52 protein-coding genes (1 of these 52 running past the window's edge) are annotated in these 57,671 nt (G+C 46.0%); 15 read left to right on the top strand and 37 right to left on the bottom strand.

All coding sequences use genetic code 11. From position 1 onward, the window contains the following. Positions 1-553: the 5' portion of a guanylate kinase gene (gene gmk / locus Q0882_RS12100; RefSeq protein WP_299182011.1), read on the bottom strand. Its footprint begins 62 nt before the window's first position; only the first 553 of its 615 coding nucleotides appear in the window; the start codon lies at positions 551-553; the stop codon falls past the left edge of the window. A gap of 197 nt (positions 554-750) precedes the next feature. Between gmk and Q0882_RS12095 the strand changes: the two genes are divergently transcribed. Continuing rightward, the gene (locus Q0882_RS12095) at positions 751-2,142 is read left to right on the top strand and encodes a peptidoglycan DD-metalloendopeptidase family protein (protein ID WP_299182009.1); all 1,392 of its coding nucleotides are present in this window, start codon (positions 751-753) and stop codon (positions 2,140-2,142) included. 4 nt (positions 2,143-2,146) lie between these two features. On the opposite strand, the gene Q0882_RS12090 is transcribed toward Q0882_RS12095, so the two are convergent. From Q0882_RS12090 to peaA, 6 genes are all read right to left on the bottom strand, one after another. After that, positions 2,147-4,102, bottom strand: coding sequence for a sigma-54-dependent Fis family transcriptional regulator (locus Q0882_RS12090; RefSeq protein WP_299182007.1), 1,956 nt, complete (start codon positions 4,100-4,102; stop codon positions 2,147-2,149). Positions 4,103-4,380: 278 nt separating this feature from the next. Further along, positions 4,381-5,706, bottom strand: coding sequence for an alginate export family protein (locus tag Q0882_RS12085; protein ID WP_299182005.1), 1,326 nt, complete (start codon positions 5,704-5,706; stop codon positions 4,381-4,383). A gap of 121 nt (positions 5,707-5,827) precedes the next feature. Then, positions 5,828-6,970 carry a quinohemoprotein amine dehydrogenase subunit beta gene (gene peaD, locus Q0882_RS12080; protein WP_299182003.1) on the bottom strand — a complete coding sequence of 381 codons (1,143 nt, stop codon included), beginning with the start codon at positions 6,968-6,970 and terminating at the stop codon, positions 5,828-5,830. A 16-nt stretch (positions 6,971-6,986) separates the two neighbouring features. Then, positions 6,987-7,313 (bottom strand): quinohemoprotein amine dehydrogenase subunit gamma, encoded by a 327-nt coding sequence (gene qhpC, locus Q0882_RS12075; RefSeq protein WP_299182001.1) that lies wholly within the window; start codon positions 7,311-7,313, stop codon positions 6,987-6,989. 1 nt (position 7,314) lies between these two features. Further along, positions 7,315-8,745, bottom strand: a complete 1,431-nt coding sequence (gene peaB, locus Q0882_RS12070; RefSeq protein ID WP_299181999.1) for a quinohemoprotein amine dehydrogenase maturation protein — start codon at positions 8,743-8,745, stop codon at positions 7,315-7,317. A gap of 73 nt (positions 8,746-8,818) precedes the next feature. Further along, a complete protein-coding gene (peaA, locus tag Q0882_RS12065) occupies positions 8,819-10,420 on the bottom strand; it encodes a quinohemoprotein amine dehydrogenase subunit alpha (protein ID WP_299181996.1) in 1,602 nt (533 codons plus the stop codon). Between the two features lie 461 nt (positions 10,421-10,881). Between peaA and Q0882_RS12060 the strand changes: the two genes are divergently transcribed. Next, positions 10,882-12,381 carry an aldehyde dehydrogenase family protein gene (locus tag Q0882_RS12060; RefSeq protein ID WP_299181994.1) on the top strand — a complete coding sequence of 500 codons (1,500 nt, stop codon included), beginning with the start codon at positions 10,882-10,884 and terminating at the stop codon, positions 12,379-12,381. Positions 12,382-12,591: 210 nt separating this feature from the next. Here Q0882_RS12060 and Q0882_RS12055 read toward each other — a convergent pair whose 3' ends face one another. Next, positions 12,592-13,032, bottom strand: a complete 441-nt coding sequence (locus Q0882_RS12055) for a hypothetical protein (protein WP_299181992.1) — start codon at positions 13,030-13,032, stop codon at positions 12,592-12,594. A 244-nt stretch (positions 13,033-13,276) separates the two neighbouring features. On the opposite strand from Q0882_RS12055, the gene Q0882_RS16760 reads away from it, so the two are divergent. The 3 genes from Q0882_RS16760 (at position 13,277) to Q0882_RS12045 (ending at position 15,002) form a co-directional block, all read left to right on the top strand. After that, entirely contained in the window at positions 13,277-13,507 is a 231-nt protein-coding gene (locus tag Q0882_RS16760) for an AlpA family phage regulatory protein (RefSeq protein ID WP_366915932.1), read from the top strand. Positions 13,508-13,543: 36 nt separating this feature from the next. Beyond that, entirely contained in the window at positions 13,544-14,161 is a 618-nt protein-coding gene (locus Q0882_RS12050) for a hypothetical protein (RefSeq protein WP_299181989.1), read from the top strand. Positions 14,162-14,396: 235 nt separating this feature from the next. Next, the gene (locus Q0882_RS12045; protein WP_299181986.1) at positions 14,397-15,002 is read left to right on the top strand and encodes a hypothetical protein; all 606 of its coding nucleotides are present in this window, start codon (positions 14,397-14,399) and stop codon (positions 15,000-15,002) included. Here the strand turns inward: Q0882_RS12045 and Q0882_RS12040 are convergent. From Q0882_RS12040 to Q0882_RS12025, 4 genes are all read right to left on the bottom strand, one after another. Continuing rightward, positions 14,997-15,632 carry a hypothetical protein gene (locus Q0882_RS12040; protein ID WP_299181983.1) on the bottom strand — a complete coding sequence of 212 codons (636 nt, stop codon included), beginning with the start codon at positions 15,630-15,632 and terminating at the stop codon, positions 14,997-14,999. The genes Q0882_RS12045 and Q0882_RS12040 overlap by 6 nt on opposite strands. Then, positions 15,629-16,549: a site-specific integrase gene (locus tag Q0882_RS12035; protein ID WP_299181980.1), complete on the bottom strand. Its 921-nt coding sequence runs from the start codon at positions 16,547-16,549 to the stop codon at positions 15,629-15,631. The genes Q0882_RS12040 and Q0882_RS12035 overlap by 4 nt, the downstream gene beginning before the upstream one ends. A 75-nt stretch (positions 16,550-16,624) precedes the next feature. Continuing rightward, positions 16,625-17,170, bottom strand: a complete 546-nt coding sequence (locus Q0882_RS12030) for a hypothetical protein (RefSeq protein WP_299181977.1) — start codon at positions 17,168-17,170, stop codon at positions 16,625-16,627. Further along, entirely contained in the window at positions 17,163-17,585 is a 423-nt protein-coding gene (locus Q0882_RS12025; protein WP_299181974.1) for a DUF2787 family protein, read from the bottom strand. The genes Q0882_RS12030 and Q0882_RS12025 overlap by 8 nt, the downstream gene beginning before the upstream one ends. A 258-nt stretch (positions 17,586-17,843) precedes the next feature. On the opposite strand from Q0882_RS12025, the gene Q0882_RS12020 reads away from it, so the two are divergent. Next, positions 17,844-18,344 carry an opioid growth factor receptor-related protein gene (locus Q0882_RS12020; RefSeq protein WP_299181971.1) on the top strand — a complete coding sequence of 167 codons (501 nt, stop codon included), beginning with the start codon at positions 17,844-17,846 and terminating at the stop codon, positions 18,342-18,344. Positions 18,345-18,409: 65 nt separating this feature from the next. On the opposite strand, the gene Q0882_RS12015 is transcribed toward Q0882_RS12020, so the two are convergent. After that, the gene (locus Q0882_RS12015) at positions 18,410-20,131 is read right to left on the bottom strand and encodes a DUF2326 domain-containing protein (protein ID WP_299181968.1); all 1,722 of its coding nucleotides are present in this window, start codon (positions 20,129-20,131) and stop codon (positions 18,410-18,412) included. 222 nt (positions 20,132-20,353) lie between these two features. Next, positions 20,354-21,313: an SMEK domain-containing protein gene (locus Q0882_RS12010; protein WP_299181966.1), complete on the bottom strand. Its 960-nt coding sequence runs from the start codon at positions 21,311-21,313 to the stop codon at positions 20,354-20,356. 210 nt (positions 21,314-21,523) lie between these two features. On the opposite strand from Q0882_RS12010, the gene Q0882_RS12005 reads away from it, so the two are divergent. From Q0882_RS12005 to Q0882_RS11990, 4 genes are read left to right on the top strand one after another with little or no spacing between them, the layout of a single operon-like run. Further along, a complete protein-coding gene (locus tag Q0882_RS12005; RefSeq protein ID WP_299181964.1) occupies positions 21,524-23,065 on the top strand; it encodes an ATP-binding protein in 1,542 nt (513 codons plus the stop codon). A 6-nt stretch (positions 23,066-23,071) separates the two neighbouring features. Then, positions 23,072-25,927, top strand: a complete 2,856-nt coding sequence (locus Q0882_RS12000; protein WP_299181962.1) for a Z1 domain-containing protein — start codon at positions 23,072-23,074, stop codon at positions 25,925-25,927. Continuing rightward, entirely contained in the window at positions 25,917-26,927 is a 1,011-nt protein-coding gene (locus Q0882_RS11995) for a PD-(D/E)XK motif protein (RefSeq protein ID WP_299181960.1), read from the top strand. The genes Q0882_RS12000 and Q0882_RS11995 overlap by 11 nt, the downstream gene beginning before the upstream one ends. After that, positions 26,920-29,007, top strand: coding sequence for an AIPR family protein (locus Q0882_RS11990; RefSeq protein ID WP_299181957.1), 2,088 nt, complete (start codon positions 26,920-26,922; stop codon positions 29,005-29,007). The genes Q0882_RS11995 and Q0882_RS11990 overlap by 8 nt, the downstream gene beginning before the upstream one ends. On the opposite strand, the gene vsr is transcribed toward Q0882_RS11990, so the two are convergent. Further along, positions 29,004-29,456 carry a very short patch repair endonuclease gene (gene vsr, locus Q0882_RS11985; protein WP_299181955.1) on the bottom strand — a complete coding sequence of 151 codons (453 nt, stop codon included), beginning with the start codon at positions 29,454-29,456 and terminating at the stop codon, positions 29,004-29,006. The two genes, Q0882_RS11990 and vsr, sit on opposite strands and share 4 nt — an antisense overlap. Before the next feature lies 1 nt (position 29,457). After that, positions 29,458-31,098 (bottom strand): DNA cytosine methyltransferase, encoded by a 1,641-nt coding sequence (locus Q0882_RS11980; RefSeq protein WP_299181953.1) that lies wholly within the window; start codon positions 31,096-31,098, stop codon positions 29,458-29,460. A gap of 243 nt (positions 31,099-31,341) precedes the next feature. Here Q0882_RS11980 and Q0882_RS11975 point away from each other — a divergent pair. The 3 genes from Q0882_RS11975 (at position 31,342) to Q0882_RS11965 (ending at position 35,458) form a co-directional block, all read left to right on the top strand. Further along, positions 31,342-32,483 (top strand): IS3 family transposase gene (locus Q0882_RS11975; protein WP_299181951.1). Its coding sequence is split into 2 segments (ribosomal slippage): positions 31,342-31,579 and positions 31,579-32,483, totalling 1,143 coding nucleotides; the frame shifts between segments, so codons are not numbered across the junction. A 402-nt stretch (positions 32,484-32,885) separates the two neighbouring features. Next, entirely contained in the window at positions 32,886-34,103 is a 1,218-nt protein-coding gene (locus Q0882_RS11970; RefSeq protein WP_299181949.1) for a hypothetical protein, read from the top strand. Beyond that, a complete protein-coding gene (locus tag Q0882_RS11965) occupies positions 34,100-35,458 on the top strand; it encodes a hypothetical protein (protein WP_299181946.1) in 1,359 nt (452 codons plus the stop codon). The genes Q0882_RS11970 and Q0882_RS11965 overlap by 4 nt, the downstream gene beginning before the upstream one ends. A gap of 83 nt (positions 35,459-35,541) precedes the next feature. On the opposite strand, the gene Q0882_RS11960 is transcribed toward Q0882_RS11965, so the two are convergent. From Q0882_RS11960 to Q0882_RS11945, 4 genes are all read right to left on the bottom strand, one after another. Next, entirely contained in the window at positions 35,542-37,224 is a 1,683-nt protein-coding gene (locus Q0882_RS11960) for an MBL fold metallo-hydrolase (RefSeq protein WP_299181944.1), read from the bottom strand. Positions 37,225-37,248: 24 nt separating this feature from the next. Beyond that, the gene (locus tag Q0882_RS11955; protein ID WP_299181941.1) at positions 37,249-38,568 is read right to left on the bottom strand and encodes a hypothetical protein; all 1,320 of its coding nucleotides are present in this window, start codon (positions 38,566-38,568) and stop codon (positions 37,249-37,251) included. A 131-nt stretch (positions 38,569-38,699) separates the two neighbouring features. Beyond that, positions 38,700-39,899, bottom strand: a complete 1,200-nt coding sequence (locus Q0882_RS11950; RefSeq protein WP_299181938.1) for a site-specific integrase — start codon at positions 39,897-39,899, stop codon at positions 38,700-38,702. A 186-nt stretch (positions 39,900-40,085) separates the two neighbouring features. Continuing rightward, on the bottom strand, positions 40,086-40,949 hold the full coding sequence (locus Q0882_RS11945) for a YicC/YloC family endoribonuclease (protein WP_299182215.1): 864 nt from the start codon (positions 40,947-40,949) through the stop codon (positions 40,086-40,088). A gap of 101 nt (positions 40,950-41,050) precedes the next feature. Between Q0882_RS11945 and rph the strand changes: the two genes are divergently transcribed. Further along, positions 41,051-41,821, top strand: a complete 771-nt coding sequence (rph, locus tag Q0882_RS11940) for a ribonuclease PH (RefSeq protein ID WP_299181934.1) — start codon at positions 41,051-41,053, stop codon at positions 41,819-41,821. A 71-nt stretch (positions 41,822-41,892) separates the two neighbouring features. Here the strand turns inward: rph and Q0882_RS11935 are convergent, their stop codons facing one another. Further along, complete coding sequence (locus Q0882_RS11935) at positions 41,893-42,660, bottom strand: exodeoxyribonuclease III (RefSeq protein ID WP_299181932.1); 768 nt, start codon at positions 42,658-42,660, stop codon at positions 41,893-41,895. Positions 42,661-42,841: 181 nt separating this feature from the next. Between Q0882_RS11935 and pyrE the strand changes: the two genes are divergently transcribed. After that, complete coding sequence (pyrE, locus tag Q0882_RS11930; protein WP_299181930.1) at positions 42,842-43,489, top strand: orotate phosphoribosyltransferase; 648 nt, start codon at positions 42,842-42,844, stop codon at positions 43,487-43,489. A 20-nt stretch (positions 43,490-43,509) separates the two neighbouring features. On the opposite strand, the gene Q0882_RS11925 is transcribed toward pyrE, so the two are convergent. The 16 genes from Q0882_RS11925 to fabI all read right to left on the bottom strand — a co-directional run bounded on the left by Q0882_RS11925 (position 43,510) and on the right by fabI (position 57,460). Then, a complete protein-coding gene (locus Q0882_RS11925) occupies positions 43,510-43,977 on the bottom strand; it encodes a hypothetical protein (protein WP_299181926.1) in 468 nt (155 codons plus the stop codon). Continuing rightward, a complete protein-coding gene (locus Q0882_RS11920) occupies positions 43,967-44,851 on the bottom strand; it encodes a type II secretion system protein (RefSeq protein WP_299181923.1) in 885 nt (294 codons plus the stop codon). Before Q0882_RS11920 ends, Q0882_RS11925 begins: the two co-directional genes overlap by 11 nt. Beyond that, positions 44,851-45,387 carry a prepilin-type N-terminal cleavage/methylation domain-containing protein gene (locus Q0882_RS11915; RefSeq protein ID WP_299181920.1) on the bottom strand — a complete coding sequence of 179 codons (537 nt, stop codon included), beginning with the start codon at positions 45,385-45,387 and terminating at the stop codon, positions 44,851-44,853. The genes Q0882_RS11920 and Q0882_RS11915 overlap by 1 nt, the downstream gene beginning before the upstream one ends. Beyond that, the gene (locus tag Q0882_RS11910; RefSeq protein ID WP_299181917.1) at positions 45,368-45,985 is read right to left on the bottom strand and encodes a prepilin-type N-terminal cleavage/methylation domain-containing protein; all 618 of its coding nucleotides are present in this window, start codon (positions 45,983-45,985) and stop codon (positions 45,368-45,370) included. Before Q0882_RS11910 ends, Q0882_RS11915 begins: the two co-directional genes overlap by 20 nt. Before the next feature lie 7 nt (positions 45,986-45,992). Beyond that, a complete protein-coding gene (locus Q0882_RS11905) occupies positions 45,993-46,514 on the bottom strand; it encodes a type II secretion system protein (protein ID WP_299181914.1) in 522 nt (173 codons plus the stop codon). 78 nt (positions 46,515-46,592) lie between these two features. Further along, positions 46,593-47,102 (bottom strand): type II secretion system protein, encoded by a 510-nt coding sequence (locus Q0882_RS11900; protein WP_299181912.1) that lies wholly within the window; start codon positions 47,100-47,102, stop codon positions 46,593-46,595. Positions 47,103-47,111: 9 nt separating this feature from the next. After that, positions 47,112-48,338 (bottom strand): type II secretion system F family protein, encoded by a 1,227-nt coding sequence (locus Q0882_RS11895; RefSeq protein WP_299181909.1) that lies wholly within the window; start codon positions 48,336-48,338, stop codon positions 47,112-47,114. 18 nt (positions 48,339-48,356) lie between these two features. Next, positions 48,357-50,132 carry a GspE/PulE family protein gene (locus Q0882_RS11890; protein ID WP_299181907.1) on the bottom strand — a complete coding sequence of 592 codons (1,776 nt, stop codon included), beginning with the start codon at positions 50,130-50,132 and terminating at the stop codon, positions 48,357-48,359. A gap of 14 nt (positions 50,133-50,146) precedes the next feature. After that, entirely contained in the window at positions 50,147-51,490 is a 1,344-nt protein-coding gene (locus tag Q0882_RS11885) for a lipopolysaccharide assembly protein LapB (RefSeq protein ID WP_299181904.1), read from the bottom strand. After that, positions 51,487-52,389: an AAA family ATPase gene (locus Q0882_RS11880; RefSeq protein WP_299181901.1), complete on the bottom strand. Its 903-nt coding sequence runs from the start codon at positions 52,387-52,389 to the stop codon at positions 51,487-51,489. The genes Q0882_RS11885 and Q0882_RS11880 overlap by 4 nt, the downstream gene beginning before the upstream one ends. 3 nt (positions 52,390-52,392) lie before the next feature. Next, positions 52,393-53,970, bottom strand: a complete 1,578-nt coding sequence (gene mshL / locus Q0882_RS11875) for a pilus (MSHA type) biogenesis protein MshL (protein WP_299181898.1) — start codon at positions 53,968-53,970, stop codon at positions 52,393-52,395. Positions 53,971-53,982: 12 nt separating this feature from the next. After that, positions 53,983-54,318 (bottom strand): hypothetical protein, encoded by a 336-nt coding sequence (locus Q0882_RS11870; RefSeq protein WP_299181895.1) that lies wholly within the window; start codon positions 54,316-54,318, stop codon positions 53,983-53,985. Beyond that, on the bottom strand, positions 54,311-54,973 hold the full coding sequence (locus Q0882_RS11865; protein ID WP_299181892.1) for a type II secretion system protein GspM: 663 nt from the start codon (positions 54,971-54,973) through the stop codon (positions 54,311-54,313). Before Q0882_RS11865 ends, Q0882_RS11870 begins: the two co-directional genes overlap by 8 nt. Beyond that, positions 54,966-55,565: a hypothetical protein gene (locus tag Q0882_RS11860; protein ID WP_299181889.1), complete on the bottom strand. Its 600-nt coding sequence runs from the start codon at positions 55,563-55,565 to the stop codon at positions 54,966-54,968. The genes Q0882_RS11865 and Q0882_RS11860 overlap by 8 nt, the downstream gene beginning before the upstream one ends. Further along, a complete protein-coding gene (locus Q0882_RS11855) occupies positions 55,562-56,494 on the bottom strand; it encodes a hypothetical protein (protein ID WP_299181887.1) in 933 nt (310 codons plus the stop codon). Before Q0882_RS11855 ends, Q0882_RS11860 begins: the two co-directional genes overlap by 4 nt. 195 nt (positions 56,495-56,689) lie before the next feature. After that, positions 56,690-57,460: an enoyl-ACP reductase FabI gene (gene fabI, locus Q0882_RS11850; protein ID WP_299181885.1), complete on the bottom strand. Its 771-nt coding sequence runs from the start codon at positions 57,458-57,460 to the stop codon at positions 56,690-56,692. Positions 57,461-57,671: the final 211 nt, after the last annotated feature.

The following is a 57,671-nucleotide window of genomic DNA, read 5'->3' as shown; positions in this document are numbered from 1 at the left end:
GCTGAGACAGAAAAATACCGTGCAGTTCCAGCAGCGCCTGATCAAAATCATCATTGATAACGAGAAAATCATACTCACCATAGTGACTCATCTCGCTGACCGCTTCCGACATCCGCAACGCAATCACGTCCTCACTGTCCTGACCACGATTTGTCAGGCGCTGTTCCAACGCTTCCCGTGACGGTGGCAGGATAAAGACGGACAAGCATTCAGGCATCAGACGACGTATCTGCTGAGCCCCCTGCCAATCGATCTCGAGGATAACATCCTTACCCTGCTCCAGCTGTGTCTCAACCCACTGCTGAGAGGTACCGTATTTATTGGTGAAAACCTCAGCAAACTCCAGAAAGGCAGATGCTTCAATCATCTCATTAAATTCATCCATTGAGACAAAATTGTAATCCACACCATCCTGCTCACCTGGACGCATATCGCGTGTGGTATGCGATACAGAAACAACAATGTTCTGATCCTGTTCCAACATCGCCTTAACCAAGCTGGTTTTACCTGCGCCGGAAGGGGCAGAAACTACATAGAGAGTGCCTTTAGCCATTGTATTTCTCATCATGTCAGGTGAAGCAGCAGATACGCTGAGTGAACCACATTATAAAAGCTTTGTCTGATTTCACCATAATTGCCTTATATTCCGGACAAAATAGTCGATAACCCTAGGTAAGAACGGGCCTTTCCGGAACAAATCATTTATTATCGGACGGAAATCATGTTCATTCTCAGAGACGGTTTCGCTTGATGCGCTGGATTTCAGCCTCAAAATTGTTTGTTACTGCCCTGCCAGCGCTCCATCAGAAGACCTTGGCTGCGCTTGCAGCACTGCTTCTCATCGCGGCATTGCTCCCCTCTGGTAAAGAGGATACTGCGGCGCATACCCTCTCGTTAGATCACCTGATCGATACTGAAGCCCCTGTCATAGATAGCCCTGAGTTAAGCATCAGACAACTGAAGGCTCCGTGGGCGTTTGATGAGGTGCCCGAATCTGAAACCCTGCTCGTACCTGCCGTTGCACAGGGCGGTAATAGCTACCAGTACATCGTACGCAAAGGTGACACGCTAAGCTCCATCTTTGAACGCCTGCAGCTACCTCAAAAAACCATGTATCAACTCTTGGAAGCAGACCTCAATGTTCTCGCTCTGGATAACCTGATGCCTGGGCACACTCTCGTCTTCGAGAAAGAGGAGCATCAACTTAAACGTTTTGAACTGCAGTTCAATCTGGCCCATAAAGTCGTGTATCAACGTAAAGAGGCGGAAGGCTTTGAGTTTGAAGAGGTTCGTCTGGAAGGAGATTGGAAAGAGTCCCTGGTACAGGGGGAGATCCTCTATACCTTTACCGGTTCAGGACAGAAGGCGGGCTTGAGCAAAGCTGAAGCACAATCCATCACACAGGTTCTGAAACAGCGTGTTGATTTCCGCCGTGATATTCAGCGTGGTGATAAGTTTGAAGTACTAGTGACCCGCCAGTATGTAGATGGTGAAGCAACAGGCAACACCCAGGTTCAGGCGATCCGAATAAAGAACCGCCACAACATCAGCGCATTCCTGTTTGAAGATAACTACTACGATGAGAAGGGCCGGAATTTAGAAAAAGCGTTCCAGCGCTATCCTTTTAATGGTAAATACCGTCTCTCTTCACACTATAATCCCCGCCGCCGCCATCCGGTGACAGGTCTGATTCGTCCTCATAACGGTACCGACTTTGCGATGCGTAAAGGCTCACCCGTCGTCTCGACCGGAGATGGCGTTGTCTCCCGAGTTGTTCGTCATAAGTACGCGGGGCTCTATATTGAGATTAAACATGGGCAAAGTTATAAAACCCGTTATCTGCATCTCAACAAATCGTATGTAATCAAAGGACAACGGGTGAAGCGTGGCCAAAAGATCGCCCAGTCTGGAAACTCGGGTCGATCAACGGGGCCACACCTGCATTTTGAGCTGCATAAGAATGGTCGCCCGGTCAACGCGATGACAGCGAAAATCCCTATTGCAGTTTCGCTTACAGGTAAGAAGAAAAACGCGTTTAAACGTCAGTTAAAATCGTACCTCGCAAAGATCGAAGCCTCCTCCCTCGAACAATTGGCATTGAACGAAAAGAACAGATCCAGCGATCAGCCAACCACGCTGTAAGTGGTTAGCTGGTTAGCTGCTTGAGTTTGCGATATAACGTCGCACGGCTAATACCTAACTGGCTGGCAGCCGCTGAAATATTGCCTTCACACTGCTCGACCACTAACTGTACGATCTGTAGTTCAGAGTCTTTGAGCGCTCCATTGGCGGGTGCTGGTTTTACACCGCCTAAAGAGGTTTTCAGTATCCCGGAACCATTCAGCTCCTCCAAAAAGTCATCACTGATATGGCGACTATCAATACTCACCTCATCAGGCTCCATAAAGGCGATCGCAACCCGTAGAGTCGTTTCCAACTGGCGTATATTGCCCGGCCATTGATAAGCTAGCAGCGATTGCATCAATGTCTCTGAAAGCTCAATCTGACGACCATCAGGGGTAAGCTGCTGTAAAAACTGGTGGATAAAGTCTCTCTTATCGGTACGATCCCTAAACGCAGGTATCCTCAGGCATACCCCATTCAGACGGTAGTAGAGATCTTCCCTGAACTGCCCATCTGCCACCAGCGCCTTCAGGTCTCTGTGCGATGCACAGATAACCGCAATGTCCAAAGCGATCTCTTCACCACCACCCAACGGCGCAATAGAACGCTCCTGCAGCACTCGCAGCAACCGAGCCTGCATCGCTAGCGGCATATCACCGATCTCATCCAGAAACAGCGTACCCCCATGTGCCTGTTCCAGTCGGCCTGTCATACCTCCCTTACGGGAACCGGTGAAGGCCCCCTCACGATAACCAAAGAGTTCTGACTCGATCAGGCCTTCCGGTATGGCCGCGCAGTTGACCGCGACAAAGGGGCCAGAGCTTCGACGGCTATCCAGATGAAGTGATTTAGCCATCACCTCTTTACCCGTTCCTGTCTCTCCCTGGATTAGCACAGGCAGCTCATGTGCCAGCGCCCGACTGCCCATGCGAACCCCTTTCTGCAGACGTGGATCCTGCCCAGCCAGTTCGTTCAGGTCGGGTGCATGGAGTGGAGCAGGATCAGCTTTGGCGCGGACTTGTTTGTGCTGTGACCTCGAGATACCCATCGGAAAACTATTGGGAAAGTGAAGCAGTTCACATACAAAATCGCCGCCGCGGGTATGTAACTGACCCCGCCCTTTACGATGGAGATCCGTTAGCAGGACTTCAGGACGAACGCCGAACAGTTCCTCCAGATTTTTGCCTAAGAGCTGTTCCCGTTTCCGTCCCAGCAGTTGACATAGCTGCTCGTTAGCGGCCTGTATATGTCCATCTAACTCCATCGCCAACATCCCCTGCCAAGAGGAGCGAAGATATTCAGGACGCGCATGCACACTCAGAACGATCTGTTGCTGAAACTGACCAGAGAACATTCGATTTTCTATCGAGCGGACCGCCTGCTGAACCAGGCTGAGATTGGGAGGTAGTTCACGATTATCCGTTGGCGAGGTCAGATCAAGAACGCCGATCACCTCACCCTGGGCGCTTGTAATAGGGGCCGAACTGCACGATAAATTTCCGACCCGATCAAGAAAATGTTCATGCCCCTTAATCATCACCGGTGCTCGCTCTACCACTGCAGTTCCTACCGCATTAGTACCACGAACCTGTTCATTCCAGTTGGCACCCGCTTCAAGTGCGTGTCGGGTTGCACTGTCCAAAAACCTCTTCTCACCCTTCACACCCAGAATCATGGCATCAGCATCGGCAAGAATGGCTAAGCCACCTTCTCGTGAGAAATGCTCTACCAACTGCTTCACTTCCGGATGTGCCGCTTCAATCAGGCTACGGTTCTTATCTTTAAGATCCGCCACACCATCACTCGACAAGTTCTCCAGTTCGAGTGAAGCTTTGCAGCTCAGACCGGCTTCGATACTTCTCTGCCAGGAATCTTCAATCTCGCTGCGTAATACACCCGAGGGAACTTCGCCCTGAAGCAGGTAGTTTTTTCTGACATCCTCCACACTCAAAGGTGTGGTTGAACGATCATTACTCATTGCGCCGGCCTCTTGTTATTTTTCTGGTGTCACACCGAACACCTGCCTGTGCATAAAAAATAAGTGAATCTACTTATCTACCCCATGGACGGACAATATTCAACTGCTCATTTTTCATACAGAAACAAAAAAACACGGCACTGTGAAACAGATACCGTGCAAAGATACTGGAATAAGCATTGCACTTACCCCGGCATCACAGCGAAGGAGGTAGGTTGCCCTACCAAGAGAACGTTGAAGAGATAGAGGAAATTCTTACATCGATCAAACCCCTGATATCAATAGAAGTACATCAGTACCCCTTGCAGATATAAGTTTGAATCATCATTCCCCTGATTGGCGATCACATCAGCACCGTCGGGGTTATACACACCGATCATTGGGCTGAAAATCCAGTTTTCATTGATCGACCAGAGTGCATAGAGGTCAATCTCTGTCCCTGAAAGATCAGCAGCATCATCTTTCTGTCCAAAATCCCAATACTGAAGTCCCACGGTAAGATCTTCACGTGGCTGCAGCATCAACTCGATGCGATCAACGGAGTTTCCGGAGTTAGCAGGTCCGGCATAATTAGAGGCAACTTCACCCTGGAACCAGGTACCAAAGCCGCGGGTGAAACCGAAAAACAGAGGATCAAATGCTTCATTATCAGCCGTAGATGCGTCGTCCCCGGAGAACTCAGCGTGACGGTAGTTGATCGTCGGTGACCAGAGCGTATCACTGAAGGTCCAACCCGCTTCAACATACCAGGCATTACCCTCATTTTTAACCGCGGTGTCCCCACCACTCTCATCCACATATTCAAATGAGAGGAAGAGGTTATCCACACCCAAGCTGCCCTGACCTCTCAGGCTGACGATATCCATACCATCACGCTGATCCCAAATGCCAAAACCGGTTCCGGCTTCCACATCAAGCACTTTCATATAACTCAGGCCCAACGTGCCCTTCGTTTCATCAACAAGCTCCAGGTTTATCCCAGCCAGCTCTGTGTCCTGATGGTAGGGGTTATCCGACTGTAACCAGAACAGATCACTACGCAACGCACCTTCTGGATCAATCTTCAAAATAGCCGTCTGATCGAAACTTTTCTGCCCGGCCAGATAATAGGCACCGCCACGATCCACATCGACACCATCTATTTCACCCAGACTGATCGCGTCACCCGCAATCACAAAGCCATCCCCCAGCATGAACTGCTGTCTCCCGACAGAGAGATCAAACACACCGTCTTCACTCTGCCACCCGACAAAAGCGTTCTCAATTTTGAGTTCCCGCTCGTCCCCACTGGTTAAGCCAGCCGCATCGCCATCGCCCCAGGTACCCAAGCCGATCACACCCAGCCCGCCATACATTGTGCTGCCATTAGACACAGAGGAACGCACGACCAGATCCCCTTTCAGGTACGCTTCCTGCCAATCATTACCATTGCCTGTGCCGGTATAGTTTTCATCCGTTGAGAGGAGGGCTGCCATACCCTCAACATTAAACTCAACCGTTTTCCCATCTTGGTTATAGATCTCAGCAGCCTGTGCCTGCACACCACCCAGCAATAGCGCAGCGGCCAGTGCATTTAACTTCAATTTGTTTCCAGTTATTTTCATTTTTATTATCCACTCGTATGCTTTAGGACTCTCAATTCATCTTCTCCGGGCAAAAAGCTCCCCGTAACGACATCAAAGATGCCGCTTGAGGGGGAATTTACGCGGAGTGAAACGGTTCGATTTAGCGAATAAAAACTTGTGCTGTGGTTGTCGACATATCACCACCAGGCAGCGTGATTGTATTCAAGCGCTCCAGCGATTCAGCATCAAAAACCGCCACATGGTTGTGGGTTCCGGCCAGATAGAGCTTACTGCCGTCATTACTCACCGTAATACAGTAATAAGAGTGATCCAGCTCCGCCGCTTTCAGTAGGGTCTGCTTCTCAATGTCATACTTAGCCAACCGGTTCAGCACGCCATACATGATGTTGGCGTCTTTTGGTGAACGGGTACCGGTAAAGTAGATCTCGGTGATCGGCCCAAAATCTTTGGTTTCCGTCTCACCGGTATCCAGATTGATATTGAAGTAACCGTACAACCAGTCAGCGGTATTCAGGTCTTCAGAGCCTTCCTGAAAGCGTGCCGTTGTATACAGAATGGTGAAATCCTTAGTCGGCGTTTGCACCGCCCAGACGTTCAGTACATCCGGTTGCACATAGCGCTCACGCTGCCAGTTCCGGCTGGGTACCGCTACTTCATATTTACCGGTGTTTACATCCATCTTGTAGATATCAGCACCCGCCATATACAGACCACCATCTTTACCCACCTGCATCGCAGTCACTAGTCGAGGAGATGGGAGGATACGAATCGGTTTCGCATCCAAACCACTATCCGTGCTGTATACCGCAAGACGAGTTGGTTGAACCCGGTAGTGATCGCGCTCAAGCATGGTCGGGTTCTGAACGGTGTACAGCTCTTTACCGTCATAACTTAAAGCAAAGGCGTAAATACTCTTGGTGCGCTCATTACGCTTCTGCGACATACGCGCATGGAAAGTTACCTCGCAGGTATCCATATCCACGCCGTAAATATCTTCGTAACCGTTGTTCAGAATGAACGCGGTTTTCTTGTCTGGCGCTACCTGCAGTGCACCCGGGCCAAACCGATCCGGCATATCACAGCTCTTGTAGAGCGAGTCTGTTTTCAGATCCAGTACGTGCAGCTGATTTGGGTAGTTAGCCACTATCATATACTCGTCACCAGATTTCAGTGCTGGCCCCTGAGCCGCCATCAGACTAGTCGGTATCAGTGCCGCTAACCCTAGTGTTGCTGTCGCCAGCAGAGTCGATAGGGAGCGACGCATGTTTTTGTTGTTTTTCATCGTATGCATCCTGTTCTTAGTCTTTATCCGCCGGAAAAACCGTACCCAAATTGCGCCAGTCCTGACCGGACTGATGTGCATCTTTGTTCCAGTCCGGGTAGGTGTTCATCATGTCTGGCACCTGGGCAGGCCACCAGCAAGGGTCCGCACAGCCATAAAGATCAGATTCCATGGGCTGACAGAGCGAGGTCACCGAGCCGAAGGCATCGATCTCCCAACCTGGGTCTGTGGTCGCGGTACAGCCAGCCAAAGATGACATAGCCACCACTTCTTCTACCTGGTCATCGCCTACAGCTTGATCCAGAATGCGTGCTTTATTGTTTAGAGGCTTGAGATGTTTCATATCAGTGAGCCCTCCGAGGAGTAATGTAACTGTCGATAAAGGCCGGGTTTTCGGCCAGAATGCGGCTGTAAACTTCGATTCCGAAGTCCACCCAGTCGCGCATCAGATCGCAGTAGTGATAAACGGGATGAGTCGGGTCTTCATAACGGGCATAGCTTTCGTGGTAGCAACCACCGGAACAGAGATTGCGGATACGGCAGCTGGCACAACCGGTGTTGGTACGATCCAGGCGTTTTTCCAGGAATTCACCCAGACGCTCTTTATCCATTCCCTGCTGAACCGAACCAAAAGTATCCAGGTCCGAACCGGTAAAGCGGTGACAAAGGTTTAAGCCACCTTCATGGTCCACTGCGAGCATCGCTACACCGGCACCACAAGGCAGGGCTTTCTTATTCCCCTCGTGCAGATCAGTGATCAGTTGATGCATATTGGAAAATCCAATATTGCGATGTTCCAGCGCGGCTTCCAGATACTCCTGGCCCAGTGCTTTCATATTGCTAAACACCTCTGCCAATTCCTTATCGCTAAGGTTGAAGTAGCTGATATCACCGGAGGTTACCGGGGCAAAACCCACTTCAGCAAAACCAAGTTCATTGAACAGATGATCCCAGATGCGGCGAATATCAGTGATCCCCTTAGTCAGAGTCACACGTGCGCCCACCGGGCGGGATTTGTAACGTTCCAGCAGCATCCGCGCTTTGCGGCTCACCACATCATAAGTGCCCTGACCACCCACAGTGATACGGTTCTTATCATGGATCGCTTTTGGCCCGTCCATACTGATAGAGATACCGAAGCGATGCTCATTGAGCCAATCAACGATCTTTTCCGTCAGCAGGGTTGCGTTAGTGGTCATGGTGAAGTCCACCGGTTTACCCAGTTCAGCAAAACGCCGTTCTGAGTAATCCACTACCTCACGGATCAGTGCCAGGTTTGATAGTGGTTCACCCCCAAAGAACACCACGTTGTAGCGCTCCTCTTGTGGCGATTCCGCAATCAACATCTCGATCGACTGGATCGCTGTTTCCAGTCCCATCTTTTTCCCTGCAGAGGGTTTATCCAGATCCTCTTTGTAGCAGTAGCTACAACTCAGATTACAGCCAGTATTTACGTTCAAAACCACGGTATTCAGCGGAAACTCGGTCACCTTCTTCAGCCCGATCTCAGGCGTCAGCGGGGAACCATCGCTGACCAGCTCCAACGCGATCAGCTCTTGCATCGTTTCGCGGATCTGATCAGCCGGATACTGCTGCTGTAGCTCTGCCACCAGCTGTTCAGCCGTTTGCTCCTGAGTACGTAGCGTCTCGATCATCTGCAACGTCAGGTTATCCAACTGGAACAAACTGCTGGATGGGATATGGAACAACAGTTGGTTGCTGTCCACTTCAACCAGATGCAGGTTCTGTTCAACTAAATTTAATTGGGCGCCCATAACGACCCTCCTCACTATTCTTATTCTCTGGCTAACGCCTAAAGCGTTGCCGTTATATTTCAGTCAGGAAGAGTTATGGCAGCGGGGGATTATTCCAGCGCTGTACGGTAACGATCATCTGGCCATCAGCGGTCAGCTTTTTGCCCTGATCATCCACAGTCGCAACCACTTTCAGGTTACCCGCGTTGTTGGTCGACATGCGGCGTTTCGGGTTAGGACCCGCAGCAGCCGTGGTAAATACACCGGTTTTGGCATCCATAGAGCCAGTAAATTCGACATCTTTGTCCGCTTCAGCCTGAGCATCAAACGGTTCCACGTGCCAATTGGCCGGAACAAACCCGATACGCATATCATCATCGGTACCCGCTTTGCCATCAGCTCCGTTCATCCATGCTTCTGCCTGGAAATAGCCATTGTATTTCGGCGTAGAGCCGCCATTACCACCGACACGTGCCACGGAGAAGTCCGGTACCACTTTGACACTACCGATCTGGTCATAAACATTGATCGAGGCACCATTGGCTTTACCCGCTTTGACCGTACGGTTGCCTGGCTGAGCGGCACTATCCGCTTTCACCTGAGCAACCACTTTGTTCTGATCGCGGTAGAGCACCTCCACCACTTCCAGACCGTTACCCAGGGAGATATTTTCACCTAGCCCAGCGCCAATCAGAGTCATAACCTGCGTACTACCCGCACGGATATACTCAGGCTGAACCGCCAGCAACTTCGCTTTAGAGCCAGTCTTCACTGCCGTGAAATCCATACCCTTTTCATCATGGATGGTTTCAAACATCCGGCCGCTCAGTTCACTGCCATCTTTAGAAGCAGCAAACACCTGACGCATCGAAACGCCATCGATGTTCAGATTTGCACGCCACTCATAGCCTGTGTAGATGATCGCACTGCCCTCACCTTTAAAGGCCGAACCATCAGCGTACTCACCATCCACTTTGACGGTATAAAGATCTTTCTTACCCCCCTTAACGGTCATAACACCGTGAAGCTCACCTTTGCCAGGCATATTCGCGGTGAAGCTCCAGCGACCATTAAGCGGGATTTTTTTGGCTTTTTGCCACTGATTCCAGCTGTCGGACTTCAGTGGATAATCTTTGGCCAAAGCTGGGACCATCTTGTCCAGCGCCAGATTCAACCAGTCACGGTCACGAGCCAATGCCTGGTACTCGAGCGTCGGCCATTGACCTAGGTGGAAATGGACCAGATGCTCCCACTCTGCCTGCGGGCGGCGCTGCAGCTCAACACGAGCCCCCGAGTGACAACGTGCACACATCTCGGTGAATTCAGCGGACTCGAAAGACTCCATTGTGTTCAGACGACGCTCCATCGCATAGCGGGCACCTTCGGTTTCCTCAGGAGCCAGGCCCTGTTTATCCGAGAAGTATTTCACCAGCGTGCGACGCTCTTCATCCGTGATCTTCAGGCCGTGCATCACCTGCATTCTGGCGATGGTCATCAGCCAGCCCTCAGGTGTTTTACGTTGGTGGCTCATTCGGCTGAATTGAGCCGGCTGGGCCTGCTCCTCACTGTGGCAAGCAAGACAGTTCTTTTTAATGATGGACTCAGCATCCGCAGCCTGAAGCGCTGCTGTTGGCAATATGGCACCTGCCAACATGACACCTCCCATCCAACGGGAAAGTTTAAGGTTCTTGTTCAAGGCCAGACTCCTTTTATGTTTATTCTGGGGGGCGATACCCGCCGCTTTAGTTCTAACCTGCCAGAGATAGAGCACAGCCTGTGCCAAAAAGATCAAACCTTTGTTTTTCAATAAGATAGATAGAATAAGGGGGTTTACCTATCGCTATAACACTGTTTTATTCCAGAACAGCTCTGTTCAAAAATGCGACACTCAATGGTCAGGCTCCCCCCGTTTCAGGCTTTTGGCTGTCTCAGCCACTGACTTATTTTTTGACACTCTGTCTCAGACTGAAACAACCCCCTGAAGCCTTCTGCCCCTACCTTCATATGAAAAGCCTTTTCTTATCAGCAAGTTACTTTCAAAAAAGAACTATGGCATAGCCTTTGCGATATCTGATGCAGCATGAACGCAAGAACAACTCACGTGACTATGGGTATTCCTGTAGTCCTGGAACAAAAAATATAAGAAAAGGTCTTTTTATGAGTACAGCTACGTTTTCACCCTCCGAGGAAGCATTAGCCTTTATACAGCGCCAGCACAGATTCCTGATCGGTGATCAATGGCTCAGCGCTAACGACAGTCGCACACTCGATGTGGTAAACCCCGCTGACGGTTTAAAGATCGCTACTGTCCCCAGTGGAGGCGCATCAGACATTGATCAGGCGGTAAAAATGGCACGCCAGACATTTGATGATTCTGAGTGGAGCCGCATTAAGCCGGTTGACCGCCAAAAACTGCTCTGGGGGTTTGCCGACCTGATAGAGAAGAACGCATCTCTGTTGGCTGAAATAGAAGCGATGGACAATGGTAAGAGCGTCGTGGTGGCAGAACATGTTGATATTCGCCTGGCCGTTGATTTTCTGCGCTATATGGCTGGATTTGCAACCAAAATTGAGGGCCGTAGTGTTGATGTGTCTGTCCCTTTTATGCCGGATGCACAGTTCCATGGCTATACCCGTCGTGAAGCGGTAGGCGTAGTCGGCGCAATCGTCGCCTGGAATTTCCCGCTACTGCTGGCGTGCTGGAAACTCGGTCCCGCTCTGGCAACAGGCTGTACCGTAGTGCTTAAACCTGCCGAAGATACCCCGCTCACCGCTCTGAAACTGGCGGAGCTGGCGCTGGAGGCTGGTTATCCACCGGGCGTACTGAATGTGGTCACCGGACTAGGCCATGAGGCAGGTGCGGCGCTGTCCAATCATCCCGATGTGGATAAACTGACCTTTACCGGCTCCACCGATGTTGGCAAGCTGATCGGGAAAGCAGCCATTGATAATATGACTCGGGTCACGCTGGAACTCGGGGGCAAGTCTCCAACCATTGTCCTGCAGGATGCAGACCTGCAGAGTGCCGCTGCCGGTGCCGCCAACGCAATCTTCTTCAATCAGGGGCAGGTCTGCTGTGCAGGCTCTCGTCTCTACGTTCAGAAAAAGCACTTTGATAATGTGGTTGCTGATATCTCGGATATCGCCAACGGGATGACACTAGGCGCAGGCCTGGATCCAAATGCACAGATGGGGCCGCTGGTTTCAGCCAAACAACAGCAACGTGTGTGCAGCTATATCGATCAGGGGATCAACGGCGGCGCGACCATCACAGCAGGCGGCAGTGCGGCAGATGGGCCTGGATTCTTCGTCAAACCAACGGTAATGGTCGATGTAGACCACAACGCCACGGTAGTGAGAGAGGAGATCTTCGGCCCAGTATTGGTCGCTATGCCTTTTGACGACATCGATGAAGCGGTTCGCATCGCTAATGACAGCCAGTACGGCCTGGGGGCAAGTATCTGGTCAAACAACCTTTCTGAAGTCCACCGCATGATCCCCAGAATCAAAGCGGGCTCGGTCTGGGTCAACTGCCACACAGCACTCGACCCCGCCCTACCTTTTGGCGGCTATAAACAGTCCGGCCTGGGCCGTGAAATGGGTAGCGACGTTATCGAGCACTACACCGAAGTGAAATCAGTATTAATGAGTGTCTGAACTCTACAGAGGCAATAAAAAAGGAGGCCTTGGCCTCCTTTTTAAATTTAAACTGTAGTTATTCAATATTCTGGATCTAAACACACAATAAAAACAAAAACGAATTGATTTATAAGTAATTTTTGACTCAAAAATCATGCACAATCACGAACAAGTCACCCTTCCTGTCACACTTCATACAATTTCATCTTCGATCGAACAAAACCAACTTCATTTTTTGCCCTTGCTCTTCTTTTTACTGTGTGACTTTAACAGCTTTGAGATGACGTCATCATAGGTTGAGTAAAGCAAAACCCCGTTACGCTTTTTCCGCTTCATTTTATCCAATTTTTTCTTTGTGTCAGCACTAACCTGAATTCTTCCAGGCTTAGGCTCTTTTGACATCAGCGCACGTCTCTCGCGGCGTTTTCTGAGCTTAGCCGAGCACTTAATCCAAAGATCACTCGGCACCAGGTGAGCATAATCTTCCACAACTTTCATAACTTTTTTTCGCTCTCCCTTTTTAAGAGAACGATCAACAACATTAATCTCATTTATTAGGGATTCAACATCAGAAAGTTCAATCCCCTCATCTCCGGCAGAATTATAAATCAAAGCTAGCAGCTCATATGCATCATCAATTGTTGCATCATCTAGTGTAATTGCTCTCAACAGCTCCCCTCCACAGCCCTGTGACGGCGTCACAATACATGTTGCACATTTTAATTCTTAAGTTTTCAAATATAAAAATCAAACCCTTCTTCAACAAACAAAAAAACAAAGCCTGTGACACCAACCATAACTAATTGATAGTTAAAGCCCATTTAGATATACCCCGTCACAGGAATACAAATTCTTTCTATCGTAAAACAAAACTGTAAACGACTTCGGTATGAATAACCGAGGTTAAACAGTAATGACTTTTCAGCATGACTCTGAATCAAGTTCTCAACAATACCCGTTGATAACAGCTCAAATTGTCACCCTTCAAGATGTGATCACTGCAACAAGCTTATCCAGGTCAACAATCTACCGAATGATCAAAAGCCAGACCTTTCCTCAGCCGCTGGCATTAACCAGCAAGCGTTGTGGTTTTTACGCGCACGAAGTTAACGAGTGGCTCATGAACCGCCCAAGAACTCTTTAGCAATAAACTCCAATACCATATTGACGAGACATAGAAATGAAAAAAACAGATAAAAACAGCCTTCCTCACAAACTTAAAAACAGTAAGAAAGTTAAAAGGAAGTCAAAAAAACCTAAAGCCAAGAACTCTCAAAGGAAATGTACTCAAGCCCAGAGCATCAGTGAGCTAGATGATGCAGTCAAGCAACTGCGCGAGAGTTTGAAGAATATCCGTACCATCATTTATATCATCTATAAACTGAAACTTTGGCGGGATCGTCATGAATCATTTGAAGATTTCATCAAAGAAGAATTGAGTGATCTATGCTCACGTACTACCGCTTACAGACATGTAAAAGCAGCAGAAATTGATGAAGTATTACGCCTTCCCATTGGCACTGTACCCATTACAGTTACCGACGTAATCTCAACGGATAAATTAACCCCAAAAAGGATCCGGCGAATCTGGAAAAAGGCCCAAACAACTTCGCGCAAAGAAGTACCAACAATCCCATCAATACAACAATGTCTTAAAGAGCATTCACAAGCAAAAGCTGCATACAAGTGGATAACAAAGCCATCTAATTGGGATTACCTGCTAAATGAACTGAGCAGTCGCCACAAAGACAAAATGAAATCGCACCTAACCAAGCTTAGCTCTGCATTAGATGAATAAGCCACAGTCCAAAAACATGGGATTCTCATCATGAGAATCCCGCAGCAACCAGGTTCTCCAAAACTGTAAATACTAATTTAACCGAAGCTAGTTTAGCAGCGATGCCGTATTGCACGGCGGGACCTGCCGATGATCAGCATTGCTATCGGAGGCCTGCAACAAGAGTTGAATTTTTCAGTTCTTGATGCCCCCCGTGTATCTACCAGCTACTCCTAGCCATACCAGAGCTATACCGATGACCACTTATACAGCACCTATATCTAAAGAAGAAGCAACCCTTGCCATCAAAGCTGCAGGCCCGTTTACTTATTTTATTACCCTACCATTTCTAAAGCCTAAAGGCCGTTCATGCCTCTCTCTCAATGAAGGCATAGACCAATTTAATGCCCTATGCCACTTAATGAATCAGAAACTGTATGGACGGAAGTACATGAAGCAGGGGCACTTCATGCAAGGTTATGCATGTATTGAGGATCATGCTGTGGCAGGTGAGCATTTTCACGCACTAATTAAGCGTGATGAAGCTCAGTTTATGAAGGATTACCCCAACTTTAGAGAAATATTTTACCAATCAGCATCCAAATTACGCCGATATAATCCGATTAAACAAACGCATTGCTATAACCTTACTCAGCCTGACCATTTAGATGTTCAGTACCTGCCTAAACACCTTCTAGTTAACCAGCCAGGTTACTACCCTAACCGGTATGATGATCTTGCCACATACCTTATTAAACAACGAAAAAAGCCTCTATATCTGCGTAGAAATCGTATCTGCCGCATCTACCCTTTGTCGGTTAATGGCATCGATATCTGTGATTATGGTACTGGCGGGCTATGACAGCCCGCTTTCCATACGCCAAATTGAGACCCTGATGCCGCTACCAAGCCCCTCCTCAATCGCATACCCACATACTATTCGTTGCTCCGTTTCTCGAGCACCAACTACAGCCTTCATAGCAGACGCCAGGCTGGTACCTGATCCAAGAACACTGTCCACTTCTTCAACTAGACTTAACGTGTAATTGCTCTGTCCCACTGTGACCACAACAAAAGACTGGCCATCATTAAACGGCATACCCAGCTTATTCAAATAAGGCTCCACTGCGGTCAACCAGAACCCGGTAAAGGTCGCCTGAGGTTCGCTGGTCATTGATGCATAACTGAAGCTAAAACTTCGCTGTTCGACTCTGTCAGCCAGATAGGCCATAACGTTGCTATTAAGAAAGAAAGTTCCGATCGGCCAAGGCTCAAATTGTACTCTCAGCACGTCCAACAGAGCCTGCAGGAACTCATCAGGCCGATCAAATTGCTGCGCCTCTTGGAACGGCAGCTTTCCATCATCGACGTAATAGTGTCGGACACCGTTGCTCACTTCAGGGAAATCATGTTCCTTCAGCAGGCCCATTAGTTCACGAAAGCCAGTATCAATCTTGTCCATGGCGTTAAGAAAATCGTCGGTATCAATCATAGTCTTAACCCCCTACCCAGATTGTCGGTAAGCGTTCTCATAGCTTCTGTCTGCGCGTTAACATGTCGCTTGTCATAACGCGTGGTCGTCATCACATTAGCGTGCCCAGCCGCTTTAGATACGAGGCTGAGATCACTCCCCTGTTCCAATAACAGAGAGATATAGGTACGCCGCAGATCGTGTGGCCGCAGACCTTTAATACCGATTGATTCCCCCTGCTTCTTCACCAGACGGTAGACAGAGTTAACGGTAATCCGCTTATCCGACACACCTTTTTTCAGCACCTTAGTAAAGAACGGCGATAAGGGCTCAATATCACCGCGCTCTGCTGCCCACTGTTTCAGCCTTTTTAACGTTACCCCACTAATATCGTGATACCTCAACTTACCTCCCTCACCCCTGACCGACACACGGAGCCGTTCAAAATCAAAGCTGTCGTGATTTAGCGCCACGACCTCTGAACGACGAAGGCCCGTAGTTATCATCAGCATCAATAGCGCTGTATCTCTGATTCCTTTTGGCCCTTCAGTTTCAGCAGCTTTTCTAACTAGCTTCCGGCTTTCTTCAAGGCTTAGCGCAATACCACCTTTCTTAGCGGTACCACGTACACTTTCCAACTGGCAGATCCGTGCCAAGTGTTCGGCTGTCACCAACTCCATCTTAAAGGCAGTTCTGACCACTCCTCGGATAGCAGCCATCGTAGTATTAATTGTGTTAACCGACTTATCCGTTTCCTGAAGCTTGGACCGGATAAAGATCAGTTGTTGATACTCCAGCTTGTACCACTCAATTTCATCAATACTTTCTTTTCCTAATAGCTGAGCCACCTGCGTTAACTGGCTTCTCATAGAACGTCGCCCTGACGGTGCGAGCCCCATCAAATAGCAGTTTACTGCCGATATCTCTTTTGCATTCATAATATTCCCCTTATTACAGGCAATAGCGGGCCATGACACACTATGTGCCTGTAAAAATTGTGTTCGATTTAAGTGTTAGTCGCGGAGGTAAACGAGGTAGGTTTCGTAGACGCTGAGCTGATAGTAATGCTCACCATCTTCTTCAGAAATACAGCAGTCGGATCGGTCCAGTTCTTCTAGATAGGTGGAATCGAAAAGCGTTATCTCTTCATTATTAATACTGCAGATCACTGTCCAGTGGTTGCTCGTACCTTTCAAACGTGTTATGGCCACGCCCCGGCCATCTGCTCGCTCAAAGAAATTTGAGATTGCCCGCCAGTAAGTGAATATGGTCCAACAAGGTACATTAGTATCGTCAACGAGCGCCCGAAAGCCGATGTTGTATTCAGGCAACACCATGTTCATCAGAGTTTCTAGCTCTTCACCTGCCAGACCATAGGTGACACGAGCACTGCGCTTTCCCTTACGGAACTCAGTGACTCTCGCCAAGCACTCAGCGAATAGTGAGCGCTGTTCTTCTTCACTCAACTTAGGCTTTAAATATCTGAGGGCATTAATCAGTGCATACTGACCACAGTACTCATCCAGCTCACCTTGAGTTAGAGGGTTAACTTCACACATAGCAGTTCTCCTCTACTGAGACTTTCACGTCAAACACCCCCATCTCAATGTAACTACAAAAGTTCTGCTCCCACAGTCGGTAGTAGCTCTCTACACCATGCTCCGTAATTGGATAAACACGATATTCGTTCTGAAATCTGCGTTCGGAGAAGTCAAAATCTGAAGACTTACCAAGTTCAGCAAACGGCTGAATACCGAAATAGGTAAATTCGGTGATGTATTCAACTTCACCACTCTGATTAATACTGATTTCTACTGGTCGATAACCCCCAGTTTCCGCTGAGTAAGATGGATCTCGGAAGTTTAAGATCACCGGGCCAATACACGGTTTCTCAGGCTTCAACAACTCATTTTGCAATAGTCCTATCAGCTTGCCGCCAAGCTCAAAAGCCGTCGTTTCTCTTTTGATAATCATATCGATACCTTTTTGTAGGCGTGCGAATGCCTCCGGCTATACCGGATAGAGTTCACACAGATGAATTTATGAAAGAAAGGAGCAGTGCATTAATTTGGACACTGCTTTAAGTTGGGCGCCACAATCATCAGCCATAAGCTAATGATTCTTATAGATATTATATCAAATTCCAGCTTTTCCTACGAGAATTACCCCTAAACAAGGTGAGGAAAGGGCAGGCCTCAGATACCATGATGCCGTAACTGAGGAATAAGATTCATGTCGCGAATTGTGGAGTTTATGCTTGAAGAAGCACCGGATCATAAAGACCGGTATATCAGCGATCTTTGGCAGCTAGACCATTTCTGGCTGGAACATACGCATGACTACATTCAATGGTTGTTTCCCACAGTCACGTCCCATAAGAGAAACAGTTTCGCCCCCTGTCTTTCACGGGATGATAAGGAGACATTCGCATCTAACCCACAACTAAGACAACAGCAATTGCAGTCTTACCGTGTGATGTTAGATTTCTTTGGATTAGAAGAGCATGAAGGTCAAGTGATTGCACAATCCAACTTAAATATGCGGCAGCACATTTGGCTGAAACGAGGTGGGCACAACCACCTGAGGATCTCTCGTATCATTCAAAGCTTGGCTCTGTGTTCAAACCGAGATCAAGCTACAGCCCTTCAGAAAGCAGTGATTGGTATCGGTCAAGCCGTGGGACAGGTTTCAGAAGAGAGTCTTCATTATTGGTCAACAGCTATAAAAATTTAAAAATCCCGTGAATAGGTGCCTACATGATACCCCAGCTTTTCCTGCGTAATACTTAACACTTAACCCTATGCAGATAGCTCTTGGTAAGATCGCTTCAGAAACCTATTTTCCTTGGTAAATGAAGCTCTAGCAAAATCATCTAGCCTAATATTGAGCTGTTCTATATCTTCGCGACTAAACTTATCACTATTAATAGTCAGTATGTATTGTCGACTGGCCAAAGCCTGCAAACTGTCCCCAATATAATTCATGCTTTTAATCAGTGTATCTTGGTCAACATCAAAAATGTTGTCATGGATCAGAAGTCCTGGATGCAATACAGATGTATCGGGGTTAAGCAGAAGTGAAAGGTCATAAAGAAAAACCTTTTCACGGTTTATGCTATGGCTTCCATCAGAATCTGTTCTTAACTCAAACTTTACTATTTCTGCTTTCTTTGAAATATCAATCTCAAATGAGCTCTTCCTATTACCAAAAACGTAATCATGAATGCTCAGAACCGTATTTTCAAAGGACTCGATTACGTTCTTTGCATCCCCTACATAGCTTTCTAAAAGGTATATCCTATCTTCCCGTTCTCGTTTCTTGGACTTGTGCTCTGAATCGTATTCACTGAATTTGCTTATGAAAGATGAAAGAGCAGAAAACTCTTCTATCTTGCTTTGATGAACAGCAATGGTTTGCTTTAGACTGACTAACAACCCTTCTTGATCTAAAAGCGAAACTTTCTCTTTATAAGCTCTAGTCAAATTGGTAATACGCTCATCACGCTGTTTGATTTCATCGTTCAATGAAGCCCTTCGGTTCTCGATGATGCTTCTTTGAAATTCATCAATCTTTCTTTTGAAGGCACTTACTTCATCGAGCTCTCTCTTGATTAAATCACCTAAGCCCGCTTTGAACTGATTGTACAATTCGGCAACTTCATCACCATCGATATAATTGTCCCCTCGAAACATCCTTACCTTCGAAAGTTCCGATTTAAGAACCGTTTGGGCCGAGCGTTCTTGCTCAAGCAGGGTTTCTATTTCAATAATCTCATTCTTTACGGTGTCAAAGCCTTCAGTATTCTCAAGCTGGTCAATGTCTGCTTGTATCCGCTGAACTTGATTTTCTAACTCATTGAGGTCTGCTCTAGACTCAGAAACATTTTTACCTGTAATAGTTTCAATGTTCTCTTCCATCTTTTTTCTGGCTTTAGATACATCCTGCATATCTTTATACAGCTGCTTTGCTTCTGTATAAGGCGCAGGATCAACATGAAGCAACCAGAGATGTGGTGCATAGTTGGGAGGGACGCGCTTGTTTGTATCGTAACAATTTATAATAGATTTAAATTCTGACCCCTCATCACGAATTAATGGCCCCATCATGGTTCTGAATGAAGGTGGATTTTCTCTATCTGTTGTTCCAAAGAGTAATGTGGTCAGATGATTGTTTGCATCTGAAAGCGTTGAGTATTTTCTAGCTTCCCCATTAATGACTAGTGTAGGGCATTCAGGGTTTTTAATTGTCCTTCTAGAAGTAATTCGGTAATCACCTATTTCGAAATCCAAACACACTATGGTTTCAGGTGATAGATCTTGCGGTGGAATCAGAGAAACTCGACTATCACTATTTTTCTTTAATAACCCATAGTTTAAAAACTCAATAGCTAAAGATTTACCAACGCCATTAGTTTTAACATTACCTTCCGTAGTCTCACCAAGAATCAAATTGAACCCATCAAAAAAAGTGATTGGTTCAAAGGCGGCTGGTTCACAATACAGTTTTCTAATTTTCAACATTTTTTAATCAAATACGGCTCGTCAAAATCAACAACGTCTAACGCATACAAGAACAACATCCCATAATAGATACTTCTTGCACTCAACCTTTCTGACTTACGTAGATTCCTTGCCAAGTCAAAGATACTAATACGTCCATCATCGCTTGCTTGTAGCTGCTTAAGGATTTCACTCCCGATAACAGGCGCTGATTTTTTTAAGTCTTCATCTTTAGAAAATAAGCTACCCACTTATAGCTGCCTTATTTGGAAATACATTGCACATAATCAATTGTTTGATGATGTAAAACTGTGCCGCGCCAGTGTCTGCATCAATTCCGTTTTGTTGAAGTAAATTAAGAAAATGATCGATGATCCTTTCTAAGGCAGCCTTAGGGTTCCCACTACACTCATTCAGAACAGTATCACTATATCTACGTAGATGCTGGGCAACCCGTTTTAACTTTACAGCTCCAATATCAGCCCCTTTTTCTACTGCATCCAATACAGCTCCATAATCTTGGTACAAAACCAGATACTCACTCTCTAAAAACTCGGAATGGTCGGAAAATCGCTGATATATTTTTTCCATTGGAAACGGCTCTTCAAGGTAGCCTTCTCCAATAGATGGATGTTCTTCATCACTAATAAGTTCAATTAGCTTCAATATAGTGATTACATTTTTAGGGAGGGCTTCCGTGGGCTTCGAATATAGCTCATTATTGAGGAATTGGTTGATTTCTTGTAACTTTTCAAGCGGGAAATCATTAAACTTGACTGCCAGATCACCAACATCCCAAATATCTTTTTTCGTATCTAAAGTGTAGCTTTCGTCTCCAACGCTGAGGGCTTTATGGGCAGTTTTTTCGACAATGTTCAGAATCACGAGTCGGTCGTACTGTTCATACATTTTCTTTTCAACGAACTTTTCGACTGTGTGTTTTGTTTTATCTAGCTTTGATGTTGACGTTACTTGAATAGCAAAGCTATTAATTTCATCCCCTAGATCAATCGCAGTGGCATTCTGATCAATGATGTTGATATTGATCAACTCAAAGTCAAAGGCCAGATTGAGCAAGTCACGGTAGAAATTTTCTGAATGCACGTTTATATCAGTAAGATTCAGTTTGTTATTTATCGAAACTTCATTGCTCAGCCACGAAAGTGACTTAATGATAGATTTCTGTAGTTCTTGCCTGTTCATATGATATTGCTTCTGTGTACCTGCCGGTTACGTCCACATTCATAGTAACCAAATTGACACCTCAAAAGTAGAATCAATTGACATCAAGGTAGCTAAAGGCCCTGTTTTTACCTTACTAGCATAGAAAACCACGTTAATATCTTTTAATACAAAATCGAGTGTATACTCAGTTCATCACTAAGTTATTGAAATACATACCCGTGGAGCTTTATGTCTATCAATATGGAAGTTGAGGAAAATAATTCCTATACCATTGCTCCCCCTAGCGCCTCAGCTATGCTCGAATCTCTTCGAGCCTATGGTTACTCCTTAAATTCAGCCATTTCCGATTTAATAGACAATTCCATAACCGCGAAAGCTCAAAACATCTGGATCCATTTACATTGGGATGGCCCTAATTCTTGGATTACCATTCGTGATGATGGTCTCGGTATGACAGATTCTATTTTGTCCGAAGCGATGGTTGCTGGAAGCCAAAACCCTCTACTAGAAAGAGCTAAAGACGATTTAGGTCGCTTTGGGCTGGGCTTAAAAACAGCATCCCTGTCTCTCGCCAGATCTCTAACTGTTGCGTCTAAGCAGGCTTCCAGTAGCCTTTCCATACGCCGTTGGGATCTTGATTACATTGCCTCGTTAGAAAAAGATAACTGGATACTTCTAAAATACCCAAGAGGTGGAGCTGAAGAAAAGCTGGCAACCCTTGATGCACAAGATTCGGGAACTTTAATTTTATTAGAAAATTTAGATAAACTTTGCGGCGGGACAAATGTTGCCAGCCAAGCCCACCAAGATGATTTCTATCATCGGATAGACTCTCTCCGTAATCATCTTGGCATGATCTTTCATCGGTACCTATCATCTTCTAAAAAACTAAACATCTACATAAACGGCACTAAGCCCGTTCACGCTGTTCCAGCTTGGGATCCTTTTTGTAAAAGTCACAATGCTACAGATATCAAACCCAGCCTTGATATCCCCTACGATGGTAAATACGTCAATATTCAGGGATTCATCTTACCGCATAAAGACATGATGACCTCCGATGAACTAGAGCAGGCTGCTGGTCCTAATGGCTGGAACGCACAACAAGGCTTTTATGTCTATCGTAATGACAGATTATTAGTAGCAGGCTCTTGGTTAGGCTTACGTGATTCTTCCTCACGCTGGAAGTCAGAGGAGCATTACAAACTTGCCCGAATCAAAGTAGATATCAGCAATGATATGGACGCAGATTGGCAAATTGATGTTAAGAAATCTGTGGCCATTCCGCCCCATACAGTATCCCGCGTACTCACGTCCTATGCCAGCACTATAAGAAAAGAGGCGCGCCAAATATTTGCTCACCGAGGCAGATACGGTAAGAGGACAAAATCTGAAAGAGTTTCCAAAATTTGGGTCACAAAAGAAAGAAAAGGCTTTAACGCATACCAAGTAGATAGGAAACACCCAATTGTTTCCAATTTCTTAAACAAGCTTAGCCTAGAAGCCAAAACTGAAGCCAAACTACTGCTTAAACTAATAGAAGAAACAGTACCAGTAGAACAAATATGGCTTGACGCTTCAGAAACCCCAGAAAAAAGAAATACACCATTCAACACAGCATCTGAGTTAGAAGTTATTCAAGCAGCAGAAAGAACTGTAAAAATGATCAGTGGCTCAGATACTCCAGCATCGGATATAGTTGAGCAAGTTTGCCAACTTGAGTGTTTTATTGATTACCAAGACATAATTTTTGCTCACTTCGGAGTTTAAAAAAGCATGGATGAATATAAAGACATTGGAGCCCTTCGCCTGATGGTTAAGGGACATGTCCAACTATTAAAGAATAGTTCTGGCGGTAAAATTTCACGAGATCAACTTATTCAAGCAATTGATATTGTGCTTGGAATGTCTGAATACAAAGACAACACAAAAGTTCGGACACAATTAATCGAAGAAGCCGAATTATCCAATAAAACATGGATGGAAAGCGCTCAAACATTACATACAGAGGATGGAAATTGGCATGCTTGGCTGGAAAAAGCTCGCCCAGATATAAAATGGCGCTATTGGGAAAGATACGAAACCTCTCTCCTACAAAGCGGCTGGCCCGATGATGTAGTTACTAAGCTAGGCGAAACAACCGATGAAACCCTCTCTTGGCTAAACAGCCCCAATCAACCTGGACGATGGGATCGAAGGGGGATGGTCGTAGGATCGGTGCAATCCGGTAAAACGGCTAACTATACCGGTCTGATATGTAAGGCTGCCGATGCCGGATATAAGATCATTATCATTCTTGCAGGCTTCCACAATAACTTGAGGTCACAAACCCAAATCCGTCTAGAAGAAGGATTTTTGGGTTACTACAAGAAGGATAAAAACAAGTATGTTCGTACTGGGGTAGGGTTTATAGAACATGATGCAAAAAACCTACAACCTGATTCAGCCACATCTCGTTCCGATGACGGGGATTTTAATAAAGCCATTGCAGATCGCTTTCCTCAAAGCGTTGACCGCCCCATTATTTTTGTTATCAAAAAAAATGCGTCTGTACTGAATAATCTAATTGAATATCTGGAAAACCAAGCTAAATCATTAAATGGTTCAGATGAAGATCTCACTATCAAAGACTTACCATTGTTATTGATAGACGATGAAGCAGATCAAGGCTCTATCAATACTAATAAGATCACTATCCCTGAAACTACAGATTTAAACGATACTGCAGAATATCTTTCTGACGAAGAAAAAAAAGAGCAAGACCCGACCACCATCAATGGCCAAGTTCGTAAGATTCTGAACATTTTTGAACAGTCCGCTTATGTAGCCTACACAGCAACCCCATTTGCCAACATTATGATTCATAAGGATGCTGAACATTCTGAGGTAGGAGACGATTTATTCCCAAGAAGCTTCATTACTTCTCTAAAACCGGCCTCTAATTATATAGGCCCTCAACAAATCTTTGGCTATACCGACTTTGAGAAACAGGAACAGCTAGAGGGCCTTCCCCTACTTCGCCCTATTTCTGATTATGCAGCTTCTCTAGAACTCAGGGAAAGAGAAGGCTGGATGCCTCCTCTACACGATAAATCACATATCCCTATTTACAGTGAAGATTCCAACTATCCAAATAGCCTGTATATTGCTGTATTGACATACATCCTTTCATGTTCAGCCCGAGCTTTGAGAGGACAAGGGCACAAACACTCATCAATGTTAGTTCACGTTACAAGACTTACTGATGTCCAACATCGTGTTTTTGAACAGGTTAAAGAGATTTTCATAAGAGTAAAACAAAGCGTTATCTACGGAGCAGAAGATAAATACTTTTCCACCCTCGAAGATCTGAAAAACCTATGGGAAAAAGACTTTATTCCAACCACTCAAAGTATAAATAAAGAAAACTGCCCTCTACATACTTGGGATGAAATAAGTGAAGTACTACCAGAACTGGTCCAGACAATAAAAATTAGAGAGATAAACGGGAGCGCTGGTGACGTTCTTGATTACGAACGCCATAGTAAACAGGGACTAAATGTTATTGCTATTGGGGGTGATAAGCTTTCACGTGGATTGACGCTGGAAGGCCTACTAGTTAGTTATTTCACACGCCAGAGCAAAATGTACGATACCCTAATGCAAATGGGTCGCTGGTTTGGGTATAGAGATGGATATGTAGATCTGACCCGCCTATTTGGCCCTCAAATTCTATTTGACTGGTTTCGACATATCTCAGATGCTGATATTGAACTAAGATCAGATTTTGAAACTATGTGCGCAATAGGCTCTACTCCAGAGAATTTTGGGCATAGAGTTCGCACTCATCCGCAGTTACAAATTACATCACCAGTAAAAATGCGATACGGCTCAAAAGAACGTTGTAGCTTTAGTGGGGATCTCGTACAAACCATCCTATTTAAAACTGGTGACGACGACCGCAAGCATAATTTGAGCTGTCTCAACTCCCTTATTGAAGCATGCGCATCACAAGGGGAAACAGCGGTACCTCTTAGGAAAAGCCAACAAGCTTGGTCCGGAGTTTCACCACACATAGTTACCAACTTTTTAGAATCCTACAAGCCGGGCAGTAAGGTGGATACAATCCGTGTTAATACCACCTTAATTGCCAAATATATAACTGCACAACAGGAGAAAGAAAATCTTACTCGCTGGACCGTTCTAATCTCAGGCAAAGGTAGTGGATCCCCCTTAACTATATCAAGTAATTCTATTGGGGCAGTCTTTCGAAGGGATAAAGGTAATGATCCTAAGTGCTATAAGCCAGGTGTAATCACAGACCCTAAAGATGAACTAATTATGCGTTTAGGCGATGAAGCATGGGATAAAGCCCTAAAGGAATCTCAAAAAGTTGCTGAATCCCGTCGTAATTACAATCCAGATGCGCCTCTAACCGCTCCAAAGAGCCCTCAACTGAGAAAGTATCGTTCTTCCAAAGAAGGCTTATTGATTATTTATCCTATTGATTCAGGTTCACACGCCCTCAGCCAGAATGAAAGCAATAAGCCTTTTGTTGGTATCGCTGTAAGTTTTCCCGGAATTGATAAGGACAACGATATACCAGTCGAATATGTAGTTAATTCAGTGGGTCAACAATCATATGGCGACTGATCTATATACCATCAAACAGAAATGGAATGATCTATTGGAAGGCGAAGCCGGGAGTTCAATGGCTGCCCGCTACCTACTCGCCGGGCCGGCAAAACTAAGAATCTACTTGGTGATAAGGTATCCCGAAAAGACTCCTGCTATAGAGATAGGACCCATCCCTCCAGACGTTTATAAGGGGACAATTTTTCCTCAGCTGAAGGGAATCGAAACGCATCTAACCTCTGATACATCTGATTGCTTTCTCGCGGCTGATCTAAATCAAACCGGCGCGGCTGATGTTTTTCTCATTTTAGCCGCTCGATTATGTGAAGCATTGCAATACGTATCCACTCCAATAACTGCATGTGGAATTGTCTCCAAGGAGTTGAAGCATTGGCAGAAGTTCTTCGCTCCCAATAGACAAATTTTAACCCGTTCCCAACAAGTCGGCTTAGCTGGCGAACTAATTTTTATGTTGCAGCTAATTGAGAATGGACTAGATGCCAGTGACATCCTAAAAGCCTGGCAAGGTACAGAAAAAAGCCATCACGACTTTCACTTTGAAAAATGCTCTGTAGAAATCAAAACCACAACCTCATCAAACCTAGATTGTGTAAATATCACAAGCCTACGTCAACTAGAAAGAGTTGGAACCAAGGAATTGTATCTGACTCAACTCGCGCTAGATCAGCATGATAATGAAGAGCAACAATTATTCCAGTTAGTTAATAGTTTCAAGGAACTTCTAACTTCATCTTATCTTGACCAAGTTGTATTTGCAGAAAAGCTAATTAATATCGGATATAGAGAGCAAGATATCAGCCAATATGAAACTTGCGGATATACGCTCAGGAAATCACGTATCTTTACAATTGACGAACACTTTCCTTGTCTCACAACAAAAAAAATTCCTCCCGAAATTGTGGAAGTTTCTTACAAACTATCACTGACAGGGATGTCAAAAAATACCATGAGCTCTAAACAACTTTTCGAGCTTATTTCAGGTAAGAACTATGAATGAAGTAGACCTCGAAGAATATCGCCGTCGTCTTATATCTGAAGTCTCGGACCCTTCTAACGAGTTAGTAACTTCAGAATACCCTGTTGAAAGATTTACTGAATATGTAACATCGATCATTGCAGAATCAGGAAGCATACAAGACCTTTCAATTGGGCATATCGAAAAAAGCTTTGGCGCCAGTGTCGTGCACTGTGATGCGTGGGCGGCAGATCTCAGTGAAGGGCGTCTAGACCTAGTCATTGCATACTACTCCGGTAAAGAAGAGCCTGAAGCAATTAACAGAGCTTTTTTAGATACGTTATGTCGACGAGCCCTTCGAATCATAGACTTTTCACAGAAAACAGATCTGTCTGAAATTGAACCTTCTTCTAAAACCTATGATTGTGTCTCACTAATAAAAGAATCTTTTTCTAAGATTAACCAGATCAGGCTCCATTTCGTCACGGACTCTCTCATCTCTGCTAGAGACACTCCAGATATTCAAGGCCCTGAAGGTACATCTCTTCAGTTACATCTGTGGGACATTCAGCGCCTTAGCCGTATGCAAAGCTCTGATAAAGCTTACGAAGCTATAGAGATCGACCTAGTAGCTAAATTTGGAAAGAGTCTTCCTTGTCTTTCTATGCCAGGCAACAGTACTGAATACAGTGGCTATTTAGCAATCATTCCTGGTAGCTGGCTAGCCGAGTTATATGAAGAATATTCTGGGCAACTGATGGAGCTGAACGTAAGGTCCTTCCTACAGCAAAAAGGTAACGTCAACAAAGGGATACGTAATACCATCCTGAACGAACCTACACGCTTTTTAGCATATAACAATGGCATCTCTGCAACTGTAGAAAGCCTAACGACAAAACGCGATTCATCAGGTCAGGAGGTGATTACACATTTGGCTGGACTGCAGATTGTTAATGGTGGGCAGACTGTAGCATCAATACATAGAGCTAGAAAATTTGATCGTTGTTCTCATTTAGATCAACTAGCAGTACAAGCAAAAATAACAAAGGTTAATCCAGACCAGCTTGATGAACTCGTTCCACAGATAAGTAGATACTCCAACACTCAGAATAGAGTAAATGAAGCAGACTTCGCTTCAAATGATAGCTTCCATGTAGAAATTGAAAGGCTTTCTCAAAGTGTCTGGGCTCCGGGGCAGCAGTATCGTTGGTTCTACGAACGAGCCAGAGGGCAATATCAAGTTGCCAAAGCCAGAGCATCCACTACTCCAGCGAAAAGGAGAATTTTTGAAGATGCAAACCCTCCTCGTCGTAAGTTTGCTAAAACAGACCTTGCTCGTTACCAGAATGCTTGGGACCAAAAGCCACACATCGTTGGCCTGGGTGCTCAAAAGAGCTTCATTCATTACATGACTCAGGTTAAGAAGGATAGAACGCTAGATAAACCAGATGTAGATTTCTTTAAAGATTTAATAGCAAAAGCGATTATTTATAAAAAAGCTGAATCTATTGCACGTAAACATGCTTTCTCAGCATACCGTGCTAACGCAGTTGCATATACAGTTTCATTGCTTTCACAAAAGACATATGGGCGCTTAATGCTACGTAAAATATGGGATCGGCAAGAAGTAACTCCTGTCGTTGAACAAGTAATCTTTGACTGGATGCCTGGTGTCCATAGAAGGATCGTTGACACCGCTAACGGTAGAAACGTAACAGAATGGGCTAAAAAGGAAGAGTGTTGGGAAGAAGTTCAACAACTGGATCTCAAGATCCCATCAGAACTAGAAGCCGAATTAACTGAAGGAGATCAGTTGCCTACTGTTGGAGCTGAAGCCCGAAAAGGCAAATTCAATATTACAACTGAAGACCGGAAAAATATTGCTATCGCGATGAGTATTGATAGTGATACATGGTGGCAAATTACAAAGTGGGGCCGAAAAGACAATAGGCTAAGTGATTTCCACTGCGGATTATCAAATACTCTGGCAGGATATGCAGCCGGATCATGGGAAAAAATACCTTCAGCAAAACAAGCAAAGCACGCTGCTACTATTATTCAAAATCTGAAGGATGAAGGGATCCTAAATGATCTAAAAGAGAAAGACACTGAGCTGGCTTAAGAAGAAGGAATAGACTTGCTAGTAGTTTCGTTTTCAATCCAATGGGTGATTAAAGCTAGCAAGTCAGCCCCATTATTTTTTTGACTTTTTTTAATAGCGCATTCCCAAACGGTTAACACCTTCCAACCATCTTGCTCGAGCTGTTTAATAGACTCTTGATCCCTTTCCTTGTTTTTTGACAGTTTCTGGAGCCACCAATCCGTTCTTGTCTTGGGTACTTTAAACAGAGGACACGAATGCATATGCCAAAAGCACCCGTTAACAAAAATCACCGATTTAAATTTGTTAAATACCAAATCAGGCTTACCGGGAAGATGAGGGTGATTAAGTCGGTATCTATACCCACGTGCATGCAACTGCTTCCTTAGCCATATTTCAGGCTTAGTATCTTTGGACCTTATCGCAGACATATTTTTACTACGAATAGCCTTTTCATGCACATCAACCATATCAAACAAACTCTAAACGATATTGTTCCTTCTCTTTTCCCATTTCGGGTCTCTCAGCCGCTTCGTTTGGTTCATTTCCATCAATAATATCTTCAACAATCTTTGCAATTTGATATGCCAGTAATGGTGGTACTGCGTTTCCAACTTGCTTAAATTGCTCAGTCCTTGGTCCTTGAAAGAAATAATTATCAGGAAAAGTTTGTAACCTTGCGGCTTCCCTAACAGTTAGGCTACGGCATTGCCCGGGATCAGGATGAATAAAGTAATGCCCATCTTTAGATATATGACTCGTTACTGTTGTCGATGGAGATAAACCCAATTGCACTCTAAAACGATCTGCAAACTTCCCGGTTTCCCAATTTTTATGTTCTGGCCTTAGCCCCCGTAATTGGAATTCTTGATGGCCTTTAGGCGATTTATTTTTTGCCTTTGCGAAACAAGCAGCATACACATACCTACGCAGATCATCTGACATATGCCCACGAGCCTGATGGTTTAGCCAGACTTTTAAATGCTTAGAATCAGCTTGATACCAGTCGCTGAGATATTTATTTTTGGCTGCCCCTAATACTTTACTACTTCTCCTATATCTGAAATCACCTGAGTCATCCCTGTCTAAAATATCCTGTTGAGCGACCTTTAGATGTGACAACAAACTGTCCAATTCAAACTGTGGATTACTTTTTATCTCAGCAATTAAATCATCAATATGATCACGAACAACACATTTCCAAGCATCTGTGGAGTCCTTCTCTTTACTTAGAGTACTTCTAAGCGGGGGGATTCCTTCTAATGCGTTCTCAACATTATGTTCAGGTAAACCGGTAAGCGTCCCATTTAGAACATCAATATCCTCCCGAATCCCAAGCAAAATAACTCTATGCCTAGCTTGGGGGATGCCATAATCTTCTGACTTAATCACAAACTTTCTTGCATCAAACTTCTTCGGATCATCACCGTTATGGAATGTATCTCCAGTTACTAAAGAGCAAATTCGGTACTTTGTTTCCTTGCCTCCTTCTTTATGCCCTAACGCCTTATTTGGATTTGAAAGGTCACTAAGAATATCGTGAAAGATTGGTTTACCTTTGACCTTCGAAGACAAAATTCCTTTTACATTTTCCATCACAAAAACAGCAGGAGAGTACTCTTGGATAATTTTCAAATATTCTTTATACAAGAAATGCCTATGATCTGCTTCGGCTTTGTAATTGGCGATACCTTTGTTTCTAGCACGACCGACAAGAGAATACGCCTGACAGGGCGGACCTCCGATTAAGACCCATTTCTGATCGCTTTTATCTAATCCTGACAGGCTGATCCTAGCTCTCAGTTCTTTATTCCCTTCTGGTGAGCCTAACTCAATTCTTCTAGCTTCTTCTCCAGATCTCTCCCAAAGGTCATGTGTCTTATTGCTATATGCTTGCTCACTGATTCCATTGCAATAATCATAGTAATCACTCAAACAGTCAGTTCGCTCATTCCTGAGCATTCGATAAAAGGATCTAAGGCGCAGAGTTGATCGTGCATGAGCATCCATTTCTGCAGACACGCATATCTCAAATGCATCCTCGAGGGACGAAAAGCCTTCGCCAAGTCCGCCAGGACCAGCAAATAGATCAACAATTTTGATTTTAGACATATATGTTATCAAGTGAGGACTAAGGTTCTGATATTAAAGGGTATCATAACCTTTAATAGGTAGATCAATTTAGGTTAAATTTGATTTAAGTATTGTATCCTGAGGCTCAAAGAGCTTTAAACAAACAGAAGGCTGATATTCAGGAAGATGACAATTAACATAATTTGAAAAGGCAGAATGGCAAGCCCCTAGTACTCTAGACACTTGATAGCGTTACAATCAACGCAAAAAAGGTGTCCATTCATGAGCTATAAACGCTACCCCGAAGAGTTCAAAATTGAAGCGGTTAAGCAAGTCACAGACCGCGGTTACAAGATTTCAGAAGTTGCTGAAAGACTGGGTGTTACCACGAAGAGTCTGAATGACTGGATTAAGAAATACGGTGATACAGGCTCTCAGCATCAGACGATTTCGCAACAGCAGGAAGAGCTACGCCGACTTAAAGCTGAGCTGCGACGAGTAACCGAGGAAAGAGACATCCTAAAGGAGGCCGCCGCGTACTTTGCAAGCGAGTCAAGGAAAGATACGCGTTCATAAAGTCACGGCTCGATAAGTATTCTGTCGCGGTGATGTGTCGCACGCTCAACCTCCACAGAAGTGGGTTTTATGCGTGGTTAAAGTCTCCTGAAAGCCAGCGCAGCCATGAGGACAAGCGGTTGCTTGGACAGATAAAACAGTTCTGGTTAGAAAGCGGTTGTGCCTATGGGTATCGCAACATCACCCGAGACTTGAAAGGTCATGGTGAAACTTGCGGTAAGAACCGTGTCTACCGCATCATGCGTGAAGCGGGTATCCAATCACAACGTGGCTATAAACGGCATCGAGGCTTTACTGGCGGCGGTATCAGTCATATCGCTCCGAATACACTGGATCGACAGTTCCAGGTCAGCCAGCCAAATCAGGCTTGGGTAACAGACTTCACGTATATCCGTACCCATGAAGGCTGGTTATACCTAACAATCGTTCTGGATTTATTCTCTCGCCAAGTGATTGGCTGGAGCATGAAGAACAATCCTAGAGCCGATCTGGTCATTGATGCGCTACTGATGGCGGTGTGGCGGCGCAAACCTGAAAAGAAGGTGCTGGTTCATTCAGATCAGGGGATTCAATATACCTGTGCGGACTGGCGAAAGTTCTTGGCTGAGAATAATCTGGAAGCCAGTATGAGTCGTCGAGGTAATTGCCACGATAATGCGGTTGCTGAGAGCTTTTTCTCGTCGCTGAAAACGGAGCGGATTAAGCGCAGGATATACACGACACGGGCTGATGCCAGAACTGATGTCTTTGATTATATCGAGATGTACTACAATCCGAATCGACGCCGCGGTAACAACGGAGGCATCTCACCAGTAGAATACGAAAAACAGTATTATGAGAAGCTATGATCTGTCTAGAAAACTAGGGGCTTGCCACAATGAGCTTTCCTACTCTTCCTGAAACCGTCTATTTTTAATTTTTCTTTTCCTTACTCTTGACCCCTCCTCACAATAAGGGGAAAGTTAAATTTTGCCTAAAGGGAAGTTTGGTATGAGGCGTTGTTTCAGAGGATGAAACTCTTGATCTTTCAGCCCCCTCCATGTAGCTAAGCTCCTCTCAGAACCGATCTCTCGTTACACAGCCTCGATCAATGTGAAAACCTCTTTTTTGAGAGGATAGAATCATAAGTGACTGAGGCTATACAGAAAAGCTATTAGAATAAAAGAAGCCGTTGAGTACATACCCCTGACTTAGGCATATAGAGCTTATTGAGCATTACAACATTGGCCCTGAACTTCCATAGCGTATTTATGATGAAATTAAAAATACTCGATACTAAAAATGAAAACGGGGCAACCTGCTACCTCTGCAAAGTTGACCTGAAAGAATATATTTCCTCTGTACCAGCTAACTATAAAGACTTTGGTGTACAGAGAGGCATAGTTAGTAACAAATATTTAGATCACCTGGTTGATACCATACATGGAAAAAAACACATTCCTGCAATAGTACTAGTATCGAATGAGACAGCTATTAGAGGAGAGGATTTATACATAGAAGAGTTTAAGATTCTCGATGGTTTACAACGAACGCACAGACTAAAAGTTATCCATGAGACCATAACTAAATTGCTTGAGAAGAAAGACTTTATTGAAAACCTGACAAGCTCAAGCTCTTTTTTTCGGAAACATTCAAGTTCACTCAAAGCTGTAGGTGCAAACCGGCAACTTGTAAAAGCCCTGATTGAATTTGAAGCTCACCGACTCTGCTCCCCTCTAGACTTCTTTGATGATAATAACCTGTGGTTAGAAGTGTGGGATGGTCTAACGGAAGAGCAACAAATCCAAAAAATGCTGTTACTAAATGCGGGCCATAAATCAGTAAACATAAAACACCAGCTTGAACTACTGTTCCTTGGAACCTTGCTAAAACTAGAAGAGATTTCCCCTCAAGGGGTCAGATATCTACGAGAAAAAGAAGTTAGTGCAATCCAATACAGCAAGAGTAGATCCCTAGGCTCCTATCATTTCTCACATATAATTTCCGCACTTATTGCATTATCGGCTGGAAAAATTGTTAACACGAATAGCGACTTCATCAGCCAACTTCAGTCTGGCTCCCTTCCTGAGGTCGACCTTATTGAAGGTTTTGATTTTCAATTCCTAAAGCTATTTGTTCAATTTATATACAACTTCGACCGATATCTGTATGAAGAATATGAAGATGTTGGGCTCAAATGGTTTGGAAGAGAAGTTGTTCTTATAGGTATTTTTGGAGCAATAGGAGCTCTTTCAAACGATACCGATAAAAGCCTTGTTGAACTTATCACTGACATTGATTTAAAAATACCTAGCCTAGTTAAAACACTGCGCATTACCGATTTTGAAATTGAAAGAAATAGAGTTGAACTAAACAAAGTTAATGTAGGGGTAATAAATAAGAAAGCTGTTTATAACGCTGTATATGACTTTCTATCGGGTCAAGAATTCAGCTCTTGGAGTTTCTACTTCGGAGGTAGCCCAAGGTGAAATACAAGGATGTAATCTATACCTCTATCACGGATCGAATTGACAGAATGCTTAGTTCAATTAATGATGAGCTTGAGACTAACGGAGACAACGAAACTCTAGAGGCGTGTAGCGATGTACTAAACAATGTTACTGATGGAATCACCGAAGTTTACATGGGCAATCAAGCTGCCCCATGCTTGCCCAATCTTTACGATGAAATCAACACAGCAACTTGCTTTTCTGCAGTCGAGATAATGGACTGGGATGAGCTGCTTCCGCTCTTTAAAATAGCAATAGAAATAGAGAAAGACGCAGCTAACGGAATTATCGATCTTGAAAATGATGTAAGCCTTGATGAAGAAAAATTCTGTTTGGCTGAGTATAATGGCTCTGAATTACCATTCACTGCATTTGGTTATCATAACCAAACTCACCCCATCAATTCAGTCGCTTATATAAAAGTCCAATTGGATAACCTTGAACGTGACATTGATGATGGCGGATTTGATAACAATCTTTTGGGTTTATTACTCCACTTTCTCTCTAAGGAAGAAAATCTAGAGTTTAATCAGGCATACATGCTTTATAACAAGAATGTTCCTAACAGTTCTGCTGCAGAATCTGCTATGAAGATGTATGCAGCCCTTCAAGGAAGGGTTATACATATTGAAAAGCCTTCGTATAAAATAAATACTCCAACTCAACTTCTTGAACGGGTATCTCCAGCAGACTCTTATAATCAATTCGAAGAAACATTAATTATCATCAGCGAACTAAACCATAGTAACGATATACTTGGCACTTTTCTTTCCATGTACCATGTGATTGAAAGCTTTATGTTCAAAATACCTATTGTAAACCTTGCAGATAGCAACGGAGGCAACCTCTTCTCTTTGAGAGACCTTAGGCGATTGGGTGAAGCCGTCAAGGACAGTGAACCAACATTACTTGCAAAGCTCTTTAAAGAAGAGGAAATGGGGGAGTTCTGGGAAAGAGAAATAAATGGAACAAAATTTAAGGATATTGTTTCAAGTGAAATATCTCTCTTTTACACCGAACCCTATTGGTCCGATCCTGATTGCGAAGAGTTTTTATCCCATTTAAACATTAAAAATACCAATACCTATGCTGATCTTTGCACTCACTTGAATGCAGATAAATATGCAAAAATGCTTTATAAGGTAAGATGTGCGATTGTCCATAACAAAGAGACAGAACTTCACCTTTCCTACTTCAATATCAATCAGACCATTGAAAAAGTCCTCAACGATGCTCTTATTAAGCCGTTGCTACTGCTTATTTCAGATCTGATAACAGATAAATCTAGCAAAGTTTGGTATACAGGCCCGGAGCTAAAGCTCTATCAAGTATGAGCCCACCCCTAGGATCAAGTACAGCCCCTAACCCCACGTTAATGACTATTAACGTGGGTTTTAATAAATCGCTAGCTAAGTCTTTACTGCAGACGCAAAGCGGAGATCTCATCTGTCAGTCGATTTATCTTATCTTCAATAGAAATTAGCCTTTCAATCAAAGAACCCTCTGATGTTTTACACTCATCAATATAAGCACCTGCATTGAGGTCAAACCATTCAGACCTTGCGATCTCTACACCGTCTACATTCCGATCATCCGCATGGCATTGGTCTGCTCTCTTGAGCAACTCAGCCTTAAGAGCTTCTTTGCTGTTTTTCTCTCCGTGGTTAATGAAGATTTTGGCAGGCCTTGCCCCCTCTGAATATTTGCCAAGAGAAAAAGCATAATCCAGCAATTTCTGTTGATCAGCATGCCCAGAATAATATCCGGACATATTCACTACCTTCGCTTTACTATTCCCTCGACCATTCAGTAGTTGTCCCCCAAGAGATCCTGGTGATTGGTACCCGGTTAGGATTATTGTGTGTTTTGGATCTCGCTTCATCCGGTTGATGTATTCTACAACCGGACCGTTATCACACATGCCTGAACTGGCAACGATTACGGAGTAATGCTCTATCGTTTTCTGATAACGGTTATCGGTCTGACTATTATGCTTTCCTTGCACACATAGATTTCGAATGATGTGCCCTTGAGAATAAGCCGAACCTTCATCACAAAAATTCCTAAATATTCTAGCGACATCCTCCTCTGGGCACTCTAAACGACCAGCTAACTCAGAATTAAGGTACTGATACTTGCCATTAGATAGTTTTTTAGACAATTGATGAGCATATACCTCACTGACCTTACTTCCTAAAGGGCTATGGACAATCGCTCTCAAAGGGTTTTCAAATGCCTCTGATCCATCATTTTTGATCTTTTTGTTTCCCATGAGAGGTGCATATTTGCTAGCAGCCCATGCTTTCCTTTGCCAAACAAGCAAATCGGACATGATTTCTTGGGTTCTATGGAAGGAGAAAGCAGGAATTAATACAGTCCCCCCATTACGAAAAGCAGTCTCACTAATGATCTCCCCGAGAGTGTTTATACGTCGCTCAGCATCCTTAAATTCATTGTCCCTAGCGATAGCACCATAAGTTGACTCCATCACTATGTAATCACTTTGTGGACACGGATAATGATCTGATTTCATTAGGGGGAGGTATTGATTTCCTTCGGCCTGTGAGCCTATATCTCCACTAAAAAAGATGCTTTTGAGTTCACCTGGGTAATCTGGAGAGCTCCATCTGATAGAAATACCACAAGCACCAAGAACATGACTCCCTCTCTTAAAAGTTGCAGAAAGACCATCAGCAAGCCGAAGCGTTTTATTCCAACTGAATCCTCCTGAATCAATCACATGCCATTTTATTAATTGAATGTCTGATTCATTGTAAAGGTCACTCAGTTTTGCCGCATCCTTAAGCATATGCATTGCCACGTCTTTAGTGGCTTGAGTGCAATAAACCCACCCCTTGAAGCCTCCTTTGACTAATTTCGGGATCAAGCCACAATGATCAATGTGGGCATGTGTGAGTAATACATACTTAATGTTCCTAGGGTCAAACTCAAAAGACTGATAATTCTTCCATAATTCATCATGCGAACCTTGATGCATTCCGCAATCAACTAGGAATTGCGTATCGGAATCAGTGTGCCATAACCAAGCACATGAACCCGTAACCCCCTCGGAAGCCCCTATAAACTTTACTTTCAGCATAACCAATCCTTGTTTTATCGATAGTTAAATAACCAATGCCCCTGGGACATAACCGCCGAATTTAGCGATGGAGGTTTTCATTTCGTCTTCTGGTAATTCAGGCAACCCTAACCACTTCCTTAGCTGCTCAAGCTCCTTAAACAAAGACAGACCCGCGATATTAGGGATTACAATGTTACGCTCCGCCATGTGCCCTAAATAGGATCCTTTCTCATCACTACTTCCCAAGGAGATCAATAGAGCATAATCACAGTTTTCTTTAAGAAATAACGACACCTCATAAGTAGTCCAAGCATCAAGGCATAGCGACATACTGTGATTTTTAGAGCCGTATTTATAATCATCAAAACCACTAAGCAAAGGCGGTGTCCAGGCGGGATCATCACTATCAGCAGGAAAGTAGATACAAGGGAGCCCTGCACTTCCTTGTTTCGGGCTAGTGAAGCGCCCTTCATATGACCAAATCAAATCCCCAGAAATAACATATTCTCTTAAACTCAAATCAGCACTTTTATCTGACGCTAAATTCTCATGCTCAAGAAAATGTTTATCTAGCCTTCCAATAAGGAAAAGGCTCATTTTGTCTACACCTGATATATCCAGGCCAAATTCTCTCCCTAACTTTTCCAAACTGTTATCTGTGGATAGATGATTATTATTGCCTTTAGGATCTATATTCAGAATGTCATTTACCGCATAAAAACCTGTAGCGGATAAATATAACTTTATCGAATCCGGCTGGAGCCCAGCCTGTATTTTGGACTTGATGATATCTGAAATAATCTGAGACCATTCACCAAAGAGAGGATCTCTCATCAGTGAAAACAACCTATCTAACTTGTTGTTACGAAATTCCTTTGATGTGAATTTTTTTCTCGCTCTTTCTTTGCGTACCTTTCCAAGTTCAAATAAACCTAGGTTCTCATCTCCATCTTCGGCAAATAAATCAGCTGGGATCAGGAGCTGATCATCCTCACCAATACTTTTGATTGTGTCAGCCAGCTCATTGCGAAATTCTGAGGAATAAAATAAAGATCTAACCCGTGAAAAGTGTCTTTTCTGCGAGGTTGCATCTTCTAATTCAAGGAAGGATTCAATACAGTCTCTTTGTTCAGCACGCACAAAAAGCCCAGGCTTTGCTTTAGGCTGACCGAACCTAGACATTAATTTTTCCGATAGTTCTTGGCTCAACCTCCATTCCTTTCTCCGGCCTTCAGAAACTCTCGAAGAAGGGATTTCAAGGTAATCTGCAACTCTTGCTGCTGTCATCGTAGGGCTAGAACCACAGGCATGATCTAGCAAACGCTTTGTATCATCGAAACTAAGTTTTTCTGATCTAGACATAGTTAACTCCCTCTGTGCTTGTGCTTGTGCTTGGGAGTCAATGTAATGCAAACCGCATGGTTTAAAAATACGAATATGACGTAATTTTATTGTAAATAGTTACAGATGAAATTTTTCCTGTTCACTTATAACTATTTTATTAACGGTGCAAAACGCTTTATTAGCAGCTCTAGGGCTTCCTTTCTTTCATCAAAATAGTCATGAATATTATAAGTCCTCTCTATACCTGGAATTCGATGATTCATACAACGCTCCGCGACATGACCAGGAACCGCGAGAAACCCCAACTGTGTCCGAAATGTTCTGCGCAAATCGTGAACGGTGAAATGATCAATTTCTAGCTTTTCTTCTTTGAAGAGTTTGGCTATTGCTGCATTCAAGGTATCTGGGGATACATGCCCATTCCTCTTGCTAGAACGTCTACGCGGAAACACATATTCTGATCCAGCAGATCGATACTTCAGCTCACAGAACCATTCCACAACACACTCAACAAGAGGAATAGTAATCGAATCGCCATTTTTACTCCTGTGTTTAGGAATCACCCAGAGACCCTTTTCGAGATCGATCTCAGACCATTCAGCAGCAATTAGCTCTCCTTTACGGACACCAAGGCATAATAAAAGAGCCACGGCAAGATAGTTATCGCGTGTGAACTGATCAGTATTGTTTCTGAAAACCTCAAAGAGATGCTGAACCTCTTCCAAAGACAGCGCCCTATCACGGCTTTCTTCAGTACCTCCAGCATCAACATTGCGGAAAGCTTGGGCGGGATTATTCTGGATTAGATCAAGCTTAATACCGTGATTGAAGATCTGCTTACAATACGCCAGAGCATCATTCGCGATAGTAGGCCGATTACTTCTCGCAATTTTAGTGATCACCCCTCTGATATCTCTCGCGTTAACTTGATCAAGAGATAGTTGTCCAATGCTGGGCGCTATATCTTTCTGGTAAACACGTTCAGGGATTCCTGGATGCTTCAATCGACGCTTACAATCTTCTAACCAATCTTCAGCAAGATCATCAACTGTATTTACCTTGGCTAAATGATCCCTCTCCCGTTCAGCTAGCGGATCAATTCCCTTCTTGGCTGCAGCCTGAATCTGTGCTGCTTCTCCCCGTGCATCGGCCAGAGTGATGTGATCGGGAGCACCAATAGCATATCTCCCTAAGGTTATTTCACGGCGTTTAGAGTGCGCCTTGTAACGTACAACCCACGTTCCCGTACCTCCTTCACTTACCCGAAAATAGAGACCCAACCTGTCACCTGTGTTGTGCCTACCAATTTTCTTTTCCCTAAGTAACTTCTTGATCTGTAAGTCGTTCATAGCATCCCAAACGAAAAAGGGTGACAGAAGACTCAATCCTAATGACTTTAGGCCTCTCTTGTCACCCTTTCTGTCACCCTTTTTGGTGACATATAGCGAATTAATGTGAAACTATCTGAAACAGCTAATCTATATAACCACTTGTTTTTGTTAAAATAAAAATGCTTAATAACACCCCATGAAACATCATTCGATATTCTGGATCTGCTCCCGCATCTGCTCGATCAGAACTTTGAGTTCCACCGCACACTGAGTCGTACTTGCCACGATCGATTTTGAGGAGAGTGTGTTGGCTTCGCGGTTCAGTTCCTGCATCAGGAAGTCGAGACGGCGGCCGATTGGACCTTTCTGTTTCAGGACACGACGTACTTCCTGCACATGTGTATCCAGACGATCCATCTCTTCATCCACATCGGCTTTCTGTGCAATCAGGGCGATCTCCTGCTCGATACGGGCTTCGTCCAGTTCAGCTTTGAACTCTTCCAGACGCTGATTCAGGTTATCACGCTGGTTTTGCAGGATCTGTGGCATCTTCTCGCGGACTTCCGCAACAATTTCGCTGATCGCGTCGAGGCGCTGATTGATCAGATTTGCCAACTCAACGCCCTCTCGACTGCGCCCTTCCAGCAGATCTTCCAACGCTTTTTCGAAGAGGGTTTTAGCCGAGTTTTTCACCAGATCCATATCCAGTTTTACATCCTGCAGGACACCGGGCCAGCGCAGTAATTCAAGAGGCTCAACCGGCTGATGTTCCTTCAGCATCCCCTGTAAGGTTTCCGCTGCCTGTATTACCTCTTGGGCATAACTCTCATTAACGACAAGTTGCTGAACTTTTGCCTCGGGATTAAAACGCAGAGTACATTCAACCTTGCCTCGACTGAGGGTTTTACGCAGTTTCTCACGCAAAAAACCTTCCAGTTCTTTGAGGTTTTCTGGCAGACGCAGATGGGGCTCCAGGTAACGGTGATTGACTGATCGAATCTCCCAACTTAAAGATCCCCATTCATGCTCGGCTTCCTGTCGAGCAAAAGCTGTCATGCTGCGTGTCATATTGATCCATTCTCGATTAAAATGCGTGTTAACGGTAATTGTAACAGTCTGGCCCGGCAGTGCCACGCCAAGGCTGATCAGAATATTGATAAAGGACAGGCATGAGCTCATCTATCTCAGAACAGCTGCAAACACTTGGTATCAAAAAACATCGCCCAAGCGGTCGTGAGAATGACCAGATGCGCGACGTGAAGATCACCCGTAATTTCACTAAACATGCAGAGGGTTCGGTGTTAGTTGAATTCGGCGAAACCAAGGTCCTGTGTACCGCGACGGTTGAGCGTGGTGTTCCCCGTTTCCTGCGGGGCTCAGGTCAGGGGTGGATTACCGCTGAGTACGGTATGCTTCCGCGTTCAACGACAACCCGCAACGCACGTGAAGCAGCGAAAGGGAAACAGGGCGGACGTACAGTTGAGATTCAGCGCCTGATCGGAAGATCACTGCGGGCCGCTCTGGATCTGAATAAGCTGGGTGAGAACACGATCACGCTGGATTGCGATGTTTTGCAGGCGGATGGTGGCACCCGTACAGCATCGATCACCGGTGCCTTTGTCGCCCTGCAGGATGCGATCAATGTACTGAAGCAGGATAAGAACGGTGCAATGAAAGGCGATCCGATGAAACAGGCAATTGCAGCCGTGTCTGTCGGTATCTATGAAGGTGAGCCGGTACTTGACCTTGATTATGCGGAAGACAGCAAAGCTGAAACGGATATGAACGTGATCATGACCAGCAACGGCGGTTTTATTGAGGTTCAGGGTACCGCTGAAGGTGCACCTTATACACAGGATGAGCTCAATGCGATGCTGGAGCTTGCGCGCAAAGGGATCTCTGAGCTGATCGAGCTTCAGAAAGCAGCGCTGGCTAACTAAACTCAACCCTCCTCTGAACCATTAAAAAAGGAGCCTGCTGGCTCCTTTTTAGTATCTTATTCTAATTGAGATCAGATTTCGTAATCGATAATCACCGGTGCATGCTCACTAAACATCTGATCCCGGAAGATCTGTGCATTCTTAATCGTTTTACGCAGATTCGCAGTCGTAATCTGGTAATCGAGACGTGCCCCTTCATTCAGCTTACGCGCACGATTGTAATCGGGCCACCAGCTAAACTGCCGTTCTGCTTTGTTGATCTGGCGGAACGCATCAACAAATCCCATCTCTTCAAGTATCTCCGCCATCCATTCCCGCTCTTGCGGCAGAAAACCTGACACAGTCTGGTTAGCATACCAGTTACTCAGATCAGCCGGTTTATGTGCAATATGGGTTGTGCCACAGAAGATAAATTCCCGGCGTTTGCGCAATGTTTTATTCATATGGGCCAGAAAATCTTCCATGAACTGCTCTTTCTCTGCCTGTGCTTCAGCACTTTTTAGCCCTGAAGGTACACAGAAGGATGAAACACTGACATGCTCAAAATCTGCCTGGATAAAACGGCCATGCTGATCACACAGTTCAAACCCCAACCCTGTCATGATCGCTTTAGGAATCTCCCGGGTGTAGATCGCAACACCACTGTAACCATCTTCCCATGCATCAAAGAAATAGGGATAGTAGCCCTCGGGATGATAGCGCTCATCATCAAGCTGATACTCTTTTGCCCGTATATCCTGCAAGCAGACAACATCAGCATTCTGCTGAACCATCCAGTCGAAAAAACCATTTTCTGTGGCTTGTTCAAGGCCTTGTGTATTGAAGGTGATGACGCGCATAAAACGTGTTCCTGTCTGAGAACAGACCAATGACAGATTGATATTATTTTTAGCGAAGGTCGAATTGTATAGGGAAGTGAGCAAAATTGAAATTTTTTGCTCACTTGCGCAAACATGGAGCACAACGTAAAGCACTGGTAGAATAGCGCCACTTTTTACCTCTATCCCAGCGGAGATTGCCATGCAGGATTACCAGCGCGAGTTTATTGAATTTGCTATTGAACAAAATGTCTTACGCTTCGGCGAATTCACGCTAAAATCCGGCCGTACCAGCCCCTATTTTTTCAATGCAGGCCTGTTTAATACCGGTACCGCTTTAGCCAAGCTCGGACGCTTCTATGCACAGGCGATCAAAGACTCTGGGGTCACCTACGATGTACTGCTGGGCCCTGCGTATAAAGGTATCCCGCTGGCAGCGACCACCGCTGTCGCTCTGTCAGACCATCATGGGGATGATGTGCCATATGTCTTTAACCGCAAAGAAGCGAAAGCTCATGGCGAAGGTGGAACGCTCGTGGGTGCACCCTTGGAAGGTGGCGTGATGATCATCGATGATGTGATCACTGCCGGCACTGCGATTCGTGAGGTGATGGAGATTATCGATCAGGCCGGCGCTAAACCGGCCGGCGTTGTGATCGCTCTCAACCGTCAGGAAAAAGGCAAAGGTGAACTGTCAGCGATTCAGGAAGTAGAGCGTGACTACAAGATGCCTGTTATCAGCATCGTCAGCCTGAACGATCTGATCGAATATCTGACTGCACGGGGCGATATGACGACTGAGCTTGCTGCGATCCGTAAGTACCGTGATGAATACGGAATTGATGCATAACGGCATCACTCAGGGCAGTGCTATTGCGCTGCTCTGATAACCACTCTCCTCGAAGCACCATCTAAACCATCCCCACCGCAATACCCGGTACTGTCAATCGTCCATAACTGCCCTTCCGAGGAATTCACCAGACGATAGAACACCTCTGCACGACATCCCTTCAAACCTGCGATATCAAAGGTGGCCGTCGCTGTGGGGCCTGGCCAGTAGTCCCATAGGGTCGGATCGCTCCCCACTGCAGCTGATGCACTACAACCGACAGCACCGCTCTCAAGGCAAGTGAGCTCCAGTTCAATCCCTGATTGAGCGGCAGTAATCGCCCTGGCACCCAAAAACTCCTGCACAGTCACATCCTGACTGATCGCATAAAATCGCGCCATACCGGTAATAATGACCGCCAGAACAGTGATCACAAAGATCGCAGAGACCAGACCTAGACCGGTTTGATATCGGATTGGCTTATTCTTCAAAGCAGATCTACGGTACATTTCTCACCTGTACCTCAAACTGAACCCTGATACTCTCCTGAGTCGTATCCGCTGCTGTTAGTTGTTGATCCTGTACAAACAGATCAAACAGAACTATCGCGTTTCGCAACAGGGTTGCTGAGCTGTAATTAAAGGGGGCACTTCCGGTTGGGGCGACAATATCGCTGGCTAACAACGCCGCCTGAGGTTCCGTCAGATTCGCTAACAACCCTGCGCCATCCGGTTGATTCACAGCAAAGCTATAGCTGCTGCCAGACTGCCCCTGAAAACGGTACAGATCACTCCCCACCACACAGAAACTCACCGGTTCATCAACAATAAAGAAGCGCTTTGCAGGCGAGTCTGCAGGAAAAGCATGCGCCAATGACAACTGAAGATTGACAGCACCTGAAGCGGATTCCAACACATTACCGGCGCTCATCTCAGAAGAGATAATCGCCCAGCTATCCAGATCATAGATCGGATTATTGGTTGCTGGCCGGGCTGGCTCATCAGCCGTGTTGGTATCGATCGGGTAAACAGCGATCCGTCCCTGTGGAGGCTCAACCGCAAAAGGAACAATACTGACCGTTGTTGAGGCCGCTGAGGCAGATAAGGGTACGGATATATAGCGAGATGCCGCCAGCGCCGGAATAAACTCCAGACAGCTACCCGCTGCATTCACACGAATGCTGTTCGGCAGGGCATTGCGGATCTCACGTGCCATTCTCTCCACTGCTACGCGCGCAGCTGATGACAGCTGATCTCTGCGTGTCAGGTCCGCGTATCCCTGCATCGTCGAGCTGATAAATCCCACCGTTACCAGTGAGATAATACCCAGCAACGTAATCACTACAATCAGCTCGACTAAGGTAAAACCTCTGCTCAACCGCATCAGTAATTACCCCGCAGTGCACTGAACTGTACCGGGCTCTGTCCGGTATTCGCAGGTGGTGTGACCGTCACGATCACCTGTTTGACCAATTCACTCTGAGTCACGGAAAAGTAATCAGCACCCGCATACTCCACCTGAACGCTCACCGAATACCCGGCATATGACTTAATTCCTCCTGGCGTGATCAGGGAGTTGAATAAGCCCACCGCATTCTCAGTCAGGTTATGGTAATCATCAACATCATCAAAGGTGGCCCGCGTCTCCCCCGTATCGGCTCCCAGATCCGCTGCTGGCGTACATGGACTGCAAACCGGGCTTCCCCCTATCGGGGTCAGCTCATCAAAACGTCGTGAAAGAATCTCTTCGAGGTATGCCTGTCCAAGGTAGGAGACTTTGGTTTGCCACATCACATCAGCACTGTGCCGGGAGATGTTACTCCAACCCGCAATCGCAGCGGTCAGGGCAATCGCAATGATCACAATCGTGATAATCACCTCAACCAGTGAGAAGCCTTTTTCAGCGACAGGTCGATGCATAACTATACCCTGTCAATGAGAGACAGAAGTCACCGCTGCCATCTGCAAACTGTAAACTGCTATCAACCTGCTGAGCACTTCCGGGGAAACTCGCCTCCGACGTTAAGACAACATTAGTCTTAACCCGCACCATATCCCCTAACTGGTTAAACAGAATGACCAAGTTATCGCTGGTTCCGACCGAACCGGCCACAGCCCCCCCTGCAGCAAGAGAAACATTAAAATTGAGCATCGATGGCGCAGATATCGGTGTACTCAATTGTGTCGGCGTGATGTCGGTTGGTGGGTTGCCATCACTGCTGTCGGAATCGATCAGCAGCTGTAGCTGCCATTGTGTCTCAGCGGGTCGGGATAACACCCAGTAGACAGAGGATGCATGTTGCGCCAGAGCGGTTTTCTGCGCCAGTTTAAGCGAACCCAATATTGAGCTACGTAAAGAGGCAGATTCAAAAGTGGAGGTATCTGAAAAGCGGGGGATTGCCACTGCGGAGAGAATACCCAGCAGAATAATAACCACAATAATTTCCACCAGCGTAAACCCCCGCTGGTGAAAACGTGGGCCGACAGGCGTTTGTGTGACTCGACCTGTACAGCCCATGATTTGCTTAGCTGTCTACACCAGAGACCGTTACGTTACCGTTAGAGGAATCGTATTCGATCTCACGGTCATCACCATCCGCATTGGCTTTACGGTAGGTGAAGGTACAGTTTGTAGTCGCTCCTACGGCCTGATACTCGATATTATTATCTGCCGCTGGCGCTGCTGTTGAAGCAACAGGGCGGGATCCCTGAAGCACATTGTCCCAAACGTCAACACACTCAGCATTGGTCAAAACAGCGGTATTCGTCGCGCCTGATGCTCCTACAGGATAACCGGTGCTATTCACCACAACACCAGCAGAACCGTCGAGTTGAACATAATCCAGATCATCCGCATTCTCGACAACAGCTTTAGCTTTCGCCAGAGCAACACCCGCAGCAAAACCACCTGCTGCGCCTTTAACCGCTGCATTATGCGCATCATCGGTCACATTGATAAAACGGGGAAGAGCGACTGCCGCTAAAATGCCTAACAGGGCGATAACAACAACTAACTCGATAATGGTAAAGCCTGCTTGTTTTCTCATGGAACCCTTGCTCCTAGGAATAGATATTCAATTCATTGATTTTTAACAAATTAGATGCCGCTTGTATAGCGGTCACCATCAATCTGCCTGCCATTTAAACCTATGTATAGGCCTAAGTGTCGCTTCCAATGCGAGTCCCCGATTACGACCGGGATGTTCAAATTTCGTCACCAGCCGGTAGATCAGCAGATCCGGCTGTTCAAACTCATTCACTAACTGGCTATAGCGCTTCGCTTTATAAACCAGCCAGTGTTTATCTTTAACGTAATACCATCGCTCTGCAGGATGATCAGATAACTGTGAGAAGTGAACCTCACCCATATAATTGCTGGGCTTATGCTGAACCAGTTCCAGTGGATTTATCTCACTGAATTGATCTTTTTCAACTTCGATCTGTTCGGCATACCAGTTTGCCACCTGTAATGTGAGCTGAGCCTGAATGTTTTTAACCGTTCCCTCAAAGGTGACACGCTCAACATCTTCAACCATTCGCTCTAATCGCTGGTAAGCGATCGCCATCAACACAGAGATCACCAGTATTGAAACCACCAGTTCCAATAGTGAAAAACCACGCTGTCGAGCCTTCACCCGTCCACCCTATCCATTGATGGTCGTACTGAGTTCCCACAGCGGTAGAAACACCCCAAGGGCCAAAACCAGCACCATTCCGCCAATCGCTACAATCAGAATCGGTTCGATCGCACTGGTCAGGTTCTTCAAGTCATATTCCACTTCCTGCTCGTAAAACCCTGCGGCCTCTTCAAGCATCTGATCAACCCGGCCGGTCTCCTCACCTACTGCCAGCATCTGCATCACTAGCGGACTGAACATCTCAGCCTGGTGTGCTGTCTGGGTAAATGACTCACCGCGCTCAATACCTTGGCGCATACCTGCAACCTTCTGACCGATATACTTATTCCCCACGGCATTGGCCACAATCGACAATCCCTGTTCAATGGGGACGCCAGCTTTCAGAACAATACTGAAGGTACGTGCGAACCGACCTAGAATCACTCGGTAGAATATCGGCCCAACAATGGGAAACTTAAGCTTGCGTCGATCCCAGGTCATTCGACCCGCATCTGTTTTCTTCCAACGAACAAAGAGAAAGACGCTTAAGGCGATCGCAGCTAACAGGCTATGCCACCAGTTGACCGTAAAGTCAGATATTGTGATCAGAACCTGCGTCTGCCAGGGCATCGCACCACCAAAGCTTTCAAACACCGATTTAAACGCTGGGATTACAAAAACATTAATAATGGCGATCGCTATTGAGATCGCCACCATCACAAACAGCGGATATCGGGTTGCCTGTTTTACGTTCTTAACTGTCTGTCTTTCCAACTCGAGATAAGCTGCCATCTGCCTGAATGAATCATCCAGCTGCCCGGTGTTCTCACCGACATGGATCATACTGATATACAGTTCGCTAAATACTTTGGGGTGTTTGGCTAACGCCGAGGAGAGCGCATGCCCTTTTTCCAGGTCACCTGCCAGTTGATCCAAAGTCTCTGCCATCAGAGGATTTTTGACCGTATTCGCCAGCCCCCTCATTGCACGAGTAATGGGCACCCCCGCCTTAGTCAGACTATACATCTGTCGGCAAAACATGATCAGCTCATCAATACTGATCTTCTGTAAAAACTTAAGCTGGATATCCTGACTTTTCTGCTTCTGGATCTCAGACGCCTTCTCCTCGATGGTGATCGGCGTGATTCCATCCGCGGTTAACTGCGCAGCGACAAGGGATGCACTCAAGGCGTCAAGCTGCCCTTTGACCTCACTCCCCTCTTTATTTCGCCCACGATAACTAAATATGGCCATTCGATTTCACCCTAGCGCTTATTCCAGCTCAAGATCACTTGCAAGTTCGTGGCTTGATACTTCTGGTGCCGGCGCATCAAGATAGACCGATTCATCCAGTTGCTCAGTTACCCGGAACACCTCATCCAAGGTGGTTATCCCCTCGATCGCCAGCTCCAACGCACTGAACATAAGGGGCTGGTAGTGGGGATCGGTTTTGGCTGCGATGGTGAACGCTGCACTGTCATCACGGCGCAGAGCATCGGCCATCGCCTCATTAATCTCTAACAGCTCAAAAATACCGGTCCGGCCTTTGTAGCCGGTGTTATTGCAATAGGTACAGCCTCGCCCCTTTTGCAGAGAGATCGTATCGAGACCGAGCTCCTCCTCTCGCAGGTCCAACCACAATTGCTCCTGCCCTGTCGGAGTGTAGCTCTCCTTACAGTTATCACAGATTTTACGAACGAGACGCTGTGCCAAAATACCATTCAGCGCGGACGCTACCAGGTACCCTTCGATACCGATGTCGGTCAGTCGCATCGCACTGGATACGGCATCATTGGTATGCAGGGTGGAGAGTACAAAGTGACCGGTCATCGCTGCACGTAGGGCGATATCTGCGGTTTCCTTATCACGAATCTCACCCACCAGAAGAATATCCGGGTCCTGACGCAGTGTGGCACGCAGGACCGTGGAGAAATCTAATCCAATATTTGGATGTACCTGCACCTGATTGATACGTGGCAGGCGATACTCCACTGGATCCTCTACCGTAATAATCTTTTTCTGATGGCTGTTGAGCTCATTCAGGGCGCCATAGAGGGTTGTTGTTTTACCGCTACCCGTGGGCCCGGTAACCAACAGAATCCCATGGGGTTCATGGATCATTTTCCGCAAACGCGGCAGCATTTTCTCAGGGAGACCTACTTTCTCAAGCCCGATTATTCCGCCGGACTGATCCAGCAAACGCATAACCACGGACTCGCCAAACTGAATAGGCAGTGTGGAGATACGAACATCCACACTGTGACCCGATACACTAATATTAAAGCGGCCATCCTGAGGAAGACGTTTCTCAGAAATATTGAGGGACGCCATCAGCTTCAGCCTCAGAACCAGTGCTGACGCGATTCGCTTCTCTTTCATCACGTGCTCATGCAGCACACCATCGATACGCTGCCGAATACGAAGAACGGTCTCATCCGGCTCGATATGGATATCTGAGGCCCCCACCTGAACCGCATCTTCAAACAGGCTTTTCAGGAGTTTAACAACCGGAACATCGACTTCATCAGTTGCGGTCAGCGCTGCCAGGTCAAAGGCATCATCCGCAATCTCCTCATTCAGCTGATCCGCCAGATCTTCAATATCGCTGGTTTTACGATACAGAAGGTCCATAGACTGCAGCAGCTGTGCCTCAGAAACCACCGCCAATTCGATCGGCTTGGGCAAAACGCGCTGCAACTCATCGAAAGCAAAAATGTCCATAGGATCAGACATGCCTACCATAAAGTTGTCAGCATTCTCTTTTAGAACCAGCGCCCTGTAGCGTCTTGCCTGCATCTCGGGCAGACGTAAAACATCATCCTGATTAAATGAGTAGTGAGTCAGATCAACCAGCGGGATATGCAGCTGCTGCGATAGAAACTCCAGGAATTTAGACTCTTCAACATATCCCATTGTCACCAGAGTCTTACCCAATTTCTGGCGTGTCTGTTTCTGCCGATCCAACGCCTCCATCAGCTGCTCTTCAGTGATAACACCGTTCTGAACAAGAAGGTCACCGATTCGAATTTTCATCTTGGGTGCGCTCATGCAGCCCCTTCCTCCTAACGGTCAGCTAACGCAAACATGCGCTGGCGGGCATAATTCTTCAAACCTGAGTCTATCGACGGAATCTTCAGGCCGTTCTGGTAAGCGGTCATCGCTTCCGGGAAGCGCTGTGTCTGTTCTAGCGCATACCCTAACCCAACCCACCATCTAGGGACTTGGCTGTTGTACTTTAGCAACTGGTAATAGATGCGCGCAGCCTGATCGGGTTCCCCTTTCTGCTGGTAAGAACCGGCTAATAGTTCAAAATATTCGCTATCTTCTGACAGAAGTGGGGGTGAGATAGTTAACAGATCGATCACTTTGGCTGGCTCAGATTGCTGTAACCAGATACGGGACTGGAGCTTTTTCAATATCCTGTTTTCACCGTGTAGCTGCAGACTCTTCTTCAGTAAACGTTGTGCTTCAGCCTGTTCACCCATGGAGATCAACACACTTGCCAGTAAACTTCGCTCGCGCTGGGCTGAAGTTGGGGAAGCGGCAATCAGCTTCTCCAACTGATCTTTTGCCTGCTGTAAACGCCCCTGACTGACCAGCTCCCGCGCGCGCTCAAATCGCTGCTGCTGGCTCTCTTTTCTGAGTGACTTGGTCACCGGCTTAACCGTAGTCAGAGTAGATTCAACAACCGGTGAGGGTTTCTCTACGGGTTTAACAACCGGTTTAGCCGGATCTACCCTGCTTTCATTGCGGTGTGCACTCGCTACCTCTGTGGCGGTTGTTTCAGGCGGCTCCAGAGAGACGATTCCCAACACCAGACTGCTGGGATTCTGTTGCACACGCACGGCAAAATGACTTCTCTGTTTCGCCACAAGCGTCATCAATGTCCGACCCGATTCGGTTGTCAGATCAAGGCTCTCGACGATGCTGTTGTCTGTGTTAGGAAGTGACGTTGTAACAGCCACCTCATCGAAGGCCACGGTGATAACCTGTTCATCCTGGCTGAGCACCTGGATATCCGCCGCACCATCCAGTCGCACCACCAGATCCCCCCCCTGCTCAGAGTGGGCCCACAGCACTTCGTTAATCGTCACAACCGGTGTAATGGCCGCTGTCGTTCTCTCTTCAGTGTTTTCCGTAGCCGGCACTTGAAGCGTTTTTTCTGCTCCAGTTACAGGTTTTGATACCACTTTGCTCTCAGGTACCTGAGAGAGGTTATCCTGCCACAGCAACCAGCCGGTCGCGACTAAAGCAAGAATGCCTATCGCCCAGAGAAGATAACGAACGCTCTGGTTAGATTCAGTAGGTTCTGATCGGGCGGCCTGCACTCCAGCCTTGGCTCCGGGCACTGTGGTCTGCTCATTGCGTTTTTCAAGATCACGCAACATATCATTTACTAAACTCATCCACTAAACCTCAGATATGCCAAGGCCGCACTGAGCAGAATCAGGCTACCTAGTACCCCCCACAGAAAGGACACCGGTGTTACCGGTGCAGAAACACCCTGCGTATCTTCAATCGCGCGTTTCACATGAGTCCGGTCCACGATCAGATCACCTTTACCATAGGCAGACAACAGTGATTTGTGACTCAGTATATTGATCAATCGGGGAACACCATCTGAGGCTTTTGCGATCAACTTTGCCGCATCTCGCTTAAACAGAGACATCCCCTCAAAACCTGCACGTTGAATCCTCTGATCGATATAGTGCCCAACCGCCTCTACATCTAGATGCTTCAACTGGTAACTGAAGGTAATTCTTTGCAACAACTGACGCAGAGATTTTCGGGACAGAAGCTCATCCAGTTCGGGCTGACCTAACAGCACTACCTGAAACAGTTTGGATGATTCGGTTTCCAGATTGGTCAGTAGCCTGAGGGCTTCGACCGTTTCTTCAGGGATCGCCTGAGCTTCATCGACCAAAAGCACAACCTTTCTCTGCTCCTGAGCTAAGGCGATCAAACGGTGATTGATCGCATCGAGCAGCGCAAAACTATCCATCCCCTGCACATCAATACCTACCTCCTGTGCAAAGCTTTTGCGAAACGCATCAGGGCTAAGCTGTGAGTTGGGTATGTAAGCCGTTACATACTGCTCATCATCCAGTGCATTGAGCAACTTCCGGCATAACAGAGTCTTCCCGGTACCGACCTCGCCCACCACTTTTACAAAGCCATCCCCACCTGCCAGGGCTACCATGATCAGGTTCAGCGCTTCCTGATGGGTCGGCATATTTAGAAAAAAATGCGTATTGGGCGTCAGCGTAAAGGGCAGCTCTGTTAATCCAAAGTGCTCGGTATACATCTGTTACTTCACCTCAGCGGTTGACTGAAGGCTCTGAAATGACTGCAGGCTTCGTTTGAGTTCATCCTGCAGATTATCCTGACTGGCAAGAATCGGGCGTAGCATGATCACCAACTCAGTTTTGCTACCACTCTTTCGCTTTTGTTTGAACAGATTACCAATCCCCGGAATATCTCCCAGCCCCGGTGTTTTGGCTTCTACATCGGAATCAGTTGATTTCATCAGCCCGCCTATCACAATCACCTGTCCGCTATCAGCACGGACGATGCTATCCGACTCGCGAATAGAGCTCAGGGCCAGTGGAATATTAAAATCATCACTACCAACACTGATCTGTTTCTGTTGGTCAACCACCTCTGAAACAGTCGGATGAATATGCAGGACAATATCACCATCAGCACTGATCTGCGGTGTAACATCCAATGCGATACCGGAGAAGAATGGGGTCAACTCAATACTCGGAGAGTTCGTGGTACTGGTACCCGTTGTTGTTGTATTCTCTACTTCCGTAACAAAGAACTCATCGGTACCGACTTTGATCACCGCTTTTTGGTTATTCACGGTAGAAACCCGAGGACTGGACAGCACCTGCACATCACCCTGACTACCCAACAGTTCGATTACTGCGGTAAAGTCGCCCAGGCTGAGATCCGCTTTAAAGATGCCAGCGATATTATCTTCATTGCTCAAACCAACGGAGGATTGGCTGAATAGCGCGGTTTTACCCGTACCCGGCTTACCCAAAACAGACCAGTTAACACCCGACTGAAATCCATTATTCAGCGTTACTTCAAGGATTTTCGCCTCGATGATCACCTGACGATGCAGGATCAACTCAGCCTGCGCCAGGTACTCCCTGACTGTCTCCAGCTCACTAGGCAAAGCCCTGACCACGATAACGCCGGTTTGTGGCGTGACAACTACTTTTCGTCCCTCTCCGGTTACGATCGTATTGAGTGTGGTCTGCAAATTACCCCAGAAATCGGTCGACGTTTTTGTACTGATTCGAGTGCCGATCACCTCTTCGCTACTGGAGTTATCACCCGAGGTGCTGACTGAGCCAGCGCTGACCTGAGTATCGGAGGAACCATCACGTTGAATATCGAGGTAATTGATCTGAAACAGCTCAGTTTGCAAAGACGCAGGTAGTACCTGATAAAGATTCCCATGGCGCTTATATTCGTAGCCATAGACCCGTTGCACCGCCTGCATTACCTCATCAACCGTGACCGATTTCAGCTCCAGAGATACGTTACCCCCAACAGCCTCATGCACAATCATATTGTAAGGCGTGCCCTGAACCAGTCCCATGAAGAAGTCGCGTGCACTCAGGCTTTCAGCACTGATATCAAAACGCTCTTCATGAGCTGCACTAAGCTGGTTAAGGTTCAATGGAGGTAACAGTACAGGTGCGGCTGGAGGATCAACACGAGCGCTCCGTTTCTGATTATCGGACAACGCCTGCTCAATCGTTTCGACACCGACCTCTGTTGTCGTTTTATCCGCCACCGGAGCCAGACTCTGACAGCCGGAAACGAGAAGAGCGCCGCTACATAGAAAGATACTAATCAATTGCTTCATAATAGTTCCGTATTATTTCCCGCTCTTCACTTTACTAAAACCAACATTCTGCAATAACGGGATCAGCTTTTGCTGCGCCCCAATCATAAGGGTGACGCCATCACGACTGATCGTAATCACTTTTGCACCATCAACAGAATCGCCCACAGAGACCCGTTGCCCATTAACAACTGCCCTGCTTGCTGTTTTGGCCACACGTAGCCAGCTCACTTGATAACTCTCCGCTGCTTTAACCACAAGGTTGTTCTGATAGCCAGCAACAGGACGGGTTGGATCTGCAGGAAGAGGCGCGCCATATGTTATTGGGCATGCCACGATAAAGAGCAAGCTTGTAAGATACTTAAGCACCTAACCACCCCCTCTCTGTACTCAGGGTGTGCACCCTGATTTTGATCTTAGCTGTGGGATATTCTGACACTTGATACTCAAGCAGATCCCAGAAAAAAACACCATCCAATGCCTCTACAACCTGCAGGTAGTCGTATAACGCCTGATAGCTAGCCTCTAACTCAATTTCGAAAGGGTGAAGATAGATAAGCGCCTGAGGTTGATCAGACTCTTCACTCTCTGCACCTAAGGATATGGTTTCAACCGGTAAACTACCTGCCCTTAGTAATGTCACTCCCGAAGTAGGAGACAGGACTGAACGTAATAACGTCAGCATCTTATCCGGCGCCACAAGATGATCTGATGCGGACTGGATCTCGCGATCCGCTGTCTCCAGCTCAGCCCTTAACCGTCTTAGTTCTTCACGCGCTTTAACATTGGGATCAACCGCTTTCTGACTCTGTAAAAGCTCCAAAACCTGAGTCTGGCTTTTCAGTTGCGACTCAACGGTCTCAATTTTACCGGGCATACTCTGAACCTTAAGCAGTGCAGGTTCAATCAATGAAACATACAGCAGTGCTGTAATCCCTGCTATCACGGTAATCAGAATGAGCAAACGTTCACGCTGAACCAGGCCCTCCCACCTCTCTGAATAAACTTTCCAACCTTTACTCATGGAACGGTAACTCTGCAATAGCGTTAAATTGGACGTTTTCCGCTTCGGAATCGACTGCTAAGCTGTTGATCTGCATGCCGGCAAGCGCATCTGTTTGAGCCATAGCATCTATCAAAGCGGGGACTTGAGCCCCTTTCATTGCTTTACCATGAAATTCAAAAGAACGAGCATCAGCCACAAAACTGAAATAGGTTAACCAGCTTTCGGGCTGGGATGAGTGAGCCAAAGCGGAGAGATAACGAGAGAACGGTGTCACCACCTGAGGGTCAACACCCTGCAGAAGTGAACGTAGATATTGTCGGTCATTAATAGCATTTTTTAACCGCTCCTGTTCAGCAACAATTTCGGGTCGCACATGACGTTTGGAAAAGCGTTGCTGTTCAGCCAGGACCGCAGCATCAGTTGCCTGCTTACGTGCGTTTAATGCGGCAAGTTGATCTTCCTTCACCGACGCATAATAGGAGAGGCTAGCGCCAAGCAACGAAAGAATCACCACACAGCCTGTGAGAATTTTAATGGAACCACTAAAGCTAAACGCATCGAATGGCGTTTTACTTTGAGCAGGGTCGAAGAGATTGATCCGCTGCTTCATTGTACAGAATCCCCTCGGCCTAAATCAGTTCTTAAGGCGGCAGCAATCGCAACCGTTGTGTACTGCTGTAGCTCAGGAGTTAATTCAACCTTAGAGAGTAACAAACGGTCAAGATCGAGAGAGTGGACATCCAGTGGCAGACTCTGTCGTAATTCATTGAGCAAGGCCGAATCATCGGGCTGGACCGGCATGACCAATAACCGGACACAAGGAGGTTTTCCAACCTGACTCTCGTAGTAGTCCAAAGAACGTTGCAGTTCAAGTACCGCAGATGACTCACTGCCTACTTCAGTGGATGATAAGTGATATGAAACATGGCGTGAAAAATATAGCGCACCTGACGACAACAGGTTGATCGAACTGCCCTGCTGATCGATTGAAAACACCGCCAGCCCAGCTTCACTGTCAGCCAGATCTTCAGTTAAGTTCAGTAATGCCAGTTCGGGAACATCAACAGCGATCGGCACCAGTTCATGTGTTTTACACCATTTAACCAATTTATCGACTGATGCTTTCTGGGCCACAATCACGTAGAGCATCTGCGAACGACCACGGTATGCATCTTCAGGCAAGTCAATATAATCGATCGAGGCTTGTTCAACATCAAAACTGATTAAATCTTTAATCCGCCAACGCAGGGCCTCTTTAATCTCATTCTCTGGTACATCAGGACGTTCAACAAGTAGCAATTGATACTCGGAGGCGGGTAAAACAACAACCGTCCTACAGTTCTCAAGTTGATGCTGGGAGATATACTCACGCAGAGCCGGCAGATCTGAATATGATTTAGAGGTAGGGAAATACTTGCAGGTCAGCAACTCAGGCTGGCTCTTGCCATCCGTAATATGCGCAACGGCTACTCCCCCTTCGGTAAATACCAGAGAGGTAAGCCCTTTAGTACGGGACTTTTTTTTCAGCAATGAAATCAACAACTAACTCCCTGGGCAAGTATTAGCATATAACCTACAAATCTACCGAGCTTCGGCCATCGTTTCAATGACTCAAATACAATAAACCAGAGTTTGGCTACAGACTGCTACCATAGAATTAGTTATTCCGTCGAAAGGGGACCTCTGAAGCAAATATAGCCCCACATCCATGTGGCGCTACGTACTGATATTGTATCAACCGACGATACAAACACCGTGGTCAACATAGTGGATTGTACCGGTTACGCCACTAGAGAGGTCACTGAGATAGTAGAGAGCCGCGCCCCCCACTTCTTCTTTAGTAGGCAGTTGATGATCAACCGCTTTCTGCTTGTTGTATTCAAGCATCGTTTCAAAATCTTTAATACCACCGGCCGCACGGGTCGGGATAGTTCCGGGAGAGATAGAATTAACCCGAATTTTCTTTGGCCCCAGGTCACGGGCAAGGTAACGTGTCGCTGCCTCAAGTGAAGCTTTTGCACAGCCCATGATATTGTAATCCCCTGTCGCCAACGCGCTTCCCAGATAGGAGAAATTGATCAGGGAACCGCCATTAGGCATTAGCGTTTTAGACTTGGATGCCATCTCAATGAAGGAGTAGCACGAAACATCCATAGCCTGAAGGAAGCCTTCCCGTGAACATTCGGAGATCGGCGAATGCAGATCCTCCAAGGGACAGAAGGCCAAAGAATGAATAAGGCCATCAAAAGCCCCCCACTGACGCTCTATCTCTGCAAAGACCTCATCCATCTGACCCGGAACTGTCACATCAAGCGGCATAAAGATGCTCGCTTCCAGCTCTTCTGCTAACGGGCGTACAAAACGTTCAGCCTTCTCATTCAGATAAGTAATTGCTAACTCTGCCCCTTGCTCCCGAAGCTTTTTAGCACAGCCGTAGGCGATACTTTTATCGTTGGCTATGCCGACAATTAGAATCTTTTTATCTGTCATCAATTTATTGGACATCTGCTGATCCTGAATACTGGTACATTAAATGGGCTTATTTTACGCAGTTGCACAATACAAAGGTATGACAAACCGGAAAATCGGTTGGTATCAGTAAGAATTATTTTTTATAAGTGATATTTGTTGAGTAATAGCTAAAACGAAAAAGCCCCGATCACTGGGTGACCGGGGCTTTCTCTTAATTAAATGCTTGGCGATGACCTACTCTCAC

Origin of the sequence: uncultured Neptuniibacter sp. (genome assembly GCF_947498015.1) — a bacterium.
Lineage (GTDB): Bacteria > Pseudomonadota > Gammaproteobacteria > Pseudomonadales > Balneatricaceae > Neptuniibacter.
This window is presented reverse-complemented; position numbering and strand designations above follow the sequence as displayed.

Coding starts and splice junctions, on each gene's coding strand:
- Q0882_RS12085 (WP_299182005.1), bottom strand. CDS start 5,706: ATGAAAATAACTGGAAACAAATTGAAGTTAAATGCACTGGCCGCTGCG.
- Q0882_RS11960 (WP_299181944.1), bottom strand. CDS start 37,224: ATGCTGAAAGTAAAGTTTATAGGGGCTTCCGAGGGGGTTACGGGTTCA.
- Q0882_RS12000 (WP_299181962.1), top strand. CDS start 23,072: ATGGATGAATATAAAGACATTGGAGCCCTTCGCCTGATGGTTAAGGGA.
- Q0882_RS12050 (WP_299181989.1), top strand. CDS start 13,544: ATGAAAAAAACAGATAAAAACAGCCTTCCTCACAAACTTAAAAACAGT.
- fabI (WP_299181885.1), bottom strand. CDS start 57,460: ATGTCCAATAAATTGATGACAGATAAAAAGATTCTAATTGTCGGCATA.
- Q0882_RS11905 (WP_299181914.1), bottom strand. CDS start 46,514: ATGAGAAAACAAGCAGGCTTTACCATTATCGAGTTAGTTGTTGTTATC.
- Q0882_RS12005 (WP_299181964.1), top strand. CDS start 21,524: ATGTCTATCAATATGGAAGTTGAGGAAAATAATTCCTATACCATTGCT.
- Q0882_RS12020 (WP_299181971.1), top strand. CDS start 17,844: ATGTCGCGAATTGTGGAGTTTATGCTTGAAGAAGCACCGGATCATAAA.
- Q0882_RS11920 (WP_299181923.1), bottom strand. CDS start 44,851: ATGCGGTTGAGCAGAGGTTTTACCTTAGTCGAGCTGATTGTAGTGATT.
- Q0882_RS12040 (WP_299181983.1), bottom strand. CDS start 15,632: ATGATTGATACCGACGATTTTCTTAACGCCATGGACAAGATTGATACT.
- vsr (WP_299181955.1), bottom strand. CDS start 29,456: ATGGTTGATGTGCATGAAAAGGCTATTCGTAGTAAAAATATGTCTGCG.
- Q0882_RS11880 (WP_299181901.1), bottom strand. CDS start 52,389: ATGTATACCGAGCACTTTGGATTAACAGAGCTGCCCTTTACGCTGACG.
- mshL (WP_299181898.1), bottom strand. CDS start 53,970: ATGAAGCAATTGATTAGTATCTTTCTATGTAGCGGCGCTCTTCTCGTT.
- Q0882_RS11915 (WP_299181920.1), bottom strand. CDS start 45,387: ATGCATCGACCTGTCGCTGAAAAAGGCTTCTCACTGGTTGAGGTGATT.
- pyrE (WP_299181930.1), top strand. CDS start 42,842: ATGCAGGATTACCAGCGCGAGTTTATTGAATTTGCTATTGAACAAAAT.
- Q0882_RS12010 (WP_299181966.1), bottom strand. CDS start 21,313: ATGAACAGGCAAGAACTACAGAAATCTATCATTAAGTCACTTTCGTGG.
- Q0882_RS11995 (WP_299181960.1), top strand. CDS start 25,917: ATGGCGACTGATCTATATACCATCAAACAGAAATGGAATGATCTATTG.
- Q0882_RS11910 (WP_299181917.1), bottom strand. CDS start 45,985: ATGGGCTGTACAGGTCGAGTCACACAAACGCCTGTCGGCCCACGTTTT.
- Q0882_RS11955 (WP_299181941.1), bottom strand. CDS start 38,568: ATGTCTAGATCAGAAAAACTTAGTTTCGATGATACAAAGCGTTTGCTA.
- Q0882_RS11860 (WP_299181889.1), bottom strand. CDS start 55,565: ATGAAGCAGCGGATCAATCTCTTCGACCCTGCTCAAAGTAAAACGCCA.
- Q0882_RS12035 (WP_299181980.1), bottom strand. CDS start 16,549: ATGAATGCAAAAGAGATATCGGCAGTAAACTGCTATTTGATGGGGCTC.
- Q0882_RS12090 (WP_299182007.1), bottom strand. CDS start 4,102: ATGAGTAATGATCGTTCAACCACACCTTTGAGTGTGGAGGATGTCAGA.
- Q0882_RS11990 (WP_299181957.1), top strand. CDS start 26,920: ATGAATGAAGTAGACCTCGAAGAATATCGCCGTCGTCTTATATCTGAA.
- Q0882_RS12015 (WP_299181968.1), bottom strand. CDS start 20,131: ATGTTGAAAATTAGAAAACTGTATTGTGAACCAGCCGCCTTTGAACCA.
- Q0882_RS12095 (WP_299182009.1), top strand. CDS start 751: ATGCGCTGGATTTCAGCCTCAAAATTGTTTGTTACTGCCCTGCCAGCG.
- Q0882_RS12060 (WP_299181994.1), top strand. CDS start 10,882: ATGAGTACAGCTACGTTTTCACCCTCCGAGGAAGCATTAGCCTTTATA.
- Q0882_RS11970 (WP_299181949.1), top strand. CDS start 32,886: ATGATGAAATTAAAAATACTCGATACTAAAAATGAAAACGGGGCAACC.
- rph (WP_299181934.1), top strand. CDS start 41,051: ATGAGCTCATCTATCTCAGAACAGCTGCAAACACTTGGTATCAAAAAA.
- peaD (WP_299182003.1), bottom strand. CDS start 6,970: ATGAAAAACAACAAAAACATGCGTCGCTCCCTATCGACTCTGCTGGCG.
- Q0882_RS11885 (WP_299181904.1), bottom strand. CDS start 51,490: ATGAGTTTAGTAAATGATATGTTGCGTGATCTTGAAAAACGCAATGAG.
- Q0882_RS11890 (WP_299181907.1), bottom strand. CDS start 50,132: ATGAGCGCACCCAAGATGAAAATTCGAATCGGTGACCTTCTTGTTCAG.
- Q0882_RS12045 (WP_299181986.1), top strand. CDS start 14,397: ATGACCACTTATACAGCACCTATATCTAAAGAAGAAGCAACCCTTGCC.
- Q0882_RS11980 (WP_299181953.1), bottom strand. CDS start 31,098: ATGTCTAAAATCAAAATTGTTGATCTATTTGCTGGTCCTGGCGGACTT.
- Q0882_RS11925 (WP_299181926.1), bottom strand. CDS start 43,977: ATGTACCGTAGATCTGCTTTGAAGAATAAGCCAATCCGATATCAAACC.
- Q0882_RS12025 (WP_299181974.1), bottom strand. CDS start 17,585: ATGATTATCAAAAGAGAAACGACGGCTTTTGAGCTTGGCGGCAAGCTG.
- Q0882_RS11945 (WP_299182215.1), bottom strand. CDS start 40,949: ATGACACGCAGCATGACAGCTTTTGCTCGACAGGAAGCCGAGCATGAA.
- Q0882_RS16760 (WP_366915932.1), top strand. CDS start 13,277: ATGACTTTTCAGCATGACTCTGAATCAAGTTCTCAACAATACCCGTTG.
- Q0882_RS11895 (WP_299181909.1), bottom strand. CDS start 48,338: ATGGCCATATTTAGTTATCGTGGGCGAAATAAAGAGGGGAGTGAGGTC.
- Q0882_RS11865 (WP_299181892.1), bottom strand. CDS start 54,973: ATGAGTAAAGGTTGGAAAGTTTATTCAGAGAGGTGGGAGGGCCTGGTT.
- Q0882_RS12030 (WP_299181977.1), bottom strand. CDS start 17,170: ATGTGTGAAGTTAACCCTCTAACTCAAGGTGAGCTGGATGAGTACTGT.
- qhpC (WP_299182001.1), bottom strand. CDS start 7,313: ATGAAACATCTCAAGCCTCTAAACAATAAAGCACGCATTCTGGATCAA.
- peaB (WP_299181999.1), bottom strand. CDS start 8,745: ATGGGCGCCCAATTAAATTTAGTTGAACAGAACCTGCATCTGGTTGAA.
- Q0882_RS11935 (WP_299181932.1), bottom strand. CDS start 42,660: ATGCGCGTCATCACCTTCAATACACAAGGCCTTGAACAAGCCACAGAA.
- Q0882_RS11950 (WP_299181938.1), bottom strand. CDS start 39,899: ATGAACGACTTACAGATCAAGAAGTTACTTAGGGAAAAGAAAATTGGT.